We start from the raw sequence: 57671 nt of genomic DNA on the forward strand, positions 1-57671 counted from the left end.
CACTGGCGTAAAGCTCTTCAGCGCCGTGCAGGCGCAAATAGACAAAGTCGCTGGTGAGGTCTTCGCGGTACGGCCATTTGTTGGCGGTGTCGGCGATCACCAGCGCGGTGTTGTGGCGTTTCAACAAGCGCACGAACTCTGGGTCGATGAAACTTTCGTTGCGGATTTCCACAGCATGGCGCAGCGGTTTTTTGCCGTAGGCTTTCATGCTCGCGTGGCCGTGCAGGTGCGAATCGTGCTGATGGGCGAGGGTGGCGGCGGCTTCAGTGTCGTGGGGCAATAACGAGAGGAAGTGTTCGAAGCGCTCAGGCTCGAATTTGAAGTTTGGCGGAAATTGCCAAAGGATCGGCCCGAGCTTTTCCTTGAGTTCCAGCACACCGGAGGCGAAGAAATTCGCCAGTGGTTTTTCGATCTCGCGCAAGCGACGGATGTGGGTAATGAAACGTGGCGCCTTGACGCTGAAGACGAAATCGTCGGGCGTTTCGGCGTACCACTGGGCGTAGCGTTCGGGCCGTTGCAGGGCGTAGAACGATCCATTGATTTCGATGCTGTTGACCGCTCGCGAGGCGAACTGCAATTCGCGTTTCTGCGCCAGTCCCTTGGGGTAGAAGTCCCCGCGCCACGGTGCGTAGCGCCAGCCGGAAATACCGATGTGAATCGTTGCCATGCCGCCCTCCCGTCGAAAGTCCTCGTGTTGCCAGTGTCTTTTGATGACTGCGGGCGGTTGTGGAAAGTTTCGACGGTATTACCGACGGTCACGTCCAAGGCGAAGATCAAAAGCGTTCCCCCTCACCCCAACCCTCTCCCCCAAGGGGGCGAGGGGGAAGGGAGCTGATCTGCAGAGTTCTCAGGGTTTGAGTTCGCCTCACAAGGGATAAGGAAGCTGGTCCTTTATGGTTTCCAGAACTTGAATTCGACTCCGGACTTGCAGGTCGATGTACTTCTAGTATTCAACTCGGTCAGCTCCCTCTCCCTCTGGGAGAGGGCTGGGGTGAGGGCGCTCTTGAACTTGCCGTACAAATATCGATCAGTTCCTTACAGGTTCAGTCACGGGAGATCGGAGTTTTGATCAAGTTCAGGATCGCCATTGTGCTGGGAGCACTGCTGTTTCTCGGCGCCAGTGAAATCGACGCCGCTGCACTGCCGGGCGTCCCGGCCGCCGCCGAAGAGGCGGCCAAACCTGAACCGATTGTGCAGGGCGGCCTGCTCGGTGCGATCAGTTCGAGCATCGACGACGTACAGGACAAACTCGACCTCAACGAGCATCTGGTCGACGCCTGGCGCCTGCGCGCCGATCGCGCCGCCGATGAGGTCGACAAACTGGTCAATCAACCGTCGAACCGTTCGGGCTGGAGCATTACCGGGGATTTCCTCACGCTGTCGGGAGTCTGGCTCGGCAGTTTCGCGTTATTGACCGTGCTGGGCAGCCTGTTGGCCAAGCGCCTGCGCGAAGGGCGCTGGTTGCGCACCCGCCAGCGCAGCCAGGATCTGCTCGGTTATTTGCTGCCGTACACCGTGCCGGCGCTGATCTGCCTGCCGCTGACGCTGTACGTCAGCCATTTTCTGCAAGCCTCGGTAGGGCGCGCGCTGGCGCTGTGTCTGGCCTACGCCACCAGCAGCGGTATCTTTTCTACCTCGATGTTGCTGTGCGTGGTGGTGATGTTCAACGTCGGCCATAAGCGTCCGGCGGCGCGGATCATTCGTGATTATTGCCCGCGTCCGCTGTTCCTGATCGGCTTCCTCGCGGCGCTCAGTGATGCGCTGACCAGCCCGCAGATCGCCCGGCAGTTGGGCGGCAATATCACCAGCAGCATTGCGGTGTTCACCGGGCTGATCGCCTCGATCATTTTCGGTCTGCTGGTGATTCGCCTGCGTCGCCCGGTGGCGCACCTGATCCGCAATCGTTCGCTGAGCCAGCGCTTGAAACAACCCTCGTTGCAGGAGTCGCTGCGGATTTTCTCAGGGCTGTGGTATTGGCCGATCGTGCTGATGGTGCTGGTCTCGGCCGTCAATCTGATCGGCATCGGCGAGGACAATCAGAAGGCCCTGCGTTGCGCGTTGTTCACCACGGTGCTGCTGATCGGTACGGTGTTCCTCAGCACGATCCTGCAGCACTTGTTCAAGTCGCGAAAAGCCGAAGCGATCCAGCGCAGCAGTGCTTACAAAGAGCGTTTTCTCAGTCTGCTTCACGCGTTGCTGCGGATCGTCATCGCCATTGCCTTCATCGATATTCTCGGGCGGATCTGGGGCGTGTCGCTGCTCGATTTCGCCCAGAGCAGTACGGTCGGACGAGCAATCAGCAACGCGCTGAGCAGCATCGGCCTGATCTTCCTGGTGACGTGGCTGCTGTGGGTGGTGCTCGACACGGCGATACAGGAGGCGCTGAAACCACCGGTCAGCAAACGCGGCGCACGCCAGCCGAGCACGCGGGTGAAAACCATTCTGCCGCTGCTGCGCAACGCGATCAAAATCATCCTCGTGGTGATCTGCGCGATTACCACCATGGCCAACCTTGGGATCAACGTTGCGCCGTTGCTGGCTGGCGCCGGCGTGGTCGGTCTGGCCATCGGTTTCGGTTCGCAGCAACTGGTGCAGGACGTCATCACCGGGCTGTTCATCATCATCGAAGACACGCTGTCGATTGGTGATTGGGTGGTGCTTGATTCCGGGCATGCCGGCACGGTTGAAGGGCTGACCATTCGTACCCTGCGTCTGCGTGACGGAAAGGGCTTTGTGCACTCGGTGCCGTTCGGCCAGATTAAGGCGGTGACCAACCAATCGCGGCAGTTTGCCTTTGCGTTTTTCTCAGTGCAGTTCACCTACGACACGGACGTGGATAGAGCCATCGAGCTGATTCGCGAGACCGGCGATTCGATCCGCGAAGACCCATTCCTCAAGTACAACCTGCAAGGGCCGCTGGACGTGTTTGGTGTGGACAGGATGGATTTGAACGGCGTGGTGCTGACGGCGCAGTTCAGAACGGTGTCGGGTGGGCAGTATGCGGTGAGTCGGGCGTTCAATCAGCGTTTGAAAAAGCTTGTGGATAACAGCCCGGTGGTGCATTTCGCGCAGACTTATCCACAGCAGGTTTTGTTGCCGAAGCGGCAGCAGGAGGGTGAGGTAATGGCGAGCGAGTTGCCGCAGGAATCGCGGACTTAACGCAAGATTATGTGGGGCAGTGCCGGCCTCTTCGCGAGCAAGCTCGCTCCCACAGGGGAACGCGGTCACAATGTGGGAGCGAGCCTGCTCGCGAAGACTTCAGCCCAAACACCCTTAATGCCGGATCAATTTGCCGCGCACCTGCTCCATCGCAATCTGATCCAGCTCCAGCCAAAACTGCTGCTTGCCGGCAATCTCCGCCGCCGCCGGCAAACCATCGCGATAAACCAACCGATTACTCACCAGTGCCGGCACCTTCACCCCCGGCAACAACGTCCCGGCCAGATTCAGCGGATCCACCCCGCACACCGCAACCAGACTGCCGTCATGCGGCCGCCGCCGCACTTCGCGCAATAATGGTATCGCTTCGGGCAAGGCAAACTGTTCCCCCGCCAAACCACTGACAAACCGCCCGCCACGAATTTCGCCCCGCGCTTCCAGCCGATGAAACGTGCGCAGCAATTCCCGCCAACTCGGTAGCCAATCCGCCTCGCGTTCCAGCAGCCGCCAGAACACCACGCCGTAACGCCGCAACAAGGTCATGGCTACGTGTTCCAGCGTCTCGCTGTTATCCACAGCCGCGCCACGCCGCAACAACGCCCAGCGCCCGGCGTCATCCATGCCGCCGACAAACGCGCCGCGCCCGCGCCGACTGCTGCGCTGCTGGCGCTTGCTCGGCGGGGTGATCAACGCGCGCAATCCGGCAAAGCTGTCGGCGTTCACCAGGCCGGCGCCGACCAGTTCCTGCAAGGCGATTTCCAGTTCCGTGCGTAGCAGGTGCGCTTCATGAATCAGCTCATCAAAAAACAGCGCGCCGTGCTGACTCAAGGCTTCAAACACCTTTTGAGTTTTCGGCGACAGCTCGCTCACAGGTGTCTGTTCGGCCAACGCACTCCACAATCCGACCTGACTGCGTGGCAGCAACACAATCGGCGTGCTGCGCAACGCCGTGCCACTGATTTTTTGCCGGGCGCTGAGACGCGTCCACACCAGTTTGCCGTTGCGGCACAGATCATCCAGCCAGCTCGGCGAATAGTCTTTCAGGCGCGTCGGGAGAATGTCGCTGTCCCACGCCGAAGCCGCCGCTGCGTAGCCTTCGAACTGGCCGACAATCGCCGTCAACACCGCGCTGCCCTGGCCGCGAGTCGCGGGCGACAAATGCTGCCAGTCGAACAGGAAACGCATGAAATCCTGCAACGCCACCGGTTCGATTTCCCGGCGCAGACGCTTGACCGTGTAGCGATGAATGCGCGCGAGCAGATGCCGTTCGCACCATTCTTCTACCGCCAATCCCGGGGTGAATTGGCCGCGCAGCACATAACCTTCGCGTTCCAGTTGAGCGAGCGCTTGAGCGACTTGAATGGTCGGCAGCGCAAGAGGTTCGGCAATTGCGGTTATCGGTAACGGGCCGAAGGCACCAAGACGGGCGCGGAGCACTTCGATCAGCGCCTCATCGAATGTCCAGGTTTCAGCGAATCCCGGTAACGCCTCCAATTCGGGTTGAAGTTGGGCCTGTGGATAAAGTGCTTGCAGGCAAGTCAGACGTTCGCGGGCCAGCCACACGCAATGCTCCGGATCTATTTGCAATCGGCAGGCGCGACCGCCGCTGGCCAGAGCATCCCGCCAACCTGCGTTCGCATGCAGTTCAGCCTCGCTGATGCACGCCAGGCTCATCAACGCCTCGTGCATTTCATCCACAGTGTTCGGTGTCGGCCAGGCTTCTTCGCGCACAGCGTTGATGGCGTCCGCGTCCAGCGCGCCGAGATCATCGGTCGATTGTGGATCGCTCCAGCGGCGGTTGATCACTGCTTGAGTGCGACGTTCTTCCAGCGGTGCATCGTCGAGAAAGGTGTAGGGCCGCGCGCTGAGAATCTCCGCCGCGAGCGGCGAGGGCGCCGGCAGATCGCGGCTGATCAGACGCACTTCGCCACGCTCCATGCGCCGCAGCAGATTGAGCCAGCCTTCGCTGTCCATCGCCTCGTGCAGGCAGTCGTCGAGGGTTTGCTCGATCAATGGATGTTCGGGGATTTCCCGCTCACCGGCGAGGTTTTCCAGGCAGGCAATCTGATCGGGAAACACGCTGGCAATCAGGTCCTCGCTTTTCATCCGCTGCAACTGCGGGGCGACTTTGCGCCCGCCGGTAAAACGCGGCAGCGCCAGCGCCACGCCGGCATTCCAGCGCCAGCGTACGCCGAACAGCGGCGCATCGAGCACCGCTTGAATGAGGATGTGCTCGGCGCTGTTGCTGTGCAGGTAACGCCAAATGTCATCCAGTTCAAAACTGTGGCTGGTGGACAACGACAGGACGATCGCGTCTTCGCTGGCGGCAGCCTGCAATTCGAAGTTGAAGGTGCGGCAGAATCGCTTGCGCAGGGCCAGGCCCCAGGCGCGGTTGATGCGGCTGCCGAACGGCGAGTGAATGATCAGTTGGGTGCCACCGGATTCGTCGAAAAAGCGCTCCATCAGCAGCGTGTCTTGCGAGGGCAGGGCGCCGAGGGTCTGCCGGGCGCGGGCGAGGTATTCGACCAGTTGTTCGGCGCTGGCGCGGTTGAGGCCGAGGGTGTCGATCAGCCAGTCGAGCGCCGGTTGCAGGTCGCCGGGGCTGGCGCCGAGCAGTTCGTCGAGCTGCGCTTGCAGACGTGCGACAGCCGACGACAACTCATCGCTGCGCCCCGGTGCTTCACCGAGCCAGAACGGAATGGTCGGCGGTTGGCCGTGGGCATCCTCGACCCGAACCTTGCCGGTTTCCACGCGCAGGATCCGATACGACGTATTGCCGAGCTGGAACACGTCGCCGGCGATGCTTTCCACGGCAAAGTCTTCGTTGACGCTGCCGATGTTCAGGCCTTGCGGCTCGAGCATCACGCTGTAATCGGCGTTGTCGGGAATCGTGCCGCCGCTGGTCACGGCAGTCAGTTGCGCGCCACGCCGGCCACGCAAGGTGCGACTGACGGCGTCGCGGTGCAGATAAGCGCTGCGGATGCCCTGTCGACCGTTGTAGCCTTCGGCGAGCATGCTCAGCAGGGACTGATAGTGTCTTTCGTCGAGATCACGATACGGCGAGGCTTGGCGGAACATCGCCAGCAGGGCATCCTCCGACCATTCCTGACAGCTGACTTCGGCGATGATCTGTTGCGCCAGCACATCCAGCGGCGCGATGGGGATGTGCAGGGTATCGAGTTCGCCACGGCGCACGCAGTCGAGCAGGGCGGCGCATTCGATAAGGTCGTCGCGGGTGATGGCGAACAGCCGACCTTTGGGCGTGCCGCCGACCTGGTGCCCAGAGCGACCGACCCTTTGCAGAAATCCGGCGATGGAGCGCGGTGAAGCGATCTGACAGACCAGATCGACTTCGCCGATATCGATGCCCAATTCCAGCGAGGCGGTGGCGATCAACACCTGAAGCTCACCGCGCTTGAGGCGTTGTTCGGCGTCGAGGCGAAACTCCTTGGCCAGACTGCCGTGGTGCGCCGCCACCGCGTGCTTGCCGAGGCGTTCGCTGAGGTGCCGGCTGAGGCGCTCGGCCAGTCGCCGGGTGTTGACGAAAATCAGCGTGGTGCGGTGCTCGCGGGCAAGTTCCGCGAGGCGGTCGTAGACCAGCTCCCAGACATCGTTGGCCATGACTGCCGACAACGGCACCGGCGGTACTTCGATGCCCAGATCCCGTGGACGCGCGTGGCCAATGTCGATGATTTCGCAGCGACGATCATGACCAACCAGAAATTGCGCCACGGCTTCGACCGGTTTTTGTGTAGCGGACAGGCCGATGCGGGTCAGCGGTTCGGCGCACAACGCTTGCAGGCGTTCAAGGCTCAGCGCCAGGTGGCTGCCGCGCTTGCCGGCGGCTATTGCGTGGATTTCATCGATGATCACCGTGCGCGTGGTGCCGAGCATTTTTCGTCCGGATTCGGAGCCGAGCAGCACGTAAAGCGATTCCGGTGTGGTCACCAGAATGTGCGGTGCCGATTTGCGCATGGCCGCGCGTTCTTTCTGCGGGGTGTCACCGGTACGCACGGCGGTGGTGATTTGCAGTTCGGGCAGGTTCATCTGCCGCAGTTGCCCGGTAATTCCGGCCAGCGGGTTTTGCAGGTTGATGCGGATGTCGTTGGACAGCGCTTTCAGCGGCGAAACGTAGACCACCAGGGTTTCGGCGGGCAGACCGTCGGGGTTTTCCAGGCCACGGTGGACGAGGTCGTCGAGCACGGCGAGAAATGCAGTGAGGGTTTTTCCGGAACCGGTGGGCGCGGCGATCAGTGTCGAACGACGCTGGCGGATCAACGGCCATGCGCGGGCCTGGGCGGCGGTAACCGTCGCGAATGTGTGGCTGAACCAGGCGCTGACGGCGGGGTGAAAGCCTGCCAGGGCCGCGTCCGTGGGGATGGGCAGATTCATGATTTAAGTTATGCGGGCGCGGGTGGGAAGATGCAAGTACCGCTGGGATCTTCAGTGTCTGGCCGGACCCCTTCGCGAGCAGGCTCGCTCCCACAAGGGATTTGCGGCGTACACAAATCCCTTGTGGGAGCGAGCCTGCTCGCGAAGGGGCCAGTGGCCATGACACAAATCCCTGCGATGTACACTTTACGGATGACGGTTGCGCACTAAACCCGCAAAATGCAACGATTCCGGCAATTATCGACGACGGTTCCACAAGATCCGTCGCTAAAGCCATCGTTCCAATCAGACTGGGCCTGCTGACTCTATGCGAATGCGCCTTATGTTACTGGGCGGCGGAAATGCCCTTGGGCAGGCGCTGATTCGCCTCGGTGCGGAGGAAGACATCGGTTTCCTCGCCCCCCGCCCGCCCGAAAACGGCTGGGATGCCGCGAGCCTGACCCAATTGCTCGACGACACCCGTCCCGATGCGTTGATCAACCTCGCCTACTATTTCGACTGGTTCCAGGCCGAAACCGTCAGCGAAAGTCGCATGGCCGGGCAGGAACGCGCGGTTGAGCGTCTGGCCGAACTATGCCAGCACCACAACATCGTTCTTGTGCAGCCATCCAGTTATCGGGTGTTCGATGGTTCGCGTGCCACGGCGTACAGCGAAAAAGACGAACCGGTGCCCCTCGGATTGCGCGGTCAGGCGTTGTGGCGCATCGAGCAAAGCGTGCGCGCCACGTGCCCGCAACACGTTTTGCTACGATTTGGCTGGTTGCTCGATGACAGCCCGGATGGCACCCTCGGTCGCTTCCTGGCGCGTGCCGAGCAGCCAGAAGAATTGCTCCTGGCCGATGATCGCCGCGGTAATCCGACGCCGGTCGATGACGCCGCGCGAGTGATCATTTCGGTACTCAAGCAACTCGATTGCGCGGCGCCGCTATGGGGCACTTATCACTACGCCGGCCACGAGGCAACGACACCGCTGGCGTTGGGGCAAGCGATTTTGACTGAAGCACGCAGCCTGCATGCGCTGGCTATCGAAGCACCGACCGCCCAGGCCCACGCCGCGCGGCCGGACGCTGCCGAGGAGCCGCAACACGCGGTGCTGGCCTGCAAGAAAATTCTGCACACTTTCGGGATCAAGCCGCGCGCCTGGCGTGCCGCACTCCCGGGCTTACTGGACAGGTTCTACCGTCATGGCTAAAGGGACTGTATTAATCACCGGCGGAGCCGGTTTCATTGGCTCACACCTGACCGATGCCTTGCTCGCTGCCGGGCACTCGGTGCGCATCCTCGACGACTTGTCGACCGGCAAACGCAGCAATCTGCCACTGGATAATCCTAAGCTTGAGCTGATTGTTGGCGATGTCGCCGATGCGGCGCTGGTAGCCAAGGCCATGCACGGCTGCAGCGCGGTCGCTCACTTGGCGGCGGTGGCGTCGGTGCAGGCGTCGGTGGATGATCCGGTAAAAACTCACCAGAGCAATTTCATCGGCACGCTGAACGTCTGCGAAGCCATGCGTCTGGCCGGGGTCAAGCGTGTGGTGTATGCCTCCAGTGCGGCGGTGTACGGCAACAACGGTGAGGGCGAATCGATTGATGAAGACACGCCCAAAGCGCCGCTGACGCCTTACGCCTCGGACAAGTTGGCGGGCGAACACTATTTCGATTTCTATCGCCGCCAGCATGCGCTGGAGCCGGTGATTTTCCGCTTCTTCAACATCTTCGGCCCGCGCCAGGATCCGTCCTCGCCGTATTCCGGGGTGATCAGCATCTTCAGCGAACGCGCGCAGAAAGGCTTGCCGATTACCGTGTTCGGTGATGGTGAGCAGACGCGCGATTTCCTCTATGTCGAAGACCTCGTCGATCTGCTGGTGCAGGCGATCGAAAAACCTGAAGTGGACGTCGGAGCGGTGAACGTCGGCTGGAATCAGTCGATGAGCCTCAAGCAGATGCTTGAAGCGCTGCAAGCAGTGGTCGGTGAATTGCCGCCGATCAGTTATGGCCCGGCACGTTCAGGTGATATCCGGCATTCGCGGGCGAACAATGCTCGATTGCTGGAGCGCTTCAAACTGCCGCAGCAGACGCCGATGAGCGTGGGTTTGGCGCGGTTGTTGGGGCGTGCCTGAAAAGAGCCCCTCACCCTAACCCTCTCCCGGGGGGAGAGGGGACTGACCGAGGTGTTTGTGCGTGATACATCGACCTGAAATATCGAGTCGAACTCGAATTTGAAAAGCACACAAATCGGCTCCCTTTCCCCCTCTCCCTGAGGGAGAGGGCTGGGGTGAGGGGGAAATCCAGCTCACGCCAAAAAATTTCAGGCAGACATGAAAAAGGCGCCCTTTGACAGGCGCCTTTTTCACGGCCGGAATATGTCGCTATCCCTGTGGCGAGGGAATGTTATCCCCCGATCAACTGCGTAATGTCGCCGTCAGTTCTAAGTCTGCCCACCACCAAGCCTCATTCACCACCACGTGAACGTTCGGTAACTCGACTTAGAACTTATAGCCCAAACCGACCATGTAGATGAACGGATCCACATCCACGTTCACCCGTGCGCGAGTGCCCGGTGCAACGGCGTTGTTCTCGACGGTAGCGCGGGTATCGATGTCGATGTAGCGCACTTGGGCGTTGAGCATGATGTTGTCGGTCAGCATGTAGTCTGCACCGACCTGCCAGGCCAGACCCCAGGAGTTTTTCGCCTTGAAGTTGCTGAAACCGTTGGCGCTGGCTTCGCTGCCGACGTGCTCGTCATAGATCCAGGTGTAGTTGATGCCACCGCCGACGTAAGGCTGGAACGGCGACTTCGAATCCAGCGGGTAGTACACAACGCTGAGAGTCGGCGGCAAGTGTTTCAGGGTGCCGAGCTTGCCGTTGGCCGCTGGCAGGGCAGTGCCCTTGAGTTTGACGTCATGCTCGAATGGCGTGGCCGCGAGCAACTCGAGGCCGACGTGATCGGTCAGCATGTAGGCGAAGTTCAGACCCAGTTGGGTGTCGCTGCTCATGGTCGCCTTGCCGCCCAGATTGGTGCCGCTCAACGGACCCTGATCGACCTTGACGCTGGAGCTGTCGGCCTTCGGGTTGACGGTGATTGCACCGGCGCGGATGAGAATGTCACCGGCTTCGTGGGCATGGGCGAGCGGGGCTGCGAGCGCGAGGGCAAACAGCGAAGCGCTGAGCAAGGACTTGTTCATGGGGGCTCCGAAAGGACGTTAAAAATGTTCGATGTCCTATGGTACGAAGCCAACTGATACGGTCTTTTGACTCAGCTCAATGAAACAGTGAAGGGGCGGGTTTTTGCGGAACCTTTGCCGGCCCCTTCGCGAGCAAGCTCGCTCCCACAGTGATCGAGTCGACCACAAAATTATGGTCACCACCGAAACCTGTGGGAGCGAGCCTGCTCGCGAAGGGGGCATTGCAAACAGCACAAAATTACCGGGAATTACTCCGGCAGCTCATACACATAAATCTTGTCGGCATCCATCTGATACCCGGCATCCGCCAGTTCGCTGCTCGATGCCTTGACCTGCAATGGCCCCTCGACCCAGTACGGCTGATACAGCTCATCGAGCTTCACGCCCAACTCGCTTTTCACGTGCACGATCTGGTTCGATGGCGGTGGTGGCACGTGGATGCAGGCGCCGAAATACGGCACCAGCAAAAAGTCGGTGGTGCGTCCCTCTTCATTGACTTCCAGCGGCACGATGTAGCCCGGCAAACGAATGTTCTGACCGTCGAGTGATTGCACCACCGGCGCATCCGGCATGTCCTGCTTCGCCGCTGGCGCCGCCTCGGCAGATAACGCATCACTCATCTTCGACATGTCATGCAGCGGGGTCATGTTCGGCACTTCCGGCGCGGCGTCCGGCGGAATCATCTCCGACCACGTCAGGTCTTTCGGCGCCGCTGCCCACACGGGCAGGGCGATCAGCAACAGCAGCGCGAGTGCAGCGCGGGGCATGGTGAACATCCTCATAAACGGATCGACAGGCCATCGGCCAGGGATTGGCGGTACGCGCGCCAGGCCGGCACGCTGCCCATCAGCAGCGCGGCGGCCAGAATGCCACCGAGCAGCGTCCATTCATACTCGCTCGGCCACGCCAGCGGCAGGAACAAACCGTAATTGGCCTGCACGTAGCCCTGCGCAGCGGCGATGCCGATGTACAGCAAAGCAAGTCCGGCAATCACACCGGTCAACGCCAAAGCAAAGGCTTCCAGCACCAACAGGCTCGCGATATGCCACGGCCGCGCGCCGACCGAACGCAGAATCGCCATCTCGCGGCGCCGTTCGTTGAGGCTGGTGAGAATCGCCGTGAGCATGCCGATCAACCCGGTCAGCACCACGAACAGAGAAACCACGAACAGCGCTTTTTCGGCAGTGCTCATCAGGCTCCACAACTCTTGCAGGGCCACGCCCGGCAGGATCGCCAGCATCGGCTCGCCACGGAATTCGTTGATCTCGCGTTGCAGCGCAAACGTGGAAATCTTGCTGTTGAGACCAAGCATGAACGCGGTGATTGCTTGCGGCGTCAGGTCCATGTTGCGCGCCTGATCCGCCGTGATCCGGCCGTTGCCGCGCGCCGGCACGCCGTTGTGCCAGTCGATGTGAATCGCCTCCATGCCACCGAGGCTGATGTGCAGCGTGCGGTCCACCGGAGTGCCAGTGCGCTTGAGAATGCCGACCACGGTAAACGGTTTGTCATCGTGTTTGACCAGACTGATCGCCGCCACGCCGTGGGCCAGCACCAGTTGGTCGCCGAGTTTGTAGTGCAGCGCGTCGGCCACTTCGGCACCGAGCACCACTTCAAACGGATCTGTCGCAAACGCGCGACCGTCGGCCAGTGCCAGGTGTTGCTGGCGACCGTATTGGTAATGTTCGAAATAGGCTTCAGTGGTGCCCATCACGCGGTAACCGCGATGGGAATCGCCGAGGGACATCGGGATTGCCCACTTCACTTTCGGGTTGCTGGCGAAGTGTTCGAAGCTGTCCCAACGGATGTTGTTGGTGGCGTTGCCGATGCGGAACACCGAGTACAGCAGCAGATTTACCGAGCCGGAACGCGCGCCGACGATCAGGTCGGTGCCACTGATGGTGCTGGCGAAACTGGCTTTGGCTTCGGTGCGCACACGCTCGACGGCGAGCAGCAGGCACACCGACAGGGCGATGGCGAAGGCAGTGAGCAACGCGGTAAAGCGGCGGTTGGCCAGGCTGGCCATGGCCAGACGAAACAGATACATCTCAGACCTCGGCAGACGTGGCGGCGCGATTGAGCTCGGCCAGGGACAGGTGACGGTCGAACAGCGGCGCCAGACTCTGGTCATGGCTGACGAACAGCAGACTGGAACCGGCTTCACGGCATTCGGCGAACAGCAGGCGGATGAAGTTTTCCCGGGCGTCGTAATCCAGCGCCGAGGTCGGTTCGTCGGCGATCACCAGCTCGGGTTGGCCGATCAACGCTCGCGCGGCGGCGACCCGTTGCTGTTGACCGATCGACAACGAATCGGCGCGACGGCTGAGGATGCTTTCATCCTTCAGGCCCAAGTGGGCGAGGAGGGTGGCAGCGGCTTGGTCGACGCTGCCGTGACGCTGTTTCGCCCGTTGCGCGCGCAATTTGGAAAAGTGACACGGCAGTTCAACGTTTTCGCGCACCGAAAGGAATGGCAGCAAGTTGAACTGCTGGAAAATGTAGCCGGTGTGATCGACGCGAAAGGTGTCGCGGGCGCCGGCGGAGAGTTCGGTCAGTTCCTGGCCGAGCAGACGGATGCTGCCGCGACCGGGTTTCTGCACGCCACCGAGGAGGCCGAGCAGGGTGGTCTTGCCGCTGCCGCTGGGGCCCTTGAGGAACAGGGTTTCGCCGGCTTCCAGACGAAACGCCGGGATGTCCAGCAGTTGCGGGTGACCGGGCCAGTTGAAGCCCAGGTCGGACAGTTCGATGAGTGCTTGGGTCATGGCACCAGTTTCATGAGGTGAACACATAACCCCTGTGGGAGCGAGCTTGCTCGCGAAAGCGGCAGATCAGTCAATTCAAAGGCGCCTGACGAATCGCATTCGCGAGCAAGCTCGCTCCCACAAGGGTATTTCGGTGAGGCTTAGAATTTCAGCGCGGCAGCCTTGGCCGTTACTTCGGTGCCTTGCTGGCCGCTGGCGCTGATCAGTTGTACCTGAATTTTCTGCGTCGCCGGGAAGGTATTGAAAATGTTCGCCAGATCCAGGGTCTTCAGCGCACCCGGCGTGGCACAGCTGAATTGATAATGCGCGTGGATTTCGCTGTGGTCGTGGTGATGCTCGTGACCGTCCTTGTCCGCTTCATCTGCGTCATGGTCGTCTGCATCCGGCTTGTCGCCGAACAACGGGCTCTCCAGCTCCTGGCTGACCACTTTGCAACCGGCAGCAGACGGCAGGCTGAACAGGGCCAGCGGTTTTTCCAGTTGCACACGGGCGGCAGCGACTTTGGCTTTGTCGGCATCGCTGGTGGCGACGTGTTCGAAACCGACGAGGTTCATCGCCGGGCTTTCCAGCTCCAGCTCCAGGGTCTGGCCATCCAGCGCCGCGTTCAGTCGACCGACGCCGTGTTCATGCGCGCCGAGGCTGCCGTGTTCATGATCGTGATCGTGGTCATGCTCATCAGCCGCGTGGGCGATGGCCAGCGGCAACAGGGCAAACGGCAAAACGAGCAGCAGACGACGCATGGCGGTCTCCGGGAAGTAAAGTGAAGAGTTTGTTATGTAATCTTATAACGAAAGTGCGCAGAGTTTGCCCGTGCGCTTGGCGTTGCACAAGTCCCGTGGGAGCATGCAGGTCAGAAAAGTGCAGGAGCGAACTGAATGTTGCGGATACGCGGAACCGTCGGCGATGTGCCGGTGGACTTGACGGTGGAACTGGATGACAACGACTGGGCAAAGCTCGGTTCAGCGCTGAATGGGCAGGCGCCGAGCGCTCAATCTGAGGCGGTCGCATCAGCCCCGGCAGCGAAACCGATGAATCAGGACGATGCGTTGTGGCAGGTGGCAAAGGATCTGTTGCGCAAGGCCGGGCAGCTCAGCGGGCCGGATCTGCTTGATCAGCTTGAAGGGCTGACCGGGAGTGCGGCGGCGGGCAAGCGCTTGCTGGTACGCCTGCGCCATAGTTCGGACGTGAAAGTGGTGAGCGGCGGGGATACGCCGCTCTACAGCTGGATCGAGTGAGCGCTTAGTACAGCGCAGCAAACATCTTGCGGCGGTACACCGTCACCAGTGGATGATCATTGCCCAGCAGTTCGAACACCTGCAGCAAGGTCTTGTGCGGCAAGCCTTCGCCGTAGCTGCGGTTGCGGATGAACAGCTTGAGCATCGCCTCAAGCGCCGCTTCGTATTGCTGACGCGCCAGTTGCTGGATCGCCAGTTGATACACCGCTTCATCGTCCTGCGGATCTTTCGCCAGACGCGCTTTCAAATCAGCGGCATCTGGTAGATCGCGAGCCAGACCGAGGAACTTGATCTGCGCCTTGGCCCCGGCCAGCGCGGCTTTGTGTTCATCGCTTTTGACCGCATCCAGCACGGTTTGCGCTTCGCCCAGTTCGCCGCGCTCGGTCAGGCAGCGTGCATAGAGAATCAGTGCTTTCGCGTTGGTGTTGTCTTCATTGAGCATCACCACCAAAGCGGCTTCGGCATCGGCGTAACGGCCGTCATCGAACAACGCCTGAGCCTGCTCGAACGGATCGGCTGCGGCCGGTGGTGGCATCTGCACGTGCGGCTCAAGCAGGGCGCGCACGGCGGATTCCGGTTGTGCACCGGCAAAACCGTCGACCGGTTGACCGTCCTTGAACAGCACCACGGTCGGCAGGCTGCGAATACCGAAGCGGGTGACGATGTCCTGCTCGATGTCGCAGTTGACCTTGGCCAGCAGCAATTCGCCCTGATAGCTCTCGGCAATGCCTTGCAGCATCGGCATCAGCGCCTTGCACGGCGCACACCATTCGGCCCAGAAATCCACCAGCACCGGTTTGTTGAAAGAGGCCTCGATCACCGACTGGTCGAAATCGGCCGTCGTGGCGTCGAAGATGTACGGCGTTTGCTCACTCATGGGGGATCTCGTCAAAGCGTGGATGGGGCAACTATACGGCTTGGCGGGGTGTGGCCGGAAGCGGTCAGCCTTTGAGAGGTGTGTTGCATGGACGGACGCCTTCGCGAGCACGCTCGCTCCCACATTGGATCTGTGTCGTTCACAAACCCCCTGTGGGAGCGAGCCTGGTCCGGGCGGCGTTCCGACGAAGCTTTTAGCTAGCGCCGCGCATGGTAGAGGCTGACATGCCGAAATTCCTCAGGCTCCGCCAGATCCGGCAAGGTCATCGCTTCGAGCATTTCAATCCGCTCATACAACGGATGGCGAAAATCCCGCACGCGCGAATCCGCCACCAGCGCCTCACGCCCACGACTTAAGAACGCATCGAGCAGCGGCAGATTCGCCCGGTCGTACAGCACGTCCGCCACCAGAATCAGATCGAAACGATCAGCCTCGGCAAAGAAATCCGTCGAATAACTCATCTGCACATCATTCAGCGCGGCATTCGCCCGGCATGCGGAAATTGCCAGCGGATCGAGATCGCACGCCACCACCTCCAGCGCCCCGGCCTTGACCGCCGCAATCCCGGCAATCCCCGAGCCCGCACCGAAATCCAGCACGCGTTTACCGCGCACCCACTCGGGAAACTCGGCCAGATAACGCGCAACCGCCAGACCACTGGCCCAGCAGAAACCCCAATACGGTGGCTCGTGCAGAATTCGCTGAATTTCTTCCTGACTGAATTGGCGATCCATGTTGTCGCCATCGATCAGCCATAGCTGTAAATCGGTGTCCGGCAACGCACAGACCTTGAGTCTGGCGTCGCCAAGCAATTCACCTAACGCCTGTTGCAGGTCGAGCGGTGCCGTCATGGTGCTTTGACAAATTGCAGTTGGCCCAACGCCTGAGTGGTCGGTTGGGTGATGGTTTGCGATGGCAGATGCAGGATCAACTGGCCGGACTGGCTGGCGCGACCGCGCAGCTCAACCCGCGCACCGGCGGGGAAGGCGTCCGGGTTGAAGCGCAGGCGAAATGGCAGAATCTGGTTGTTGCCGATCAGGCTGGAACTGGCGAGCAATTGTTGTGGGCGATCCTTCTCGTCGATCACCAGCAGCGCCAGTTCGACTTCGGCACCGGCCGGCACGCCTTGCAGGGTGCCACTCAGTTCGCGTTGATAGGCTGGCAGCGGGCCAAGGTCGGCAGCCTCTTTGGCTTTTTTCTGCGCTTGCTGCGGCGCCGGGCCCGGTGTTGGCGGCTGGGGCTTGGGTGCATCGCTGCCACAGGCCACCAGCAGGCTGAAAAGACTGAGCAAAACGAGCGGACGTAACGGCATTGGATGCTCCAGCAAAATGAAATCCATGGATCAAACGATCATGCCGTTCTGTATACCGCAAAGCCTATGGCTTGTCTTGCCACCGGGATGCGCTACCATGGCCCTCCCTTTTTTTGTTGCCAGCCACCATGCACTGTCCCTTCTGCGGTGCCAACGACACCAAGGTCATCGACTCGCGTCTGGTCGCCGAGGGCGAACAGGTGCGCCGCCGGCGTGAATGCCTGGCCTGCGGCGAGCGTTTCACGACGTTCGAGACGGCCGAACTGGTGTTGCCGCGCCTGATCAAAACCGACGGCAGCCGCCAACCGTTCGACGAAGAAAAACTCCGCGCCGGTATGCAACGCGCCCTGGAGAAACGTCCGGTGAGCGTCGAGCGCCTCGAATCCTCTCTGGTTCACATCAAGCACAAGCTGCGCGCCACTGGCGAACGCGAGGTCAAATCCCTCGTGGTCGGCGAACTGGTGATGGCCGAATTGCAGAAGCTTGATGAAGTCGCCTACATCCGTTTCGCTTCGGTGTACAAGCGCTTCCAGGACCTCAACGAATTTCGCGAAGAAATCGACCGCCTCGCCCGCGAACCGGTGAAAGAATGACCACCGCCGCCGAGCAGGCCATCCTCGACGCGCACTTTATGGCGCGTGCGCTGGAACTGGCGCGCAAAGGTCACTACACCACCCACCCCAATCCTCGGGTTGGCTGTGTGGTGGTGCGTGACGGGCAGATTGTCGGCGAAGGCTGGCACGAGCGCGCCGGTGAACCGCACGCGGAAGTCCACGCGTTGCGCGCCGCCGGTGAGCTGGCCCGGGGCGCCACTGCTTATGTGACCCTCGAGCCGTGCAGCCACCATGGGCGCACGCCGCCGTGCGCCGATGCGCTGGTGAATGCCGGTGTTGGCCGAGTCGTCGCGGCGATGCGTGATCCCAATCCGCAAGTTGCCGGTCGTGGTTTGCAGCGTCTGGCCGATGCCGGTATCGCCACTGAAAGTGGTGTACTCGAAGCCGAGGCGCGCAAGCTCAATCAAGGTTTTCTGAAGCGCATGGAACACGGCTTGCCGTTTGTGCGGGTCAAGTTGGCCATGAGCCTCGACGGGCGCACGGCGATGGAAAGTGGCGAGAGCCAATGGATTACCGGCCCGGCCGCACGTTCGGCTGTTCAGCGTTTGCGTGCTCAAGCCGCTGTGGTGCTGACCGGTGCCGACACCGTGCTGGCCGACGGCGCGCGATTGACTGTTCGCGCTGACGAACTCGGTCTGGACCGCGAGCAAACCGCGCTGGCGATGAGCCGTCCGCCGCTGCGCGTGCTGATCGACGGGCGCCTGCGGGTGCCGTTGGATGCGCCGTTCTTTAAGGCTGGTCCGGCGTTGGTCGCCACTTGTGTCGCAATCGAAGAGCAATACGCTCACGGCCCTGAATGCCTGATCGTGCCGGGTGATGACGGTCAGGTCGATCTGCAACAATTGCTGATCGAACTGGCCAACCGTGGCGTCAACGAGGTGCTGGTCGAGGCCGGGCCGCGTCTGGCCGGCGCTTTTGCTCAGCTGGGTCTGGTCGATGAGTTCGTGATCTTCATCGCCGGCAAGTTCCTCGGCTCCACGGCGCGCCCATTGCTGGACTGGCCGCTGACTTATATGAAGGATGCGCCGGAGCTGAAAATCACTGAAATTCGCGCGGTGGGCGATGACTGGCGAGTCACTGCCATCCCTGCTCAAGCGGCGAGCGTATAATTCCCGGCCATCGCGTTAGCGCTGGCTTAGTTCTCAAGGAGAACCCCATGTTTACCGGCATCATCGAATCCATCGGCAGTATCCGCGCATTGACCCCAAAGGGCGGCGATGTGCGCGTGCACGTCGCCACCGGCAAGCTCGACCTGAGCGACGTCAAACTCGGCGACAGCATCGCGGTCAACGGCGTCTGCCTGACGGCGGTTGAGCTGCCGGGCGACGGCTTCGCAGCCGACGTCAGCCGTGAAACGCTGGACTGCACCGCCATGAATGATCTGAAAAGCGGCAGCCCGGTCAATCTGGAAAAAGCCCTGACCCCGACCACCCGTCTTGGCGGTCATCTGGTCAGCGGTCACGTCGACGGTGTCGGCGAAATCGTCGCGCGCAGCGACAATGCCCGCGCTGTGGAATTTCGTATCCGCGCGCCGAAAGAACTGGCCAAGTACATCGCCCATAAAGGCTCGATCACCGTCGACGGCACCAGCCTGACCGTGAACGAAGTCGATGGCGCCGAATTCATGCTGACGATCATTCCGCACACCCTGAGCGAAACCATCATGGCGTCCTACAAGCCAGGTCGCCGGGTGAATCTGGAAGTCGATTTGCTGGCGCGTTATCTGGAGCGTCTGCTTTTGGGCGACAAGGCCGCAGAGTCGGCATCCGGCGGCACCATCACTGAAAGCTTTCTGGCCCAAAACGGCTACCTCAAATCCTGAAGCTCTAAATTCGAAAGAAGGGGGGTGCCTTGTGGCGCTCAATAGCATCGAAGAACTGGTTGAAGACATCCGCCAAGGCAAGATGGTCATCCTCATGGATGACGAAGACCGCGAGAACGAAGGCGACCTGATCATGGCCGCCGAATGCTGCCAGGCCGAGCACATCAACTTCATGGCCAAGCACGCTCGTGGCCTGATCTGCATGCCGATGAGCCGTGAGCGCTGCGAACTGTTGAAGCTGCCGCTGATGGCGCCGCGCAACGGCTCCGGTTTCGGCACCAAGTTCACCGTCTCGATCGAAGCCGCTGAAGGCGTGACCACCGGTATCTCCGCCGCCGACCGTGCGCGCACTGTGCAAGCGGCTGCCGCCAAAGACGCCAAGGCTGAAGACATCGTCAGCCCGGGCCACATCTTCCCATTGATGGCGCAGGCCGGCGGCACCCTCGCTCGCGCTGGCCACACCGAAGCTGCCTGCGACCTCGCGCGCATGGCCGGTTTCGAGCCGAGTGGCGTGATCTGCGAAGTGATGAACGACGACGGCACCATGTCCCGTCGCGCTGAGCTGGAAGCATTCGCTGCCGAACACAACATCAAGATCGGCACCATTGCCGACCTGATTCACTACCGGATGATCCACGAACGTACCGTTCAGCGGATTGCCGAGCAGCCACTGGACAGCGAACTGGGCCAATTCAACCTGGTGACCTATCGTGATTCGGTGGAAGGCGACGTACACATGGCGCTGACCCTGGGCACTGTTTGCGCTGAAGAACCAACACTGGTTCGCGTGCACAACATGGACCCGCTGCGCGACTTGTTGATGGTCAAGCAGCCGGGCCGCTGGAGCCTGCGCGCCGCCATGGCTGCGGTTGCCGAGGCGGGCAGCGGTGTGGTGCTGTTGCTCGGTCACCCGCTCGACGGCGACGTGTTGTTGGCGCATATCCGCGAAACCGGCGATCAGGCAGCGCCGAAAAAACCGACGACTTACAGCATTGTCGGTGCCGGTTCGCAGATCCTGCGTGACCTCGGCGTACGCAAAATGCGCCTGATGTCTGCACCAATGAAATTTAATGCGATATCCGGTTTCGATCTGGAAGTTGTAGAATACGTGCCCTCCGAATAATGACCGGTTGTTTCCGGACCCGAATTCGCGGCAAATAAATCACTGAGGGACGCGTAGCAGACGCGTCCCGGCTCTTTAAGAGAACTGACGAATGACCCTGAAGACCATCGAAGGTACCTTCATCGCCCCTAAAGGCCGCTACGCTTTGGTAGTGGGCCGCTTCAACAGCTTCGTGGTTGAAAGCCTGGTCAGCGGTGCAGTTGATGCCCTGGTTCGCCACGGCGTGAGCGAAAGCGACATCACCATCATCCGCGCTCCTGGCGCCTTCGAAATCCCTCTGGTTGCGCAGAAAGTCGCCCAGAAAGGTGAATTCGCAGCCATCATCGCCCTCGGCGCGGTCATTCGTGGCGGTACTCCGCACTTCGAATACGTAGCAGGCGAGTGCACCAAGGGTCTGGCCCAAGTGTCCATGGAGTTCGGTGTTCCGGTTGCTTTCGGCGTCCTGACCGTTGATTCCATCGAGCAAGCCATCGAACGTTCCGGCACCAAGGCCGGTAACAAAGGTGCCGAAGCTGCCCTGTCCGCTCTGGAAATGGTCAGCCTGCTGGCGCAGTTGGAGGCCAAGTGATTAGCGACGAAAGCGATCGTTTCAACCCACGCGAGCCGCGTCCAACCGACGCCGGTAAGCCTTCGAAAAGTGAAAAGCGCCGCGCTGCCCGTCAGTTGGCGACGCAAGCGTTGTATCAGCGCCACATGGCCAAGACTTCGCTGAACGAAATCGAAGCGCAGTTCCGCGTCGATAACGATTTCACCTTCGCCGATGCCAGCTACTTCCACGACATCCTGCACGGTGTTCCGGCCAGTCTGACCGAGATCGACACTGCGCTGGCGCCATGCCTGGACCTGACCATCGAAGAGCTCGACCCGGTTGAACTGTGCGTACTGCGCCTGTCGACCTGGGAACTGCTCAAGCGCGTCGACGTGCCGTACCGCGTTGTGATCAACGAGGGGATCGAACTGGCGAAAGTCTACGGTTCCACCGACGGTCACAAGTTCGTCAACGGTGTGCTCGACAAGCTGGCCCCGCGCCTGCGTGAAGCTGAAGTGAAGGCGTTCAAGCGCTGATCGGCGCTTGAATCCTTTGTCTCAGCCATGGGCGAGTTTGAGCTGATCCGTAACTTCTTCGCCGCCGCGCCTTGTGCGCAGGGCGGCGGAGGCGTTGCCTTGGGGATCGGCGATGACTGCGCCTTGCTCGCTGTTCCTTCCGGGGAACAGCTGGCGATTTCTACCGATACGCTGGTGGCCGGTGTGCATTTCGCCGACCCCTGCGATCCGTTTCTGCTCGGTCAGCGCTCGCTGGCCGTCGCGGTCAGCGATCTGGCCGCCATGGGCGCCACGCCCGTTGCCTTTACCCTTGCCCTGACTGTGCCGACAGTGACTGCTGATTGGCTGCAAGCCTATGCCCACGGTTTGAACCGTATGGCGCAGAGCTGCGGCGTTGCGCTGGTCGGCGGCGATACCACGCGCGGGCCGTTGAGTCTGACGGTAACCGTGTTTGGTCGAGTGCCGGCGGGTCAGGCATTGACCCGCAGCGGCGCGCAACCGGGCGACTTGCTCTGTGTCGGCGGTGAGTTGGGCAATGCCGCCGGCGCGTTGCCGCTGGTGTTGGGTCAGCGTGATGCCGAGGCTGATATCGCCCAGCCGCTGCTCGATCATTACTGGTCGCCACAACCGCAACTCGCCCTCGGTCAGGCCCTGCGTGCTAAGGCCACGTCGGCGCTGGACATCTCTGATGGTCTGCTCGCCGATTGCGGCCATATTGCGCTGGCATCGAAGGTGCGGCTTGAGATTGAACGCGAGCGCGTACCGCTGTCGGATGCATTAGTGGCGTTTCTCGGTCAGCGCGGCGCCGAGCGTGCAGCGCTGAGCGGCGGCGATGATTACGTGCTGGCCTTCACCCTACCGTCCGTCGAGTTGCCGGCGCTGCTGGCCGATGGCTGGCCGATCCACGTGATCGGTCGTGTGTCAGAAGGTCAGGGCGTGGTCCTGCTGGATCGCGAAGGGCACGACATCACCCCGCAAATCCGGGGCTATCAACATTTTCAGGAGACACCGTGACAGATCACCCGAAACAGGTTCCGGCCGAATTCGTTCCGCCGTCGGTCTGGCGCAATCCCTGGCATTTCCTCGCGTTCGGCTTCGGTTCCGGCACTCTGCCGAAAGCCCCGGGCACGTGGGGCTCGTTAGTTGCGCTACCCTTTATCCCGTTGTGGCAGATGTTGCCCGACTGGGGTTACTGGCTGATGCTCGGGATCACCATGCTGTTCGGCTTTTGGCTGTGCGGCAAGGTCGCCGACGATCTGCGGGTACACGACCACGAAGGTATCGTCTGGGACGAAATGGTCGGGATGTGGATTACCCTGTGGCTGGTGCCGGAAGGCTGGTACTGGTTGCTCGCGGGTTTCCTGATGTTCCGCTTCTTCGACATTCTCAAGCCGTGGCCGATTCGCTGGATCGACCGACATGTGCATGGCGGCGTCGGGATCATGCTCGATGACGTGCTGGCGGGGGTATTTGCCTGGCTGGCCATGCAGGGACTGGTGTGGATTTTCGCCTGATTTCAAGGGATATCAGGGTCAAGTGAGGGGACTAGGGATGGCTCGACGCTGGTTGGCGCTGGTGTTTTTTGCTTTGCTGGGCACGGTGGCCAGTGCGCAGGAAGCTGCGCCGACGCCGGCGGTCATCCACTTGGCCAGCGAAGACTGGGAAGACTACACCGCCGCCGACGGCCATGGCCTCGGTTGGGACGTGCTGCGCAAGGTGTTCGAGCCGGCCGGGGTAAAGCTGGATATCCGCACGGTGCCCTACACCCGTTCGGTAGGGCTGGTGCAGTTGAAGGAAGTCGACGCGCTGGTCGGCTCCTATCGTGACGAAGCCGAAAAGGTCTTGTACCCGCACTGGAACTTCGATTCCGACCACATCTATGCGTTGGGTCTGGCGAGCAATCCCTCGCCGACCCAGGCGACGCTGGGCAAGTATCGACTGGCCTGGGTACGCGGCTATCGATACGAAAACTACCTGCCGAACATCAAGCGATATAACCAGATCGAGCGTCGTACCGGCATTCTGTCGATGCTCAAGCAGGGGCGGGCGGATTACTACATTGATGCGCTGACCGAGATTGAAGCGGTGGTGAAAACGGCGGCCGATCAAACGCAATATCGCTATTCGCATCTGGCCGAGCTGCCGCTTTTTCTAGGCTTCGCTGACACGCCACAGGCACGGGCGCTGATGGCGCTGTATGACCAGCGTATGGAGCAGTTGGTGAAGAGCGGCGAGTTGAAGCCGATCTTCGAGAAGTGGAAACAGCCGTATCCGTTCACCTCGAATTGACCACGTACCCTTGTGGGAGCGAGCCTGCTCGCGAAAGCGCTGGTTCAGTCAGCATTGGGGCGACTGACATGACGCCTTCGCGAGCAGGCTCGCTCCCACAAGGACCTATGCTAGTCAGTAGTTATCAAACTTTTTGATCGTTATGCCCGATAATTCAGCCTAAGCGTCTGTAGGAACCTGCTGTTACAATGCCGGCCTGCGAATTTTCAGACTCTTTAGATCAGGAGCACACCGGTGCCTGTCGTCTTTGTCGCCGCTTCCAAGCTGCCAACGCCTTTTGCGCAATTCACCATGCACGGTTTTCTCGATGAAGCCACCGGCCGCGAGCACGTCGTGCTGAGCCTGGGTGAATTTGCCGACGGCGCCCCGGTTCTCGGCCGTTTGCACTCCGAATGCCTGACGGGCGATGCCTTGTTCAGCCAGCGCTGCGACTGCGGCTCGCAACTGGAAGGCGCGCTCAAAGCCATCGCCCGTGAAGGCCGTGGCGTGTTGCTGTACCTGCGTCAGGAAGGTCGCGGCATCGGTCTGCTGAACAAGATCCGTGCCTACGAGTTGCAGGACGGCGGCGCCGACACCGTTGAAGCCAACGAACGTCTGGGCTTCGCCGCCGACCAGCGCGATTACGCGATGTGCCTGCCGATGCTTGAGCATCTGGGCGTGAAATCCCTGCGTCTGATGACCAACAACCCGCGCAAGGTCAAAGCCTTGACCGACATGGGCATTACCGTCGCCGAGCGCGTGCCGCTGCACACCGGTCACAACCCGCACAACAAACTCTATCTGGCGACCAAGGCCAGCAAGCTCGACCACATGATGGGCAATGAGCATCAGGGCGAGGTCGATCGCGCGTGACGCGGGGTCAGGTGCGGCGCCGGTTGTCGGTCGATTGGTGGAAATACCTCGCACTGGCGCTGCTGCCGCTGTTCGTGCTCAACGCCTTGTTCGGTCAGGGCGAAGGAATTCTGCCGGTGCTGGCGATGCCGTTTTTCATTGCTGGTGTGGCGTCGATGTTTGTCAGCCTGAAGTTTTTCGGTCGTTACAAACATGCACTGATCGCCACACAAAAAGCCCTTGATACTCCTGATGAGCCGGCCGCATGGATTGCTCTTGCAGCACGTCGTCGTGCGGCGTTTCTCGCCGCCGCTTTACCGGCGTGGATCGGTGCACTGGCGGTGTTTGTCGGTCTCGAAGCCGTGCCGCTGATGCTGTTGGCACTGTCCACGGCGGTGCTGTTCTACCTCTACCGTATCCCCCGTCAGCTCGGCTGATGCGCCGTCTGTGGCTGGCGCTTCTGCTGCTGGTCGTCTCGGCTCCGGTGCTGGCGAGCCTGCGGGTGGTCAGCCTCGCGCCGTCACTTTCTGAAATTGTCGTTGAGCTGGATTCGGCTGATTTGTTGGTCGGCCTGCTGGATGCCGGTGAGCGGCCGGCTGAAATTGCCAGCGTTCCGTCCGTTGGCCGCTATGGTCAACTCGACATGGAACAACTGCTCAGCCTCAAGCCTGACTTGTTGTTGCTGTGGCCCGGCAGTGTCGGCCCGGCGCAGCGTGATCAGTTGAAGCGTCTGGGCATCCCGACCTTCGTCGCCGAACCGCATTCCTTCGAGCAACTCACTACCCAGATTGAAGCCATTGCCGCGCAATTGGGGCGGCCCGAACGTGGGGTGACACGGGCGGCGGCGTTGCGCCAACAACTCGCAGAACTTCGCCAGCGTTATCGCCGCGATGTGCCGTTGCGGGTGTTTTATCAGGTGTGGGACAAGCCGCTGTACACCGTCGGTGGCGGGCAGATCATCAGCGATGCGCTGGAAGTTTGCGGGGCGCGGAATGTGTTCGCCGACCTGATTCTGCCGGCGCCGCAGGTGAGTATTGAAGCCGTGCTGCAGCGTGATCCTGAAGTGATTCTGGCGGGTGATCAGGTGCAACTTGATGCGTGGAAGGCGTGGCCGCAAGTAGCAGCGGTGAAGCAAGCAAAATTACTGTTGGTCACCGACAAAGGTCTTGAGCGCCCAAGCGGCCAGATGATCAGCGCCACCGCCAAGCTCTGCCAATTGATCGCGCCTGACCGCTGAAATCGGGGTGACTTCTTCGCGAGCAGGCTCGCTCCCACAGGAGGATTGCATTCCAAATGTGGGAGCGAGCTTGCTTGCGAAGAGGCCAGCCAAAACACTGCAAATCTCAGATCAAAGCTCAGGAGTCCAGGTGACACCAAACATCCACACCCGACCTTCCTCGCGATAACCGTACTGGCTGCCGTCGTAGCTGTAATTTGCTCGGCTGTAGCTCTTGTCGAAAATGTTATCGACCTTCAGATCCAGCTTGATCTCGCGATTCAGTGCCCAACTGCTGCGCAAGCCGAACAGCGCATAGCCGCCCAGCGCCTGCGTATTGTCCTTATCGTCATAACTGCTGCTGACCGCCTGCCAACTGGCACCGAGGCTGACTTGATCAAACTGTCGATCGAGATCCCAGCTCAACGTCCGCCGTGCGCGCCGCGCCAATGTGTGGCCGGTATCGCGATCGCGCGGGTCGATGATCGCTACGCCCAGGTTGCTCTGCCAGCCGAACAGCTCCTGCTTCAGTGCCGCTTCAAAGCCATTGATCCGCGCCGAAGCGACGTTCTCCGGGCGTGAGTTGCTGCCGAAGATGATCGCGTCTTCCAGGTCGGTACGGTAAATCGACACCTCGAGACGGCTGCTGTCGGTCAACTGACTGCGCCATTGCAGCTCGTAGCTTTTCGAGGTTTCCGGTTTCAGATCCGCGTTGCTGAAGTCCGGGTAGTACAGGTCGTTAAAGGTCGGCGCACGGAAGCCTTCGCTGTAGCTCAGCAACAGATCATTGTCCGGATTCAGCGGCAGAGTGAACGTACCGCTCCAAGTGTTCTGCCCGCCGAACTGCTGGTTGTCGTCGTGACGTAGGCCCAGTTCCGTAGAGAAGCTGTCGGCCTGATAACGGTGCTGAATGAAAACGGCACGGTTCCAGCGGCTGTCCTCATCGAATACGGTGCTGCTGTTGATCCGGTCTTCGTACCAGTCGCCGCCGAGGATCAGGCTGTTACGGGCGTCCAGCGTCAGGTCGTTCTGCCAGTTCAGCGAATCACGGTAGGTGTTGAACACTGTGCGTTCGTCACTGAGCTTGTCGAGGGTCTTCTCGCGGTTCTCGGTATGGCCGAACTCGACCCGGGTTTTCCAGGTTTCATTGACCCGAGCATCGACGTAACTGCTGACACTGCTGACGTTGAAATCGCTGTAGGGCTGCTGTTGCACCGACTCGAACGTATTCATGTCGAAGCGGCCGAACGGATTGTCGAACTCGCTCTTGCCCCGGTTATCCAGCAGATTGGCGCCGACTTCGATGTCATCGGTCAGCGCATGGCTGAGGCTCAGACTGACGGATTTATTGCGGTAGGCGTCGTGATCGCCATCGCTTGGATACGACTCATGAGTACGGTCAATTCCGGCGGTTTCATCAAGGCTGGCGCCGAGGTTGAAACGGGTTTTCTCATCGCCGCCGGACAAGCCGAGGCTGCGCTGCCACGTTTGATTGCTACCGAAACCGACGTGCAGCCGCGGCTGCAAACCCTGCTCAGTGCCGCGCCGGGTGAAGATCTGAATTACCCCGCCAATCGCATCACTGCCGTAAATCACCGAACGCGAACCGCGTAGTACTTCCACGCGTTCGATCTGCTCGATGTTCAGATGCTGCAGATTGCTGTCGCCGGAGGTCGAGCTGCCGATGCGCTGGCCGTCGACCAACACCAGACTCTGCGCCGACTGCGTGCCACGAATGTAAATCCCCGGCAAACTGCCGCGCCCGCCGGCCTGCGCCACTTGCACGCCGGGCACGCGACGCAGCAGATCCGGCACGTCACTCGGTTGCAGGCGGTCGATGTCTTCGCGGGTGAACACCGTGTTGGCGGCGCTGCTGTCGTTGCGTGCTTCGACCTGGCGGTTGGCTGAGATCAACATGTCCGGCAGTTTCAGTGCCTGATCACGTTCGAAGTTGTCGGCGAGGGCGTTGGCGGATGGCAGCAGGAAGAAGGGCAGGGCAAGGCGCGTGAGTTTCATGGACAGTCCACTGGTGTTTCAGGTGTACACAAATCAAATGTGGGAGCGAGCCTGCTCGCGAATGCGCTGGGTCAGTCAGTAGTGATTTGACTGACAGTCCGCATTCGCGAGCAGGCTCGCTCCCACAAGGGTATTGCGTTTATTTGTCGAGTAAAGCCAGACGCTCGCGAATCGACGCTTCGATCCCGGCCTCATCCAGCCCGCACTCAGCCAGCATCTGCGCAGGTTTCGCGTGCTCGACGTAGACATCCGGCAAGCCCAGATGCAGCATCGACTTGAGGATGTTCTCCCGCGCGAGGAATTCGCTGACCGCGCCACCGGCGCCACCCATGATCGCGTTCTCTTCGAGGGTCACCAGCAATTCGTGGCTGCCGGCAATCTCGCGCACCAGCGCTTCATCGAGCGGTTTGACGAAGCGCATGTCGATCACCGTGGCATCCAGCTTCTCGGCGACTTTCAGCGCTTCGGTCAGTTGCACACCAAACACCAGCAGGGCGACTTTGCTGCCCTGACGACGGACGATGCCCTTGCCGATTTCGATCGGCTCGAGGTCTTTCTCAATGGTCGCATTCGGTCCATTGCCGCGCGGGTAACGCACCGCCGCCGGGCCGTTGTAGAGGTGGCCGGTGGTGAGCATTTTGCGCAGTTCGTTTTCATCGCTCGGGGTCATGATGACCATGCCCGGGATGCAGCGCAGGTACGACAGATCGAAGCTGCCAGCGTGAGTCGGGCCGTCTTCGCCGACCAGACCTGCACGATCGATGGCGAACAGCACATCGAGGTTTTGCACCGCGACGTCATGCACCAACTGATCGTAACCACGCTGCAGGAACGTCGAATAGATCGCCACCACCGGTTTCGCGCCTTCGCAGGCCATGCCGGCGGCGAATGTCACCGCGTGTTGCTCGGCGATCGCCACGTCGAAGTAGCGCAGCGGGAAGCGTTCGCTGAACGCGACCAGATCCGAGCCTTCTTTCATCGCCGGGGTAATCCCGACCAGGCGCGGGTCAGCAGCCGCCATATCGCACAGCCACTCACCGAACACCGCCGAATACTTCGGCCCGCCGGCCTTCTTCGGCGCAGCGGCCGGAGCGTCCAGTGGTTCCAGTTTGGTGATGGCGTGGTAACCGATCGGGTCGACTTCCGCCGGGGCGAAGCCTTTACCTTTCTTGGTGACGATGTGCAGGAACTGCGGGCCTTTCAGATCGCGCATATTGCGCAGCGTGGCGATCAGCGTTGGCAGGTCGTGGCCGTCGATCGGGCCGATGTAGTTCCAGCCCAGCTCTTCGAACAGGGTGCCGGGGACCAGCATGCCTTTGGCGTATTCTTCGGTACGACGGGCGATTTCCCACGCGCCGGGCAGGCGCGACAGGACTTTTTTGCTGCCCTCTCGCATGCTCGCGTAAGTGCGGCTGGAAAGGATCTTCGCCAGATAATTCGACAGACCGCCGACATTGCGCGAGATCGACATGTCGTTGTCGTTGAGGATCACCAGCATGTTGGCGTTCACTTCCGGCGCGTGGTTCAACGCCTCGAAAGCCATGCCTGCAGTCAACGCGCCGTCACCGATCACAGCAATCGCCTTGCGATCGCTGTTCTGCAGGCGGGCGGCAATGGCCATGCCCAGCGCAGCGCTGATCGAGGTACTGGAGTGGCCGACGCCAAAAGTGTCGTACTCGCTCTCGGCGCGACGCGGGAACGCAGCAATGCCGTCCTTCTGACGCAGCGTGCCCATGCGCTCGCGGCGACCGGTGAGGATCTTGTGCGGGTACGCCTGATGACCGACGTCCCACAGCAACCGGTCGTCCGGCGTGTCGAAGACGTAATGCAACGCGATGGTCAGCTCGATCACGCCCAGGCCGGCACCGAAATGCCCACCGGTCTGACCGACCGTGTAGAGCAATTCCAGGCGCAACTCATCGGCCAGGGTTTCCAGCTCGGCTTCGCCTAACCGGCGCAGGCCGTCCGGCGTATTCGCGCGGTCGAGCAGGGGCGTGGTCGGGCGCTTGCGGGGAATCTCATGAAACGTCGTGGGCATCAGGCGAATCGTTATAGGTATAAAAGATGCGGCAGTTTACCTGATGCATCGCCCCCTGCCCACGCGTTGGTCTTTTTTGGCGGATACGCCGTCAGTTGCGCCGCTCGACGATATACCGGGCCAGCTCGCGCAAGGGCTCGGCTGCCGCGTCAAACGGTCGCAGGGCGTGCAGGGCCTGATCGCGCAGTTCCAAGGCATAGGCCTTGGCGGCGTCGAGACCGAGCAGGGCCGGGTAGGTCGGTTTGTCACGGGCAATGTCGGCGCCCTGGCGTTTACCGAGGGTTTCGGTATCGCTTTCGACGTCGAGGATGTCGTCCTGCACCTGAAAGGCCAGGCCGATAGCCTGTGCATAAGTCTGCAGGGCCTTGAGTTCGTCCTTCTCGGCGCGGCCGCTGGCCAGAGCACCGAGTTTGACGCTGACCTCGATCAGCGCGCCGGTCTTGTGCCGGTGCATCTGTTCAAGGGCTTTCTGATCGAGTTTCAGGCCAACCGAACCGAGGTCGATGGCTTGACCGCCGACCATGCCTGCCGGGCCCGCAGCCTGGGCCAGCGCAGTGACCATTTGCAGGCGGATGTCGCTGCTGCTATCGCTCAGGCGCGGGTCGAGCAGGGCGCTGAAGGCCAGGCTCTGCAAACCGTCACCGGCAAGAATCGCGCAGGCTTCATCGAATTTCTTGTGCGTGGTCGGCTGACCACGACGCAGATCGTCGTCATCCATCGCCGGCAAATCGTCGTGCACCAGCGAATAAGCGTGGATCAGCTCGACCGCGCAGGCGGCGCCGTTGGCTTGCTCGGCTTTACCGCCGAGCGCTTCGCACGCGGCGTAGGCCAGCAGCGGACGCACGCGTTTGCCGCCGTTCATCACGCTGTAGTGCATGGCTTGGTAAAGCCGCGCCAACTCCGGCAACGGCGCGTTGAACAGGGTTTCCAGAGCGGCGTTGACCCGGGTCTGGCTGGTCGCCGTGTACGCCGCAATCATTCTGGCTGTTCCGCGTCGAAGGGTTCCTCGGCGAGTTCGCCATCGCGCTCCAGCAGCACTTGCACCTTCTGCTCGGCTTGCGCCAGCGCTGCCTGGCAATCACGGGTCAGACCGATGCCCTGCTCGAAAGCGGTCAGCGAGTCTTCCAGCGACAATTCACCGTTCTCCAGACGCTCGACCAGTGTTTGCAGGTCGGCGAGGGACTGTTCGAAATCCAGTGCAGCTTTTTTGCGGGCCATGGCGGCGATTTCCGGTTGACGTTAAACCGGCGCGACACTAGCAGATAGGGGGTTTATGGGCAAATGAGCGGGGTGGCCTGAAAGGGCAAAAATGACTTTGTGGCGGTTGGGTTTAACGCGCAGCTCTGTCCGGATAATTGATCTGGTAGCGCGTGCTACGGCCACCTCCCGGCAAGCGTTGCAGGCAACCTTTCTCCAGCAACTGCGCAAGATGTCGGGTCGCCGTGGCCTTCGACACTTTCGCCACCGCTTGATATTGCCCGGCGCTGATACCGTGCTCAAAACCCCGCTCACCGCCGTCGAGCAGGCGGTTAAGCACTTTGACCTGCTCCGCCGAAAGTTCGGACTCGCGGTGTGCCTGCCAGAAACGCGTCTTGCCCAGCACGCTTTCAATCCGGGTGATGGCTTGTTGCAGACTGCGTAGCAAGGTTTGCAGGAACCAAGTGAGCCACTCGGTGATATCCAGCGTGGCTTTCTGGCTCGACTCCAGAATCCGATAGTAGCCGGAACGATCATCCAGAATGCTCGCCGACATGGCGTAGAAACGGATGGCTTGCGCTTCGCCCTGTGCCAGCGCCAGATCAGTGATGGTGCGGGTGAGGCGACCGTTGCCATCGTCAAACGGATGCAAAGTGACAAACCAGAAATGGGCGATGCCCGCGCGTAGCATAGGGTCCAGTGCTGTCTGATGCTGGCTGGCCTCGAACCATTGGAGAAACTGGTCGAGCTGCTGCTCAAGACCTTTGCGAGGTGGCGCCTCAAAATGAACCGTCGGACGATCAATGCGACCCGATACCACCTGCATTGGCTCGTCACCGCGTAGAGCACCCACATGCATTGAGCGCGCAGTAAGGTCTGCCTCTTGATCGGGAAACAGCCATTGGTGCCATTCCAGCAAGCGTTCCAGCGTCAACGGTTCGGCAAATCGACGGGTGGCATCAAGCATGAGCTGCGCCAGACCTTCACTGCGTTGGCTGACGTTATCGCCGTCAATCAACTCCAGGCCCAATCGTCGCGCCAGCGACGACCGTACGGAGCCAACATTCAGTTGCTCACCTTCGATGGCCGAAGACGTCACGATATTCTGCAGAAGGGCATCCAGTTCGGTCTGAGCCGCCAAGGAGTCTCCTACTGAACCGGCCATACCCATCAACTGACCTTGTGCCTGTACACACTCGCGCAACAACGGTGTCAGGCGTTCTGCCTGCCAGTTGAAGTCGGGCCAATCGGGCTGCTGCCAGATCCAGTGAGTTGCCATTCGTTGCCTGCCTTGAGTCCGTGAGCCGAATAGAAAAGCTATTCGGCTCATTTTGTGAGCCGAATATGACGCCTATTCGGCTCACCGTCCACCGGGTTGGCTTGATTCCTACAGCAAAAGCACATGTATCCGATTGTTAAAAAACCGCCAAATGGCTAATCTTCGCGCCTTCTACGACCCCATAGTCACGGGTCTTTCAGACGAAACGCAGTTTTACCGCTGTGAAGTACCGAGGATCGGGTGCAAGGTTTCGTTCAGGCATGGCAGGAGGCATTACATGCGGTCATTGATTTTGCTGCTGATCAGTCTGGCCTTCGCGCCCGGGCTGCGGGCCGCGCCGAGTGCTGAACTGTCCGAACCGGTCGGTGGCTGGCGCTATCACGGCTTGCTCGATCGTACGGAAAACCCGCAAGTCGCCTATCCCACGCCGCCGATCGATCGCGGCATCCAGCGCAATCGCACGATGATCCAGGGCCAGCTCAAGGCCATCGGACACATGCGTCCGCCGCACAGTCTCGCCGTAAATGGCAATCCCCTGAATCTGTACACCGACGACCAAGGCCGTTTCGCCCGGCCGTACGCGTTCGGCGCCGGCTCCAACAGCGTCGAGGTGATCAGCGCCGAAGGCCAGTCGCTCAAGCGTGTGCAATTTTATGAAGCAAACAATTTGCGCACGCCGGCGCGGATTCGTCTTGTCTTGGGATGGGACGATCCGAAAGCCGAACTCGATCTGCACATTGTCACGCCCGACGGTCAGCATGCGTTCTGGGCACAACCGGCGCTGAGCAATGGCGGCGGCCTCGACCCGGATGGTGTCGATGGCCCCGGCCCGGAAATGTTCACCATGACCGCGCCGCTGCACGGCACCTATCTGGTTTACGTCAACTATTGGGGCAACTTCGGCAACGGCGGCTATAACTTCGAGGAGACCAGCAACCAGAACGAGGTGATCACCTCGCAAATCACGCTGGTGCTCAACGAAAACACCGTCGACGAAAAACGCGAAACGTTCATCGTGCCCCTGCGGGCGATCGGTGATCTGCTGCTGGTCAAGACTTTCAACTATTAAGTAAGCATTCCGCCACGGATGAAATCCTGAGCTTTGGGAAATGAGCGAGAAGATGAGCGATAACACTGTTACTCCGGCCGCCGACGTGCCCGTGGCCAAACCTTCGCGGCGCTGGCCCTTGCTGCTGGCCGGGTTGTGCCTGGTGGCTGGCGTGGCGGGTGGTTTTGGCTGGCTGCTGCTCAAGCCCAAGGCACCGCCAGCGGAGTTGGCCGGTGACAAGCTCGGCCTGAGCCGTCCGGACGCGTTGCTGGAAACCCGCTCGCTGAGCCAGTTGCCAAAAGACCTGCTGACCGTGCCGTTCCTCAAGGCCACGCTCACCGAAGATTTCGTCTTCTATTACGAGACCCATGCTGATCGCCTCGGCTTGATCGGCAGTCTGCGCCGGATCATCTACGAGCATGATCTGAAGTTGCAGGACAGCCTGATCGAGCAGCTTTTCGATCAGCCGGCCGATGTCGCACTGTGGCGCGGGGCGGATGGTCGCTTGAGAGATTTCCTGCTGGTGATGGATCGCGGTGGGCTGGCGAAACTGCTTGAGCCATTGGCAAAGGTTGCGCTGGATGACACGCAACTCAGCCAGATGGGCGAACTCAAAGTCGGCGGCGATAGCGTGCCGCTGTACCAACTGAGCTACAACGCCAGCAAAGCCCTGCTGTTCGCCTCCCACGGCGACAAACTGGTGGTGCTGTCGAACCCGGCCAAGTACTACGACCCGGAAAGTGGCGTCTCCGAAGAATCGGGGCACGTCTCGCCACAGGCGCTGGCGGCGTTGCTCAATGGCGAAAAACTGTTCCCCGAAGCGTTCGGTCTGCCGGCGAAAACCGCGGAAACCAAGCAGCGTCTGTCGGTCAATTCCAGCGTCCTCGCCATGGGTTATCAGCGCTTCATCCCGAACTTCGCCGGGCTGCGCTTCGATATGGACGACAAGGGCTGGCACAGCTACCTGGCCATGGACGAGCTGGAAAACCAGCCCGACTTCGATTTCAAACCGGTCTGGCAAGCGATGCCGTTGGGTGCGAGTGCCTGCGTGACCTTGCCGGTGGCTGCTGAACCGCAGAAACCGCTGTTGGTTAAACTCGGCGCCGAAGAAACTGTAGCGCAGACCCTCACTGAACACGTGGCCGGCGCGGCAGGCCTGTGCTGGTATGCCGATTCGCGTTTGTACACGCCGTTGCTGGTGGCCAGCCTGAAAGACGAGGACAGCAGCAAGCTCGACGGCGACCTCGGCAAACTGTTTGGCTCGATGGTCGGTGCGTTCGAGGCCAATGTCGACGAGAACGTCTTCCCGGTAGTTGAAAAGCAGGAAGGCCAGAACCACGTCTGGGAGCGTCAGGTCAGTTCCAATTTCGGCCCGTACGCGGCGAAGACTGCCGAGAATCCGGACGCGATTTCCGGCAAGTCGTTCATGAAAGTCAGCCTCGCCCGTCACGGCTCGACGCTGCTGTTTTCCCTCGACGACAAACTGGTCGACAAGGCCCTAGGCACCCTCGACAAACGCTTCCCGCCGATGGCCGACGTGCTGCCCAAAGATGTGCTGATGCCGATCTATTTCGGTCCGGATTCGATGGCGCAACTGATGCAGCAGGAAACCCTCGATAGCCTGCCGCAGGACATGGAGCCGGTGTTCTATAACGCCGCGCAAACCTACCTGATTCCGAAACTGCGCACCCTCGGTGGCTATGGCAAATATGCCCTGACCTTGCCCGAAGGCAGCGAGCCTGATGGCCACTGGCAGTGGTTGCCGCTGGAATGGAAAGCGCTGTGACGACACTGATCCGCAGCCTCGGCCTGCTCGCGCTGTTACTCAGCGCGGGCGCCCGCGCCGTTGAAGCGACGGCACTGGATCCGGCGCAGTCCCAAGTGTTTCGCGCCTGGTTCGTGCGTATTGCCCAAGAGCAACTGAGCCAAGGCCCGAGTCCGCGCTGGTATCAGCAGGACTGTGCCGGACTGGTGCGTTTTGCCGCCAACGAGGCGCTGAAAGTCCACGACGACAAATGGCTGCGCAGCAATGGCCTGTCCAATCGTTATCTGCCGCCGGAACTGTCGCTCAGCGATGAGCAGCGCAAGCTCGCCCAGCAATGGCAGCAGGGCGGCGGGAAGGTCGGGCCGTACGTCAACGCGATCAAACTGATTCAGTTCAACAGCCATCTGGTCAGCCGCGATGTGTCGCAGGCGCGGCCCGGTGACTTGATGTTTTTCGATCAGGGCGACGACCAGCACCTGATGATCTGGATGGGCCGCTACATCGCCTATCACACCGGCACTACCACCCCGACTGACAACGGCATGCGTTCGGCAAGCCTGCAGCAACTCATGACATGGAAGGACACCCGATGGATACCCGACGCAGCCAACCCCAACTTCATCGGCGTCTATCGACTGAACTTTCTCTCCCAATGACCGGTGCCCGCATGTTGCGACTCTGCTCCCGAATTCCATTGCTGCTGGCGCTGTTGCTGCCACTGGCCACCGTCAACGCTGAAGATTCGGTCGAGCCGAGCAACTACGCGCCGGTCTCGGGCGAAAGCTTTTTCCTGCTGGCCGATAGCAGCTTCGCTGCCGATGAACAGGCGATGGTGCGCCTCGAAGCACCGGGTCGTGACTATCGTCGTTTCCGCATGGAACCGTACGGCGGCGCCGACATTCGCGTGTACCGTATCGACAAGCCGCTGGACTTCCTCAAGCGCCAGAAGAACCTGCATCGGGTGGTCAGCGACGGCCAGTTCAAGGGCGAAGGCCTGTCCAACACCCTCGCGTATCTGTGGGACAACTGGTACCGCAAATCCCGGCGGGTGATGCAGCGTGCGTTCTCTTATGAATCGCGCAAACAGGTCACCGAAGAAGTGCCGGAACTGAAGATGGGCAACGCCATCGCCGCACCGACGCCGTACGATGCGCAACCGCAATTTGCGCTGATCCCGGGCCTGCCGGTGGTCAGCCAGTTCCGTTATCCGCTGTGGCAGGCCAAGCCGATTCAGCCGCCGGAAGGGGTGAATCTGGCGGGATCATCCAGTGATTTCGTTAGCGTCGCGCCGGGCAACGTTTATATCCCGTTGGGCAATCTGAAACCGGGTCTGTATCTGGTCGAAGCGCTGATCGGCAAGTACCGCGCGACCACCATGGTGTTCGTCTCCAACACGGTTGCGGTGAGCAAGATTGCCGGCGATGAATTGCTGGTCTGGGCGGCACGCAAACACGAAGGCAGTTCGGTGTCGAAGGTCAATGTGCTGTGGACTGACGGCCTCGGCGTGATGAGCAGCGGCGCCACCGATACCGATGGTTTGCTGCGCCTGAAACACGTCAGCCCGGAGCGTTCGTTCGTCATCGGCGAGGACGAAGAGGGCGGCGTATTCGTCTCCGAGAACTTCTATTACGACAGCGAAATCTACGACACCAAACTGTATGCCTTCACCGACCGTCCGCTGTATCGTCCGGGTGATTGGGTGTCGCTGAAGATCGTTGGTCGCGAGTTCAAGAATGCGCGGGACTCGGTGTTGCCGGGCGCTGCAGATGTCACGGTCAGCGTGCTCGATGCCACCGGCACCGAGTTGCAGCACCTCGATTTGAAACTCGATTCGAAGGCCGGTACTCAAGGCCGCTTCCAGTTGCCGGACAACGCGGTGGCGGGCGGTTACGAGATTCGGTTCAACTATAAGGATCAGGCCTACAGCAGCGCCTTCCGTGTGGCGGAATACATCAAGCCGCACTTCGAAATCTCGCTGAATCTGGCCAAGCAGGATTACCGCACCGGCGAACCGGTCAAAGGCAGTCTGGTGTTGCTCTACCCGGACGGCAAACCGGTGGCCAACGCCAAGCTGACCCTGAGCCTGCGCGCCCAGCAACTGTCGATGGTCGATAACGAACTGCAATACCTCGGGCAATTCCCGGTGGAGCTGACCAGCACCGAACTGACCACCGACAGCAAGGGCAACGCGACCCTCGACCTGCCGGCCGCCGACAAACCGAGCCGCTACATGCTCACCGTGTTCGCCAGCGATGGCGCGGCGTATCGGGTCAAGACCACCAAGGAAATCCTTATCGACCGTGGCGCGGCGAGTTTCCGTCTGAGCGCGCCGCAACGCTTCAGCGCGGTCGGTGACAAAGTCGCGTTCAGCTACGCCAACGAGGGCGGCACCGAGCAAAGCAAAGCGGTGACGCCGAGCACGTATGGCTGGGTGCGTCTGGAAGACCAGAGCACCGGCGAAGGCAAACTCGCCGCGACGGACAAGGGCTTCAGTCTGGCGTTTGATCGTCCCGGCACTTACAACCTGACGCTCAAGGATCAACACGGGCGTGTCCTCGGGGCAACCGGGCATTCGGTCACTGGCGAGGGTGTCAAAGCGGTGCCGGGCACTGTAGAAATCGTCCTCGATAAACCTGAGTACAAGGCCGGTGATGAAGCGCTGGCACTGATCACGTTCCCGGAACCGGTCAGCGATGCGTTGCTGTCGCTGGAACGCGACAAGGTCGAAGCCACCGCGCTACTGGCCAAGGGCGGCGACTGGTTGAAACTGGAAAAACTCAGCGACACCCAATACCGCGCACGCATCCCGGTGAAGGACAACTTTGCGCCGAACCTGACCTTCTCCGTGCTCTACACCAAGGGCGGTCAGTACAGCTTCCAGAACGCCGGGATCAAAGTGGTCGCGCCGCAAATCGACGTAGCGATCAGCACTGATAAAGCGGTGTATCTGCCGGGCGACACGGTCACGGTTGATCTGACCACACAGTTCGCCGGCAAAGCGGTTCCGGCACATCTGACGGTCAGCGTCGTCGACGAAATGGTCTACGCGCTGCAACCGGAAGTCGCGCCAACCATCGACCAGTTCTTCTACCACCCGCGCCGCAACAACGTGCGCACCAGTGCGAGCCTGTCGTTCATCAGTTACGACGTCGCGTTGCCGGGCAGCCCTGGCGCGCCGGGCAAAGCCAACCGCAGTGAGCGCGGAGTTAAAGTGCTGGAGCGACCGCGTCGGGAAGACGTTGATACCGCTGCGTGGCAACCGGAGTTGTTGACCGGTGCCGACGGCAAAACCCGTTTCACCTTCAAAATGCCGGACTCTTTGACCCGCTGGCGCATCACTGCTCGTGCCATCGCCGATGACGGTCAGGTCGGGCAGAAGAAGCAGTTCGTTCGCTCGGAAAAACCGCTGTACCTGAAGTGGAGCGGCCCGAGTAAATTCCGCAAGGGCGATCAGCCGCAACTCGGCGTGTTCGCCTTCAGTCAGGCCGAGAAACCGGTCAAGGCTGAACTGGTGACGCACTACGCTGGCGCCGAACAACGCCTGCCGGTGACCTTGAACAATGGCATCAATTACCTGCCGCTGCCGGCGTTCGCCCTGGCTTCCGGCGAGTGGACGGCGGAGTTGGTGCAGGACGGCAAAACCGCCGACTCGCTCGCCGTGCGCCTGAGTGCGACGGGTGACGGCTGGCAAGTGACGCAGACGCAAAGTCTCGATGTCGCCAGCGGTGATACCGCGCTGAGTCTGCCGGCAGATGCCACGGATATTCGCCTGCGTCTGGATGACAGTCCGCAAGCGCTGTTCCGTTCGGCACTCGATGATCTGCTCAGCTATCCATACGGCGGCGTCGAGCAGACGGCCAGTCGTTTGCTGCCGCTGAGCATCGCTTATCCGTCGCTGGCGTCGAATCCGCAGATCCGCGATCGCTTGCGTCTGATCATGCAGAACAGCCGTCTGCGTCTGGTGCAAATGGCCGGGCCATCGGCAAGTTTTACCTGGTGGGGTTACGACGGTGAGCCGGATGCGTTCCTCACTGCTTACGCCTACTACGCCGACTGGAATGCCAGCCAAGTGTTGGAGCTGACCTTGCCGCCGGAGCACTGGCAGCGGGTGCTGGAGGTTTACGCCAAGCAGGCGCCGAACACGCCGTTGCTGCAACGGGCGCTGATTCTTTCGTTTGCCAGGCAGATGCATTTGCCGGTGAACACGTTGCTCAGCGGTTTGGTGGAGGATCTGGCCAAGGCCGGCGAAGGCAATGCTGAAACCATGCTCGACGATGGTGAAGACAGTCTGGTGATGAGTGATCCGGATTCGGCGCTCGGTCTGGCGGCGGCGCGGGTGCTGACCGCTTCGTTGGCCACGCAGTCGAAAGTGGCCTTGCCGGAAACGTTCAATCGTCAGGTGACTGCTGCGCAACAGCGTCTGGCGGTCAGTTCGCAGCCGTTTGCCGAAGCCTTGAACCTGTCGCTGCAACCGTTCGATCAGGCGCGTGCGGAAGCGCTGCTGCAACGTCTGCTGCCGCAACAATCGACCTTGGAGCGTGCGTTGGCGCTGACCTGGCTGCAACGCAGCATCACTCAGGCTTCGCCAACCATCGCGCTGGCGCCGGGTGAAGGCTGGAAGAAAAACTACGGTACAACCGGTGAGATGTACTGGACTTGGCAAGGCGCCACTCCGGTACCGAGCGTGCTGACAGTATCCGGCACGCAAGAGCGTCCACTGCGCGCGGCGTTGAGTTTCCAGACCCAGCAACCGCCAGTCGATCCGATGGCCGTGACCATCACCCGTCGCCTGTCGCGACTGGTGCCGGGCGACGAAGCGTTCACCTTCAAGCTGGAGCCGGTCGGCACCAAGCCGTTGTCCAGCGACAGTCTGTATCTGGACGAAGTGATCCTCACCAGCAAAGCGCCGAAACCGCTGCGCTACGGCATGCTCGAAGTGCCGCTGCCACCGGGCGCTGATGTCGAGCGCACGACGTGGGGCATCAAGTTGCAGGGCAAGGACGGCACCGAGCCGACCGCGCTGGAGAAGGCGCGCTTCGAACCGGGTCAACTGGCGTACGCGGTGCCGGTCGATGCGCTGAGCGGCGAATTGCGCCTGCGCCATCTGGTGCGCTTCTCGCAGAAGGGCCAGTTCAACCTGCCGCCGGTGCGCTTCAAGCAAGTTTACGCGCCGCAGCATCAGGCCCAGGAAGCGAAAGCTGCCCTCGGTCAGGTCACGGTCAACTGACATGAGCCGGCCGCTGCTGTGGCTGCTGATATGTATGTTTCCTGCGCTGGCAACGGCGCAGGATGAGCCGCTGCGCGTGGCCTACAAGGGCGAGTTGTTGTCGCTGAATCAGACACAACTGATCGCTCGTGAACCGTTGCCGTCATCGCTGGATACGCCGCTGGGCAGTCTGTGGAAGTTGTTTGTCTACGCGTGGCTGGTGGACAGCGGCGCGCGGGAAGCGGCCTATGAATGTCGCGGACAGTCGAAGGAAGAGGTTTATTGCTGCTCGGCGGGCGGCAGGATCGAGCGTGATCAGGCGCTGGTGAAATCCTGTGGGTTGTATTTCGAGCCTGCGCGATTGGGGATTTCGGCGGCTGATTGGCGAACCTATTGGCAGGCGCGGCAAGCACCGTCGTGGTTGCTGGATTTGCCATCGGTGCAACCGGCTCAACGGGTTTCCGTGGTTGAACTGCTGAAGGTCCTGGCCTCGTTGCCAGCACAGGATCAGGCGCGGCGGGTGTTGCTCGATGTGGTGCTGAATGCGGCGGACGGCAATGTCGTCGGTGAACTGGGCGGGCGCCTGCGGGTGAAAACCTGGAGCTGGCTCGGCGATCAGGACCCGCACTCGCGGCAGGGTGGATTCGCTGGCTGGACGGCGGATGGTTCGCCGATCTGGGCGGGCGGACGTGGCACCAGCCAGATGGTCTTGCGCCATTACGGCCAGGCGTTGGCGACCGTTTTGCCAGCGGCATGGCCGGCGGAAGCGGGGCGTTGTGTTGAAGTCGGGTTGTTCTCGCGTTATCCGGTTACGCGGGTTCTGACTGGCGAGCGGGTGGTGACTTCCGGCCCGTTGCAAGGCGATTACCGCGTCGAATTCGCCAACGGCAACGCGCTGGATATCCACAGCGACGGCGAACTGTTTCTGCTCAACGACAAACTCGTCGCAAGGCTTGATCGCGAGGAATACGTCGCCCGCGTCCTTGAGCGCGAAGCCAAACCCGAACCCGCCGAAGCGGCGAAGGCGTTGGCCGTAGCGATCCGCACGTATCTGCTGCAAAACGCTACACGTAACGGCGACTGCCTGAGCATCGACGACAGCAGCAACCGCCAGCGCGTCGCGCCACGCCCGGCCTCTGCTGAATCGCGCAACATCGCCGCATGGACGGCAGATCTGGTTTTGGCTGGTAGCACCGTCACCTATCACTCCGATCAACCCGGCCCGGACAAACTCGCCTGGCAACAAGCCGTCGAGCAAGCCAATGCCGGTCAGCGTTACGACGCGATTCTGCTGCACGCCTATCCGCGCGCCAGCCTCAGCCGTTGGGACAACCCGGTTGCATCCTGCGAAGCATTGCCCGCCGCCCAAGACTGGCTGCAGAAACAGCGACGCGGCTGGCGTCCGAAGCTGGAAAGCGAAACAGGCTACAACGAAGTCAGCACATTCGCCGTGTGCAAACTCGCCTTCGGCCGGCCCTTCGTCGATCGCGAGCGCCAACGTATTTACGTGCGTGGCGTACTGACCCTGCAGGATCGCCTCGACCTGACCCACGAATATCTGCACCTGGCCTTTGAAGCACATCCCAGCGGCCAGGATGAAACCTACATCGAAGGGCTCGCCCGTCACCTTTTGCTGGAATAGACCATGACACTCCGTTATCCACAGGTCTTGCTGCTGCTCTGCACGTTGACCGCGCTATCGCCGGCCATCGCTGCCGACAGCGTCAAACTCGACACTCCGGTCGGCGGCTGGCGCAGCGGCGCACCTGAAGGCGAGGGCGAAAGCTTCCGCCAGACCGTCAACTACCCGGCCTCGTCGGTCAACACCCCGGCCGGCCAGGCCAACACCGCCCGCATCAGCGGCGACATCAAAGCCTCGCCCAAAAGCAACGAGCCTGGCCGACTGATCGTAAACGGCGTGAGCATGCCGCTGAAAATCGACGACAGCGGCCACTTCGATCGCCCGTTCTCCTTTCCCAACGGCAGCAACAGCGTCGAAGTACGCAGCCCCGACGGTCAGCAACGCCACCGCACGCAATTCCTCAACACCAGCGGCGGCGCGACCCCGGCGAAACTGCGCGTACTGCTGGCGTGGGACAGTGACGGCACCGACCTCGACCTGCACCTCGTCACCCCCGACGGCGCGCATATCTGGTACGGCAATCGCGTCGCACCTAACGGCGCAGCACTCGATGTCGACGTCACCACCGGCTACGGCCCGGAAATCTTCGCCATGCCGGCGCCGATCAAGGGCCAGTATCTGGTGTATGTGAATTACTACGGCGGTGGCTATCGCGGGGATGAGGATGGCGGCGATGAGGCAGTGCAGGCGCTGACCACGGCGCAGGTGACGGTGATTACTGAAGAAGGGACGCCGAGCGAGAAGATGGAGACGTTTTTGATCCCGATGCGCGCGGTGGGGGAGCTGACGTTGGTTAAGGCGTTCAGTTATCCGTGAGGCTGAGGTACAGCGAGCGCAACGTCTGCACACGATTGCGCCCCTGATCCTTAGCGCCGTACAGCGCCTGATCGGCTTCCGAGAGCAGGCGTGACAAGTCATAGCCGGATTCGCGGGTGGTCACAACGCCGATGCTGACGCTGAGCAGGCCCGGCTCGAGAATCGATAATTGGCAAAACGAGCGACGGATCCGCTCGGCAATCTCCAATGCAGTCTGCTCATCGCAATCGTTGAGCAGACAAGCAAACTCCTCACCACCGATCCGCCCGGACACATCTTCCTTGCGCAAGCTTTCGACCACGATACGGCCGAACGCGATCAACGCCTGATCTCCAACGGGATGGCCATAGGTGTCATTCAGACGCTTGAAGTTATCCAGATCGCAAAGCAACAACGCTGCCGGTTCCCCGTGTTGCTGACTTTCGGCAAGCAACTGCCCGGCGTTCATCATGAAAGCGCGACGATTGCCAATCCCCGTCAGCGGATCGCTGAACGCTGCCGCTTTGAGCTTGAGCTCGGCACGCTCCTTGACCATCGCCAACGTGATGTAGGCAATGCCGATGACATACAGCATCGACTCGAACAGCATGAACGAGAAAAACGGCACGCCCTCGCCACTGCCCATCAGGGCTTTGGTCAGCGGCAACCCTTCATCGGTCGCACTGCGAACGGCGTAGAACACCGTGTGCAAAATAGTCAGCACCAGCGCCGGCATAAACGCGACTTCCAGAGTGTGGCGGCTGCGCCAGAGCTCCAGCGTGGTCAGCACGCCGTACCCGAATGCCAGCAAGGAGTAAATTAGAACCCGATTTGGCATCGACTCGTAGAAGGCGGGAATCAGGCACAAGGTCAGCCAGGCGAACGCCCCCGCCAGAATGCCAGGCACTGACGGCTTGCATCCGACCAGCGTGCGCATGGCCGTCCAGTTCATTGCGGCGCTGAGCAGTAAAACCACATTGCCAAACACAATAGGAATGAAGTCGACGCCTCGATCACGCCAACTGACCAGCACCACGCCCAGGGCGCCCAGCAGCATCATGCTGCCGAGATAGGCCAGTGGCGGCTCGCGGGTTTCGCGATACCAGGCGTGCAGGGTCAACAACCCCATCAAAAAGAAGACGAAGACCGAAACGACCAGCAGGGTCGGGATATGCAGGGCCATTCCATGGATTCCCGTGAGGCTCAATACCGGAATCCGGCCGGGGTCGGGGATGCGGGTAAAAACAGAGGGTGGTTATAAGGCGGGATTTAGCACTGTGGGAGTTGAGGTTGGCAAGTGTTGGCTATTCGAGATGAAAGAGTGGGGGGGCGAATGAGTTGGCTAGCATCTTGCTGCACGATTTCAGAATTTTTGTTAATGGCGAGGTTGTTCAGGTTTGGGGCGAAAGTCGATCTTGCGCGACCTCATAGGCGGCTTCCCGCTCTCGCTTCCCGATAGCGACAACGAATACCACGACTTCCTGATCGAGCACTTGATAAATCAAGCGGTAGCCCGCGCTTTTAAGTTTCACTTTGTAGCAGACTGGAAGCTCGCGAAGTCGGTTGGCTTCTACACGGGGATTCTCGAGAACCTCTGCGAGCTTCTTCTTAAAATGTTGGCGAACAGTGTCACCCAACTTATTCCATTCCTTTAGCGCACGACGATCAAACTCAAGGTCATAGGTCATCCAGACTTACCTTGACTCGCTGAGGAGCGGCGAGACGTTCGGTGACTACGGCGATGAGGGCTTCATCTTCCTCGCTGATTAATGCCGCTTTGAAGGGCAGCTTGCCCCGCTCGACGACGTATTGAAGTGTCTGGCGCAGAAGCTCTGACGGAGTTACGCCGAGCTTTTCCAGCTCGGCGAAGGAGCGCTGTTTCAGCTCATCGTCGATGCGAATATTGATGGAGGCCATGATGGGGTACCTGTAATGACGTTTGTCGTTACGGTAGCAAGAAGCTTTCACATCCGACAAGCGCGAATTTACGTTTCTGACGGTATGTTAGGTTTCTTTCAGACATTAAAAAGCCGGCTTGTGGCCGGCTTCTCGGGGACTGGCTTGGCCTATTTTTGGTAAGCCTTGCCAGCCTTCAAAACGTACATCCGGATCTGCGTCCGGCTGTGGGACTTGGTCAGACGTTGGTCTGCCGCGTCGGGCGCTGTCTGAGCCGCGCGGGGCGGGTCGATGCGCAAATGTGGGGCGCAGGATACTGAGTTTTGCTGTGGATTCCCAGTCTGGAGTGCGGTTTAGAGCGACTTCTACGCCAGAAATCCGGGATTTGTACCGATTGTCCGGGCCTCTTCGCGAGCAGGCTCGCTTCCACAGGGTTCTGTGCAGGGTCGACAATCCGCATCAAATCAGAGAAACGGCACCACCGGCCGCCGCTTGCTTACCGTCGACCACCAGAATACCCAGCCCAATATATGAATCCGTTGCTCCTCGATCTGCGCCGGGCGGAATACTTCGTCCGGGTATTCGGCGCTGTTGTGGCTGCGCAGGCGCAGGCCGTTGCCGGGCATGCGGTGCAGGTATTTGATGCGCAGCATGCCGTCGTGTTCGATGGCGTAGATTTCGCCGTCCACCACTTGGGTCAGGCCACGGTCGATGGCGACGACGGAGCCGTCTTCGATGCGTTCGGCCATGCTGTTGCCGATCATGTGTGCGCAGATGGCGTTGGTGGGGCGGATTTCCAGTTGATCAACCTGTGCCCGCAACAGGCGGATGGAGAGTTCCGGGTCCTGGATGACGTGGGTTTTGTCGGAGCCGTTGGACAGTGGCGTTTCTTTGAAGAACGCCAGTTCGATGTCGTTGGGGTGGATGAATCGATAGGCGCCCTGAGGGTCCTGGGCATCAAAGCTGTCGCCGTTGCTGGCAGGCGGAGTCAGGCTTGGCAGCTCTTTAATGCCCTCACCGGTTTTCAGCCATTCGCTGTTGACGGACAGCAGGCGTGAGACTTCTTCCATGCGATACGCCGGGACGCCCCGGGTGTACCAGTTGTGGACATTTTGGGCTTCCGTGCCCCAGAACTTTGCGAAACCCGTTGTGGAGATGTTCGCTGCTTCCAGGAGTGCCTTGAATCTTGGACCGCTAGTGTTCTTTCTCATAAACACGGAGTCTACGGCCGTGCCAGAGCGGTTTGAATAAACTGGACGTTCAAAAACGGGCTGAATTTTGCGACGGGATGTAAGACGCTCTTGTGGGAAATTACACAGGCTAAAACTTTTCTGTAGTCCGCAATAAACACTCTGTTTAAGACAGCTTTTCCCGAGCACAAAAAACCCCGGATCAACCGGGGTTTTCTTCAAGCATCACGCGTAGCGCAGTTGCTTAGCCTTTGTAGGCGGCAACCGACTTGGTGATCGCTTCGCGGGCGGCGTCTGCACCGGCCCAGCCTTCGATCTTGACCCATTTGCCTTTTTCGAGATCTTTGTAGTTCGCGAAGAAGTGCTCGATCTGCTGGATCAGCAGTGGCGGCAGGTCGGTGTATTCCTTCACATCGACGTACAGCTGGGACAGCTTGTCGTGTGGTACTGCGATGACTTTGGCATCGCCGCCGCCGTCGTCGGTCATGTTCAGGATGCCGACTGGACGCGCGCGGATTACCGAACCTGGGGCAACCGGGTAAGGGGTCACAACCAGTACGTCGAGGGGATCACCGTCGTCAGCCAGGGTGTTCGGGATGTAACCGTAGTTGGCCGGGTAGAACATTGGGGTGGCCATGAAACGGTCAACGAACAGGCAATCGCTGTCTTTGTCGATTTCGTATTTGATCGGCGCGTGGTTGGCCGGGATCTCGATCGCGACGTAGATGTCGTTCGGCAGGTCTTTGCCAGCCGGAATCTTGCTGTAGCTCATTGGGCGTTGCCCCCGTAGTTGACCAAAAACACTTGGCCGGATTGACCAAAAAGTGGCGGCGATTATAGGCATATTCTGCCGTCGACGCCATGTACCGAAAGTCGTGCAGCGCTTAGTCGTGCGCCTGATAGACCGGGTCTGTGGCCTGAAGTTGCCGCAACCGGCTCAACGGGTCCTGACGGTAGAAAAGCTGCAACTGCGCATAGACCTGTGGATATGCCTCGTGCAGCAGATCCGGGGCGCTGAAGAAGTACTCGCTGGTGACCGCAAAGAACTCGGCCGGGTTCTCGGCGGCGTAGGGATCAATGGCGGTTTCTGCGTCCGGGTCATGGTCGAGTTGGCGATTGAGGTCGTCGTAGGCCTTTTGCATCACTTCGGCCCAGTCGCTGACACGCATGTCGGCATGCAGCGGTGGCAGACCGTTGGCGTCACCGTTGAGCATGTCGAGCTTATGCGCCAGTTCGTGAATGACCAGGTTGTAACCTTCCCAGCCACCACTGGCCATGACTCCGGGCCAGGCGAGGATGATCGGTCCCTGTTGCCAGGCTTCGCCGCTGTGTTCGCCGTCCCACTCGTGCTCGACACCGCTGGCGTCGCGATGACGTTGCGGGCTGAGGAAGTCGTCCGGGTAGAGGACGATTTCATGAAAACCCTGATACCAGTTCAGATCGCCGAGATTGAGCAGCGGTAGCTGCGCCTGGGCGGCGAGCAACAGGCGTTGTTCCTGATGCAATTCGACGCCGGGCAGGGCGCTCAGGTGTTTGTCTTCGAGGAACAGTACGCAGGCTTCGCGCAGCCACTGGTCTTCAGCAGCGCTGATGCCGTCGAGAAAACTCAGGTGATGGCGCACCCGTTGCCACATGTCGTCGGCAATCGGGTGCTTCGCCAGAATGCGCCGGCGTCGCCAGGCGCTCAGCGACCACATCTGTTTATTGCGATTGCGCTTTGGTGCCGCCGAAGCGGCTGCGAACCACGCCGATAATCATCGGTACCAGCGACAGCAGAATGATGCCGACGACCAGCAACGACAGGTTTTTCTTGATGAACGGCACGTTGCCGAAGAAGTAGCCCAATGTCACCAGCCCCCCAACCCACAACACCGTACCGAACACGCTGAAACCGAAAAAGCGCGGGTAGGGCATCTTCGCTACACCAGCGACGAAGGGTGCAAAGGTGCGGATGATCGGCAGAAAGCGCGCCAGGGTCACGGTTTTGCCACCGTGCTTGTCGTAGAAGTCGTGAGTCTGTTGCAGATAATCGCGACGGAAGATTTTCGAGTTCGGGTTGCTGAACAGCTTCTCGCCGGCCGTTCGTCCGATCACGTAGTTGGTGCTGTCGCCCAGTATGGCCGCGAGCATCAGCAGTCCGCCCAGCAGCACCGGATCCATGCCGCCGCCCGCAGCAACGGCACCGGCAATGAACAGCAGCGAATCACCCGGCAGGAACGGCATCACCACCAGTCCGGTTTCACAGAAGATCACCAGAAACAGGATGGCGTAGATCCATGGCCCATAGTTGTTCACCAGCAAATCGAGGTACACATCGAGATGCAGGATAAGGTCGAGCGGGTTGAAATCCATGGGGGCACCTGTATGGCGGCCCGACTCGGCAGGCCTGTGCGGATGATTCGGGTGTAAGCCTACAGCGAGGTGTAGTTTTTCTTACAAGCCGGAAAGCTCGGGATTATACGGTCTGAAAGATGAAAAGCGCGTTGCTTTTGTAGCGAGGGATGTCGGGGTGTGAACAATTGTCAGGATGCAGCCAGCGTGCCTGAGGGAGCGGGCTCCCTCATCACACGGTGCTTACGCGATCAGAGCTCGTCGCTGATCGGCAGCACGTAGTTCTTGAACTCGGTGTCTTCCTTGAACCCGATGGATTCGTAGGTCTTCTGTGCCACTTCATTGTTGCTGCTGGTGGACACGCGCATGCGCACGGCCTGGGTTTCCTTGGCCATTTTCTTCGCGGTACGGATAAGGTTGTCGGCGACCAGTTGGCGGCGCGCATCTTCGGCGACATAGATGTCGTTGAGGATCCACACGCGTTTGAGCGACAACGATGAAAAGCTCGGATAGAGCTGGCAGAAACCCATCAGCTTCTTGTCGTCATCATCGGCCAGGGCCAGGTAGATCACCGATTCCTTGCGACGCAGACGCTTTTCAAGAAAGGCGCGGGAGGAATCCGGGTAAGGCAGGGAACCGTAGAACTCGCGATACTTGACGAACAACGGGGTCAACAAATCCAGATGTTCGAGGGTCGCTTGAATAATCCGCATGATAGGTCTCGTCTTCAAGTGGCTGTCTTCAACTGCTCTGACGGCGATGGGAAACCCGTGCGGCCGTGCATCGATCCTGCCTGAAACCGACGCAGAAACGCAATGCGGAAACGGTTCAGGTTGTGGGCGGATCGAGTAGGAAATTACCTTTCATGTCTACACCGGCGTCCGATTCCAGCGTCTGAACCTGTGCTTCGTCCTTCAGGTTGACCCCTGACAGCTGCCGCCGACAGGCTTCGCGCATCAAATAGAGCAAGCGATGCGCCGCCATGCCGTAGCTCAAACCTTCGAGTCGTACATTGGAGATGCAATTGCGGTAGGCATCGGTCAGTCCGACCTTTGGATTGTAGGTGAAATATAAACCGAGGCTGTCCGGCGAGCTGAGGCCCGGGCGTTCGCCGATCAGCATCACCAGCATTTTTGCGCCAAGCAGTTGACCGATTTCATCACCGACCGCGACGCGCCCCTGTTCCACCAGAATGATCGGTGCAACAGACCAGCCGTCGTCACTCATCTGTTCTTCCAGGCGGTTGAGAAACGGTAACGTATGCCGGTGCACCGCCAGCGCCGACAGCCCATCGGCCACAACAATTGCCAGATCGACACCGCCGGGATGCGCCGCTGCGTATTCGCGCAAGGCCTGCGCCGCTTCATCGCTGAGCTTGCGGCCCAGATCCGGGCGTTGCAGATAGCTGTTTCGATCCACGGCGGCGCTGTGCAGCAACAGGCTTTCGCGCCCGCGCTCACTCAGTTGCGCGCTGAGCCCGGCATGATCGAATGGCAGGTGCACGGCATCGCGCGCCTGCGCGTGGGCAAACTGGAAATCCAGTTGCGCGTTGGTCGGCAGGCTGGTGCCAGTGCGGCCGAGGGCAATCCGCGCAGGGGTCAGGCGACGCAGTTCCAGCCAAGGATTCTGTGGGTCTACAGGCGGTTTTTCCATGCGACTCATCCCAGTTGCGCCAGCGCCTGGCGGAAGGCCGGCGGCAAGTTGTTACCGAAGCGAACCTTGCCGTCCGCTTGCGTGAAGATGCCCATGTTCGCCAGCCATTGCTCGAACTCCGGCGCCGGTTTCAGGCCCAGGGTCTGGCGGGCGTAGAGCGCGTCGTGGAACGACGTGGTCTGGTAATTGAGCATGATGTCGTCGGAGCCGGGGATGCCCATGATGAAGTTGATCCCGGCGACACCCAGCAAGGTCAGCAGGGTGTCCATGTCGTCCTGATCGGCTTCTGCGTGGTTGGTGTAGCAGATGTCGCAGCCCATCGGCACGCCGAGCAATTTGCCGCAGAAATGATCTTCGAGGCCGGCGCGGATGATCTGTTTGCCGTTGTAGAGGTATTCCGGGCCGATAAATCCTACGACGGTGTTCACCAGAAACGGCTTGAAATGTCGCGCCACGGCGTAGGCCCGGGTCTCGCAGGTCTGTTGGTCGACGCCATGGTGGGCGTTGGCCGACAGGGCGCTGCCCTGACCGGTTTCGAAATACATCAGGTTCTGTCCGAGCGTGCCGCGATTCAGGCTCAGGCCGGCGTCATAACCTTCCTGCAATACGTTCAGGTTGATGCCGAAACTGGCGTTAGCCGCTTCGGTACCGGCGATCGACTGGAACACCAGGTCCAGCGGCACGCCACGGTTGATCGCCTCGATGGAGGTGGTGACGTGGGTCAGCACGCAGGCCTGAGTCGGGATGTCGTAGCGCTGGATGATCGCGTCGAGCATATCCAGCATCGCGCAGATCGAGGCGATGCTGTCGGTGGCCGGGTTGATGCCGATCATCGCGTCGCCATTGCCGTAGAGCAGGCCGTCGAGAATGCTCGCGGCGATGCCGGATGGCTCGTCGGTCGGATGATTGGGTTGCAGGCGGGTCGAAAGACGCCCGCGCAGGCCAAGGGTGCCGCGAAACTGCGTCACCACGCGGATCTTCTGCGCCACCAGCACCAGATCCTGCACGCGCATGATCTTCGACACAGCGGCGACCATTTCCGGGGTCAGCCCGGGGGCGAGGTTGCGCAGGCTGGTTTCATCGGCGGCGTCGCTGAGCAGCCAGTCACGGAAACCACCGACGGTGAGGTGGCTGACGACGGCGAAGGCCTGTTTATCGTGGGTGTCGATGATCAGTCGGGTGACTTCATCGGACTCGTAGGGAATCAGCGCTTCCTGCAGGAAATGCGTGAGCGGAATGTCGGCCAGCGCCATTTGCGCAGCCACGCGCTCGCCGTCATTGAGCGCGGCGACGCCGGCGAGGAAATCCCCGGAGCGCGCCGGGCTGGCCTTGGCCATGACGTCCTTGAGGCTGTCGAAGCGATAGGTCTGGGCGCCGACGGAATGGGCGAATGCGGCCATGGGGCGGTGTCCTCCTGATTCTGTGGATAACTCAGTTCCCTGTGGGAGCGAGCCTGCTCGCGAATGCGGACCGACATTCAAAACAGTTGTCGACTGATACTCCGCTTTCGCGAGCAGGCTCGCTCCCACATTGGATCTTCATGCACTTCTATATAGCGGGCACCTGGCGAAAGGCCCGGTGCCGGTGCAACTAGATACCTTCGAGCATAGCGTCTGCCGGCGCATCGGCGCGTTGCTTGGCGGTCAGCTGGAAATACAGGTAACCGGCGGCCATGAATCCGAGGAACACACAGCCGATCAGCGTGTTGAACCACGCCATTGCCACCAGACACACCACTGCCAGAAACAGCGCAATCGCCGGCACCACTGGATAGCCCGGGGCGCGGAAGGTGCGTTCCAGGTTTGGCTCGGTTTTGCGCAATTTGAACAGGCTGAGCATGCTGATGATGTACATCACGATCGCGCCGAACACCGACATGGTGATCATCGCCGCCGTCAGGGTCATGCCTTGCAGATTGACCAGACCATCGCTGTAAATTGCCGCGATGCCGATCACGCCACCGGCCAGAATCGCCCGATGCGGCGTCTGGAAGCGCGACAGCTTGGCCAGCCCTTTAGGCAGATAGCCGGCGCGGGCGAGGGCGAAGAACTGTCGCGAGTAGCCAAGAATGATCCCATGGAAACTCGCCACCAGCCCGAACAGACCGATCCACACCAGCATGTGCATCCACGAGGAATTGTTGCCGACCACGGCTTTCATCGCTTGTGGCAGCGGGTCGTTGATGTTCGACAGCTGGCGCCAGTCGCCGACGCCGCCAGCCATGACCATTACGCCGATCGCCAGAAATACCAAGGTCAGAATGCCGCTGACATAGGCCTTGGGAATCGTGCGTTTCGGGTCTTTGGCTTCTTCAGCCGCCATGGCCGCACCTTCGATGGCGAGGAAGAACCAGATCGCAAACGGTATCGCCGCGAAGATTCCCGGAATCGAGCTCAAGGTGAATTCGTTGGCGCCCGACCAGCCATTGAGCACGAAATTGCTGAAGCTGAAGCCCGGCGCAACCACGCCCATGAACACCAGCAGCTCAGCGACGGCGAGCACGGTGACCACCAGTTCGAAAGTCGCGGCGATGCTGACACCAAGGATGTTCAGGGTCATGAACACGAAATACGCGCCGACGGCGGCGATCTTCGGATCAAGTTCCGGATATTGCACATTCAGGTAAGCGCCGATGGCCATGGCAATCGCCGGTGGCGCGAAGACGAATTCGATCAGCGTGGCGATGCCTGCGATCAATCCGCCTTTTTCGCCGAACGCCCGACGGCTGTAGGCAAACGGCCCGCCGGCGTGGGGGATGGCGGTGGTCAATTCGGTGAAACTGAAGATGAAGCAGGTGTACATGGTCGCGACCATCAGCGCCGTGACCAGAAATCCGAGGGTGCCTGCGGTGCCCCAGCCGTAACTCCAGCCGAAGTATTCGCCGGAAATCACCAGGCCGACGGCAATGCCCCACAGATGCAGGGTGCCGAGTGTGGGTTTGAGCTGTGTGGTGGAAGTCATAAGTCCTCTCTGTTTTTTATTGTTTGATCTGTTGGACTTTCGGGTGGCGCGGTTGGGTGGATGGATGCTGTTCACGCAGCGGCAGTTTCAGTGCAAAACCTGAATGACGGGTACGCAAGGGCCGTGCCAGAGCGGCCAGGCCTTGTGTGTTGTGTCATTAAGGACGCCTTCGCGAGCAGGCTCGCTCCCACAGTGGATTTGTGGCGGGCCTGTGTATGTGGTGCGACACAACTCCCTTGTGGGAGCGAGCCTGCTCGCGAAAACGGTTGAACGGGCGACTCAGAAATTTCAGAGTCGCCCCGGTTTTTAGAAGAAGCCCAACGGATTGATGTCGTAGCTCACCAGCAGGTTTTTGGTCTGCTGATAGTGATCGAGCATCATCTTGTGGGTTTCACGGCCTACGCCGGACTTTTTGTACCCGCCGAACGCGGCATGCGCCGGGTACAGGTGGTAGCAGTTGGTCCACACGCGACCGGCCTTGATCGCGCGGCCCATGCGGTAGGCGCGGTTGATGTCGCGGGTCCACAGACCGGCGCCAAGGCCGAACTCGGTGTCGTTGGCAATCGCCAGGGCTTCGGCTTCGTCCTTGAACGTGGTGATGCTCACCACCGGGCCAAAGATTTCTTCCTGGAACACACGCATCTTGTTGGTGCCCTTGAGCAGGGTCGGCTGGATGTAATAACCGGTCGACAGATTGCCCTCGAGTTTTTCCACCTTGCCGCCAGTCAGCAGCTCGGCACCTTCGCCCTTGGCAATTTCCAGATAAGAAAGAATCTTGTCGAATTGCTGCTCGGACGCCTGCGCGCCGACCATGGTGTCGGTATCCAGCGGATCGCCACGTTTGATTTGCAGAACTTTCTTCATCACCACGGCCATGAATTCGTCGTAGATCGATTCCTGCACCAGCGCGCGGGAAGGGCAGGTGCAGACTTCGCCCTGGTTGAAGAACGCCAGCACCAGACCTTCAGCGGCTTTCTCAATGAACGTCGGCTCGGCCTGCATGATGTCTTCGAAGAAGATGTTCGGCGATTTGCCGCCCAGTTCCACGGTCGACGGAATGATGTTCTCGGCCGCGCACTTCATGATGTGCGATCCGACCGGAGTCGAGCCGGTGAAGGCGATCTTGGCGATGCGCTTGCTGGTCGCCAGCGCTTCGCCGGCCTCTTTGCCGTAACCCTGAACAATGTTCAGTACGCCTGGCGGCAGCAGGTCGCCGATCAGTTCCAGCAACACGGTGATGCCCAGCGGCGTTTGTTCGGCAGGCTTGAGCACCACGCAGTTGCCGGCAGCCAGCGCTGGCGCAAGTTTCCACGCGGCCATCAGGATCGGGAAGTTCCACGGGATGATCTGGCCGACCACGCCCAGCGGTTCATGAATGTGATACGCCACAGTGTTGCCGTCGATTTCGGCAGCGCTGCCTTCCTGGGCACGCAGGCAACCGGCGAAGTAGCGGAAATGGTCGGCGGCCAGCGGGATGTCGGCGTTGAGGGTTTCGCGGATGGCTTTGCCGTTGTCCCAGGTTTCGGTGATCGCCAGCAGTTCCAGGTTCTGTTCGATGCGGTCGGCGATTTTCAGCAGAATCAGCGAGCGCGCCTGCACGGAGGTCGCGCCCCACGCGTCGGCAGCGGCGTGGGCGGCGTCCAGTGCCTTGTCGATGTCTTCGGCAGTGGAGCGGGGGAATTCGGCAATTGGCTGGCCATTGACTGGCGAGGTGTTGGTGAAGTACTGACCTTTGACAGGCGCGACGAACTCGCCGCCGATGTAGTTACCGTACTTGCTCTTGAACGAGACTTTGGCGCCTTCAGTACCGGGGTGAGCGTAACGCATGATGATGTTCTCCTTGGCTTTGTACTTATTAGAGAAACGCGCAAGTGCGCTTGCTATAAGCGTAGAGCAAAGGTCGGGCCACCGCCGTGCAGGGCAGGTAAATCAAGGCGTTGCGAGTTTTTTGTCGGACGAGTGGATGGCGCCTGTGATGGTTTCGGTACAGAGAGGGTGACAGTTTGTACCGCTTTCGGCACAGCGCGTGACCGGGCAGTCTTGCCAGCATTGCAATGCGTCGGTGGCTGGAGGATGCTGGGCGTCACCTCAGCATTCGGCCGTCGAGCCTCGGGGAGAACAATAAGAAATGCACGACAACCATTTGAGTCGCCATGCCCAACAGGTTCTCACCGTTACCCAGGGCAAACCGCACCTGCACGGGCCCGGTGCCGATCCGTCGATTGCCCGCTCGTGGCTGCGCTGTCTTGAGGATTACCATCTCGATCCAGCCCTGGCCATCGCGCCGACCGTGCTTGAACACGGGCGCGTTCTGGAAAGCCGCGAACGCCTGCAGCAGGTGTTGCAGATCGCCGGCAATGAAATGAGCAGCCTGCATCAACAGCTTTCCGGCTCCGGTCACGCCGTGCTGCTGACCGACGCGCGCGGGGTGATCCTCAACTGCGTCACCGCGCCAGCCGAGCGCAAGATCTTCGAACGCGCCGGGCTGTGGCTTGGCGCTGATTGGAGCGAAGCCTGCGAAGGCACCAACGGCATCGGCACCTGCCTGGTCGAACGTCAGGCGCTGACCATTCATCAGGACGAACATTTTCGCGGCCGCCACACTGGCCTGACCTGTTCGGCGAGCCCGGTGTTCGACCCGCACGGCGAACTGCTGGCGGTGCTCGACGTGTCTTCGGCGCGCCACGATGTCTCGCGGCAAAGTCAGTTCCACACCATGGCGCTGGTCAATCTGTCGGCAAAGATGATCGAGAGCTGTTACTTCCTGCGCTGTTTCGATAACCAATGGTTGCTGCGTTTTCATCTGCAAGCCGAATCGGTCGGGCTGTTCAGCGAGGGCTTGCTGGCGTTTGACGGCGAAGGGCGGATCAGTGCGGTCAATCAGAGCGCGCTGAATTTGCTTGGGCATATTCGCGGCGGCTTGCTGGGTAAACCCGTGGAAGCGTTTTTCGATTGTTCGCTGGATGAATTGCTGGGCCGCGCAAGTGCCCATGCCAGCGCCAGTTGGCCGCTGCGCACCCGTGACGGGCGGCACCTGTTTGCCGTGCTGCGTGGGGAATCGCGCAAGCCGACACCGATCATGCCCACGCCAGTTGTGGTTCAGGCTCCGCGCCTGTCGGGCATCTGCCTCGGTGATGAAGCGTTGCAGGCAGACTTCCGTAAATCCTTGCGCGTCTTCGAACGCGATGTGCCCCTGCTGATCAACGGCGAAACCGGCTCTGGCAAAGAAGCCTTTGCCAAGGCTGTGCATCACGCCAGCCAGCGCTCGAACAAAGCCTTCGTTGCGCTGAACTGCGCGGCCATCCCGGAAAGCCTGATCGAGAGCGAACTGTTCGGCTATCGCGGCGGCAGTTTCACCGGCGCACGCAAGGACGGCATGCGGGGCAAGCTGCAGCAGGCCGATGGCGGCACATTGTTCCTCGATGAAATCGGCGACATGCCGCTGGCCTTGCAGACCCGGTTATTGCGGGTGCTGGAAGATCGGCAAGTGGTGCCGATCGGTGGCGAGCCCGAGGCAGTCAACGTGCGAATCATCAGCGCCACCCACCGCAACCTGCTGGAGCGGGTCGCGGATGGCAGCTTCCGCGAAGACTTGTATTACCGGCTTAACGGGCTGGAAGTGGCGCTGCCGGCGTTGCGTGAACGTGGCGATAAATCGCAGTTGCTGGATTTTCTGTTGGCGGAAGAGGCGGGTGGCGAAACGATCCTGATCGACGAGGCGGCGCGTCAGGCGTTGCTGGCGTTCAACTGGCCGGGGAATGTGCGGCAGTTGCGCAATGTGCTGCGCACGTTGGCGGCGTTGTGTGATGAGGGGAGGATCGGGATTGAGGATTTGCCGGTGATGATTCGGCAGGGGAGTCCAGTCCTTCCGCCAGCCGAGTCTGGCGAACACCCATTGGCAGACGCAGAGCGGATTGCCCTGCTTAAAACTTTGGAGCAGACGCGGTGGCATATGACGCATACGGCTGAGCAGCTTGGGGTCAGCCGCAATACCCTTTATAGAAAGCTGCGTAAGCATGGGATTGAGCGGCGAGTCAGTTAGAAGGCCCTCACCCTAGCCCTCTCCCAGAGGGAGAGGGGACCGACCGAGTCGCTCTACTGATCTACGCCGACCTGAAATATCGAGCCTAACTCAGGATTTGAAAACGACGCAGATCGGCTCCCTCTCCCTCTGGGAGAGGGCTGGGGTGAGGGGCGACAATCTACAGTCGAGCCAAATGCCAGGCCCAACCAGCCCCGCCCCTCACCTAAAGAGTGCGATTTCCCCCTCCCTACGCTAACCTGCGGCCATGTTTTACGAGGTCGACTATGCACATTCATATTCTGGGTATCTGCGGGACTTTCATGGGCTCGATGGCGGTTCTGGCCAAAGAGCTGGGCCATCATGTGACCGGCTCCGACGCCAACGTCTATCCGCCGATGAGCACTCAGCTTGAAGCCCAAGGCATTCAACTGACGCAGGGTTACGACCCGGCGCAGCTCGATCCGGCACCGGATCTGGTGGTGATCGGCAACGCCATGTCGCGCGGCAATCCGGCGGTGGAATATGTGCTGAACAAAGGTCTGCCGTACGTTTCCGGCCCGCAGTGGCTGGCGGACCATGTGCTGCAAGGGCGCTGGGTGCTGGCGGTGGCCGGTACGCACGGCAAAACCACCACCAGCAGCATGCTCGCCTGGGTACTGGAACACGCCGGCATGAGCCCGGGCTTCCTGATCGGCGGTGTGCCGCAGAACTTCTCGGTGTCGGCACGCTTGGGCGGTACGCCGTTCTTCGTGATCGAAGCCGACGAATACGACAGCGC

The 57671-nt window shown here is 60.6% G+C and carries 51 protein-coding genes (2 of these 51 only partly in view); 24 read left to right on the forward strand and 27 right to left on the reverse strand.

Annotation, left to right across the window (positions count from 1 at the left end; genetic code table 11):
- Positions 1-667, reverse strand: the 5' portion of a protein-coding gene (locus tag L8H52_RS09785) for a DUF72 domain-containing protein (protein ID WP_242206883.1). 260 nt of this gene lie to the left of the window's left edge; 667 of the gene's 927 nt are visible here — the first part of the coding sequence; its start codon is at positions 665-667; its stop codon lies off the left edge, out of view.
- A gap of 398 nt (positions 668-1065) precedes the next feature.
- On the opposite strand from L8H52_RS09785, the gene L8H52_RS09790 reads away from it, so the two are divergent.
- A complete protein-coding gene (locus tag L8H52_RS09790) occupies positions 1066-3159 on the forward strand; it encodes a mechanosensitive ion channel domain-containing protein (RefSeq protein ID WP_242206884.1) in 2094 nt (697 codons plus the stop codon).
- Positions 3160-3273: 114 nt separating this feature from the next.
- On the opposite strand, the gene L8H52_RS09795 is transcribed toward L8H52_RS09790, so the two are convergent.
- The gene (locus tag L8H52_RS09795) at positions 3274-7551 is read right to left on the reverse strand and encodes a DEAD/DEAH box helicase (RefSeq protein ID WP_242206885.1); all 4278 of its coding nucleotides are present in this window, start codon (positions 7549-7551) and stop codon (positions 3274-3276) included.
- Between the two features lie 307 nt (positions 7552-7858).
- Between L8H52_RS09795 and L8H52_RS09800 the strand changes: the two genes are divergently transcribed.
- A complete protein-coding gene (locus L8H52_RS09800) occupies positions 7859-8743 on the forward strand; it encodes a sugar nucleotide-binding protein (protein WP_150650668.1) in 885 nt (294 codons plus the stop codon).
- The gene (locus tag L8H52_RS09805) at positions 8736-9668 is read left to right on the forward strand and encodes an NAD-dependent epimerase/dehydratase family protein (RefSeq protein ID WP_242206886.1); all 933 of its coding nucleotides are present in this window, start codon (positions 8736-8738) and stop codon (positions 9666-9668) included. The genes L8H52_RS09800 and L8H52_RS09805 overlap by 8 nt, the downstream gene beginning before the upstream one ends.
- 366 nt (positions 9669-10034) lie before the next feature.
- Here the strand turns inward: L8H52_RS09805 and L8H52_RS09810 are convergent, their stop codons facing one another.
- From L8H52_RS09810 to L8H52_RS09830, 5 genes are all read right to left on the reverse strand, one after another.
- Positions 10035-10733: an OmpW family outer membrane protein gene (locus tag L8H52_RS09810; protein ID WP_007910962.1), complete on the reverse strand. Its 699-nt coding sequence runs from the start codon at positions 10731-10733 to the stop codon at positions 10035-10037.
- Between the two features lie 248 nt (positions 10734-10981).
- Positions 10982-11500, reverse strand: a complete 519-nt coding sequence (locus tag L8H52_RS09815; protein WP_242206887.1) for a DUF3299 domain-containing protein — start codon at positions 11498-11500, stop codon at positions 10982-10984.
- A gap of 11 nt (positions 11501-11511) precedes the next feature.
- The gene (locus L8H52_RS09820; protein ID WP_242206888.1) at positions 11512-12777 is read right to left on the reverse strand and encodes an ABC transporter permease; all 1266 of its coding nucleotides are present in this window, start codon (positions 12775-12777) and stop codon (positions 11512-11514) included.
- 1 nt (position 12778) lies between these two features.
- On the reverse strand, positions 12779-13489 hold the full coding sequence (locus tag L8H52_RS09825; protein WP_242206889.1) for an ABC transporter ATP-binding protein: 711 nt from the start codon (positions 13487-13489) through the stop codon (positions 12779-12781).
- Positions 13490-13629: 140 nt separating this feature from the next.
- Positions 13630-14229 carry a DUF2796 domain-containing protein gene (locus L8H52_RS09830; RefSeq protein WP_242206890.1) on the reverse strand — a complete coding sequence of 200 codons (600 nt, stop codon included), beginning with the start codon at positions 14227-14229 and terminating at the stop codon, positions 13630-13632.
- 135 nt (positions 14230-14364) lie between these two features.
- On the opposite strand from L8H52_RS09830, the gene L8H52_RS09835 reads away from it, so the two are divergent.
- Positions 14365-14724: a hypothetical protein gene (locus L8H52_RS09835; protein ID WP_242206891.1), complete on the forward strand. Its 360-nt coding sequence runs from the start codon at positions 14365-14367 to the stop codon at positions 14722-14724.
- A 4-nt stretch (positions 14725-14728) separates the two neighbouring features.
- Here the strand turns inward: L8H52_RS09835 and trxA are convergent, their stop codons facing one another.
- The 3 genes from trxA to L8H52_RS09850 form a co-directional block, all read right to left on the reverse strand.
- Positions 14729-15601, reverse strand: coding sequence for a thioredoxin (gene trxA / locus L8H52_RS09840; protein WP_242206892.1), 873 nt, complete (start codon positions 15599-15601; stop codon positions 14729-14731).
- Positions 15602-15798: 197 nt separating this feature from the next.
- Positions 15799-16452 (reverse strand): 50S ribosomal protein L11 methyltransferase, encoded by a 654-nt coding sequence (locus L8H52_RS09845; protein ID WP_242206893.1) that lies wholly within the window; start codon positions 16450-16452, stop codon positions 15799-15801.
- Positions 16449-16913 (reverse strand): YbaY family lipoprotein, encoded by a 465-nt coding sequence (locus L8H52_RS09850; RefSeq protein WP_103303777.1) that lies wholly within the window; start codon positions 16911-16913, stop codon positions 16449-16451. The genes L8H52_RS09845 and L8H52_RS09850 overlap by 4 nt, the downstream gene beginning before the upstream one ends.
- A 128-nt stretch (positions 16914-17041) precedes the next feature.
- Here L8H52_RS09850 and nrdR point away from each other — a divergent pair, with 128 nt between their 5' ends.
- The 12 genes from nrdR to L8H52_RS09910 all read left to right on the forward strand — a co-directional run bounded on the left by nrdR (position 17042) and on the right by L8H52_RS09910 (position 25873).
- On the forward strand, positions 17042-17506 hold the full coding sequence (gene nrdR / locus L8H52_RS09855) for a transcriptional regulator NrdR (RefSeq protein WP_007910946.1): 465 nt from the start codon (positions 17042-17044) through the stop codon (positions 17504-17506).
- Positions 17503-18636, forward strand: a complete 1134-nt coding sequence (ribD, locus tag L8H52_RS09860; protein ID WP_242206894.1) for a bifunctional diaminohydroxyphosphoribosylaminopyrimidine deaminase/5-amino-6-(5-phosphoribosylamino)uracil reductase RibD — start codon at positions 17503-17505, stop codon at positions 18634-18636. The genes nrdR and ribD overlap by 4 nt, the downstream gene beginning before the upstream one ends.
- 47 nt (positions 18637-18683) lie before the next feature.
- On the forward strand, positions 18684-19349 hold the full coding sequence (locus tag L8H52_RS09865) for a riboflavin synthase (RefSeq protein ID WP_242206895.1): 666 nt from the start codon (positions 18684-18686) through the stop codon (positions 19347-19349).
- A 31-nt stretch (positions 19350-19380) separates the two neighbouring features.
- Positions 19381-20472 (forward strand): bifunctional 3,4-dihydroxy-2-butanone-4-phosphate synthase/GTP cyclohydrolase II, encoded by a 1092-nt coding sequence (gene ribBA / locus L8H52_RS09870; protein WP_034153727.1) that lies wholly within the window; start codon positions 19381-19383, stop codon positions 20470-20472.
- Between the two features lie 91 nt (positions 20473-20563).
- Positions 20564-21040, forward strand: coding sequence for a 6,7-dimethyl-8-ribityllumazine synthase (gene ribE, locus L8H52_RS09875; RefSeq protein ID WP_003228649.1), 477 nt, complete (start codon positions 20564-20566; stop codon positions 21038-21040).
- Complete coding sequence (nusB, locus tag L8H52_RS09880) at positions 21037-21537, forward strand: transcription antitermination factor NusB (RefSeq protein WP_016984114.1); 501 nt, start codon at positions 21037-21039, stop codon at positions 21535-21537. Before ribE ends, nusB begins: the two co-directional genes overlap by 4 nt.
- Positions 21538-21564: 27 nt before the next feature.
- Positions 21565-22530 carry a thiamine-phosphate kinase gene (thiL, locus tag L8H52_RS09885; protein WP_242206896.1) on the forward strand — a complete coding sequence of 322 codons (966 nt, stop codon included), beginning with the start codon at positions 21565-21567 and terminating at the stop codon, positions 22528-22530.
- Positions 22527-23030 carry a phosphatidylglycerophosphatase A gene (locus L8H52_RS09890; RefSeq protein ID WP_003228639.1) on the forward strand — a complete coding sequence of 168 codons (504 nt, stop codon included), beginning with the start codon at positions 22527-22529 and terminating at the stop codon, positions 23028-23030. Before thiL ends, L8H52_RS09890 begins: the two co-directional genes overlap by 4 nt.
- A gap of 37 nt (positions 23031-23067) precedes the next feature.
- On the forward strand, positions 23068-23805 hold the full coding sequence (locus tag L8H52_RS09895; protein WP_242206897.1) for a transporter substrate-binding domain-containing protein: 738 nt from the start codon (positions 23068-23070) through the stop codon (positions 23803-23805).
- Positions 23806-24039: 234 nt separating this feature from the next.
- Positions 24040-24657 (forward strand): GTP cyclohydrolase II, encoded by a 618-nt coding sequence (gene ribA, locus L8H52_RS09900; RefSeq protein WP_008081835.1) that lies wholly within the window; start codon positions 24040-24042, stop codon positions 24655-24657.
- The gene (locus L8H52_RS09905; protein WP_242206898.1) at positions 24654-25073 is read left to right on the forward strand and encodes an MFS transporter; all 420 of its coding nucleotides are present in this window, start codon (positions 24654-24656) and stop codon (positions 25071-25073) included. Before ribA ends, L8H52_RS09905 begins: the two co-directional genes overlap by 4 nt.
- Positions 25073-25873: a cobalamin-binding protein gene (locus tag L8H52_RS09910; RefSeq protein WP_242206899.1), complete on the forward strand. Its 801-nt coding sequence runs from the start codon at positions 25073-25075 to the stop codon at positions 25871-25873. Before L8H52_RS09905 ends, L8H52_RS09910 begins: the two co-directional genes overlap by 1 nt.
- A gap of 111 nt (positions 25874-25984) precedes the next feature.
- On the opposite strand, the gene L8H52_RS09915 is transcribed toward L8H52_RS09910, so the two are convergent.
- From L8H52_RS09915 to L8H52_RS09935, 5 genes are all read right to left on the reverse strand, one after another.
- Positions 25985-27868 carry a TonB-dependent receptor gene (locus L8H52_RS09915; protein WP_242206900.1) on the reverse strand — a complete coding sequence of 628 codons (1884 nt, stop codon included), beginning with the start codon at positions 27866-27868 and terminating at the stop codon, positions 25985-25987.
- A 139-nt stretch (positions 27869-28007) separates the two neighbouring features.
- The gene (gene dxs, locus L8H52_RS09920; protein ID WP_242206901.1) at positions 28008-29906 is read right to left on the reverse strand and encodes a 1-deoxy-D-xylulose-5-phosphate synthase; all 1899 of its coding nucleotides are present in this window, start codon (positions 29904-29906) and stop codon (positions 28008-28010) included.
- Between the two features lie 91 nt (positions 29907-29997).
- Positions 29998-30885, reverse strand: a complete 888-nt coding sequence (gene ispA, locus L8H52_RS09925; RefSeq protein ID WP_242206902.1) for a (2E,6E)-farnesyl diphosphate synthase — start codon at positions 30883-30885, stop codon at positions 29998-30000.
- Positions 30882-31124 carry an exodeoxyribonuclease VII small subunit gene (locus tag L8H52_RS09930; protein WP_003228627.1) on the reverse strand — a complete coding sequence of 81 codons (243 nt, stop codon included), beginning with the start codon at positions 31122-31124 and terminating at the stop codon, positions 30882-30884. Before L8H52_RS09930 ends, ispA begins: the two co-directional genes overlap by 4 nt.
- 112 nt (positions 31125-31236) lie before the next feature.
- A complete protein-coding gene (locus L8H52_RS09935) occupies positions 31237-32382 on the reverse strand; it encodes a Fic family protein (protein ID WP_242206903.1) in 1146 nt (381 codons plus the stop codon).
- Positions 32383-32659: 277 nt separating this feature from the next.
- Here L8H52_RS09935 and L8H52_RS09940 point away from each other — a divergent pair, with 277 nt between their 5' ends.
- From L8H52_RS09940 to L8H52_RS09965, 6 genes are read left to right on the forward strand one after another with little or no spacing between them, the layout of a single operon-like run.
- Positions 32660-33451, forward strand: a complete 792-nt coding sequence (locus tag L8H52_RS09940) for a DUF2135 domain-containing protein (protein ID WP_242206904.1) — start codon at positions 32660-32662, stop codon at positions 33449-33451.
- A 52-nt stretch (positions 33452-33503) separates the two neighbouring features.
- Positions 33504-35216 carry a DUF2138 domain-containing protein gene (locus L8H52_RS09945; protein WP_242206905.1) on the forward strand — a complete coding sequence of 571 codons (1713 nt, stop codon included), beginning with the start codon at positions 33504-33506 and terminating at the stop codon, positions 35214-35216.
- A complete protein-coding gene (locus L8H52_RS09950; protein ID WP_242206906.1) occupies positions 35201-35851 on the forward strand; it encodes a DUF1175 family protein in 651 nt (216 codons plus the stop codon). The genes L8H52_RS09945 and L8H52_RS09950 overlap by 16 nt, the downstream gene beginning before the upstream one ends.
- Complete coding sequence (locus L8H52_RS09955) at positions 35848-40422, forward strand: alpha-2-macroglobulin (RefSeq protein ID WP_242206907.1); 4575 nt, start codon at positions 35848-35850, stop codon at positions 40420-40422. Before L8H52_RS09950 ends, L8H52_RS09955 begins: the two co-directional genes overlap by 4 nt.
- A gap of 1 nt (position 40423) precedes the next feature.
- A complete protein-coding gene (locus tag L8H52_RS09960; protein WP_242206908.1) occupies positions 40424-42043 on the forward strand; it encodes a DUF2300 domain-containing protein in 1620 nt (539 codons plus the stop codon).
- 3 nt (positions 42044-42046) lie between these two features.
- The gene (locus tag L8H52_RS09965; RefSeq protein WP_242206909.1) at positions 42047-42859 is read left to right on the forward strand and encodes a DUF2135 domain-containing protein; all 813 of its coding nucleotides are present in this window, start codon (positions 42047-42049) and stop codon (positions 42857-42859) included.
- Here the strand turns inward: L8H52_RS09965 and L8H52_RS09970 are convergent.
- From L8H52_RS09970 to L8H52_RS10025, 12 genes are all read right to left on the reverse strand, one after another.
- Entirely contained in the window at positions 42846-44021 is a 1176-nt protein-coding gene (locus L8H52_RS09970) for a diguanylate cyclase (protein WP_242206910.1), read from the reverse strand. The two genes, L8H52_RS09965 and L8H52_RS09970, sit on opposite strands and share 14 nt — an antisense overlap.
- Before the next feature lie 208 nt (positions 44022-44229).
- Positions 44230-44526, reverse strand: a complete 297-nt coding sequence (locus tag L8H52_RS09975; protein ID WP_242206911.1) for a type II toxin-antitoxin system RelE/ParE family toxin — start codon at positions 44524-44526, stop codon at positions 44230-44232.
- Positions 44516-44755 (reverse strand): type II toxin-antitoxin system RelB/DinJ family antitoxin, encoded by a 240-nt coding sequence (locus L8H52_RS09980; RefSeq protein WP_242206912.1) that lies wholly within the window; start codon positions 44753-44755, stop codon positions 44516-44518. Before L8H52_RS09980 ends, L8H52_RS09975 begins: the two co-directional genes overlap by 11 nt.
- Positions 44756-45198: 443 nt before the next feature.
- Positions 45199-45945: a helix-turn-helix transcriptional regulator gene (locus tag L8H52_RS09985; protein ID WP_242206913.1), complete on the reverse strand. Its 747-nt coding sequence runs from the start codon at positions 45943-45945 to the stop codon at positions 45199-45201.
- A 223-nt stretch (positions 45946-46168) separates the two neighbouring features.
- Complete coding sequence (ppa, locus tag L8H52_RS09990; RefSeq protein WP_003205933.1) at positions 46169-46696, reverse strand: inorganic diphosphatase; 528 nt, start codon at positions 46694-46696, stop codon at positions 46169-46171.
- A gap of 112 nt (positions 46697-46808) precedes the next feature.
- A complete protein-coding gene (locus L8H52_RS09995) occupies positions 46809-47621 on the reverse strand; it encodes a zinc-dependent peptidase (RefSeq protein WP_242206914.1) in 813 nt (270 codons plus the stop codon).
- Positions 47622-47625: 4 nt separating this feature from the next.
- Positions 47626-48276 (reverse strand): DedA family protein, encoded by a 651-nt coding sequence (locus tag L8H52_RS10000; protein ID WP_242206915.1) that lies wholly within the window; start codon positions 48274-48276, stop codon positions 47626-47628.
- A 230-nt stretch (positions 48277-48506) separates the two neighbouring features.
- On the reverse strand, positions 48507-48968 hold the full coding sequence (locus L8H52_RS10005) for a GNAT family N-acetyltransferase (RefSeq protein WP_003228592.1): 462 nt from the start codon (positions 48966-48968) through the stop codon (positions 48507-48509).
- 115 nt (positions 48969-49083) lie between these two features.
- Positions 49084-49908: an ethanolamine ammonia-lyase subunit EutC gene (gene eutC, locus L8H52_RS10010; protein ID WP_242206916.1), complete on the reverse strand. Its 825-nt coding sequence runs from the start codon at positions 49906-49908 to the stop codon at positions 49084-49086.
- Positions 49909-49913: 5 nt separating this feature from the next.
- A complete protein-coding gene (locus tag L8H52_RS10015; RefSeq protein ID WP_242206917.1) occupies positions 49914-51308 on the reverse strand; it encodes an ethanolamine ammonia-lyase subunit EutB in 1395 nt (464 codons plus the stop codon).
- Positions 51309-51498: 190 nt separating this feature from the next.
- Positions 51499-52869 carry an ethanolamine permease gene (eat, locus tag L8H52_RS10020; RefSeq protein WP_242206918.1) on the reverse strand — a complete coding sequence of 457 codons (1371 nt, stop codon included), beginning with the start codon at positions 52867-52869 and terminating at the stop codon, positions 51499-51501.
- Between the two features lie 306 nt (positions 52870-53175).
- Positions 53176-54696: an aldehyde dehydrogenase family protein gene (locus tag L8H52_RS10025; protein WP_150751752.1), complete on the reverse strand. Its 1521-nt coding sequence runs from the start codon at positions 54694-54696 to the stop codon at positions 53176-53178.
- 301 nt (positions 54697-54997) lie between these two features.
- On the opposite strand from L8H52_RS10025, the gene L8H52_RS10030 reads away from it, so the two are divergent.
- Both L8H52_RS10030 and mpl read left to right on the forward strand, forming a co-directional pair.
- The gene (locus tag L8H52_RS10030) at positions 54998-56911 is read left to right on the forward strand and encodes a sigma-54-dependent Fis family transcriptional regulator (RefSeq protein ID WP_242206919.1); all 1914 of its coding nucleotides are present in this window, start codon (positions 54998-55000) and stop codon (positions 56909-56911) included.
- Between the two features lie 266 nt (positions 56912-57177).
- Positions 57178-57671 carry the beginning of a UDP-N-acetylmuramate:L-alanyl-gamma-D-glutamyl-meso-diaminopimelate ligase gene (mpl, locus tag L8H52_RS10035; protein ID WP_007909560.1) on the forward strand. The gene runs 856 nt beyond the window's last position, so the window shows 494 of its 1350 coding nt (coding positions 1-494); it begins with the start codon at positions 57178-57180; the stop codon falls past the right edge of the window.

This window comes from Pseudomonas sp. CROZ-RG-20F-R04-15, from assembly GCF_022662375.1.
Lineage (GTDB): Bacteria > Pseudomonadota > Gammaproteobacteria > Pseudomonadales > Pseudomonadaceae > Aquipseudomonas.

What these genes read in the sequence shown, in the direction of transcription:
- L8H52_RS09795 (WP_242206885.1), bottom strand. Translation starts at nt 7,551, where the DNA reads ATGAATCTGCCCATCCCCACGGACGCGGCCCTGGCAGGCTTTCACCCC.
- L8H52_RS09800 (WP_150650668.1), top strand. Translation starts at nt 7,859, where the DNA reads ATGCGAATGCGCCTTATGTTACTGGGCGGCGGAAATGCCCTTGGGCAG.
- L8H52_RS09805 (WP_242206886.1), top strand. Translation starts at nt 8,736, where the DNA reads ATGGCTAAAGGGACTGTATTAATCACCGGCGGAGCCGGTTTCATTGGC.
- L8H52_RS09810 (WP_007910962.1), bottom strand. Translation starts at nt 10,733, where the DNA reads ATGAACAAGTCCTTGCTCAGCGCTTCGCTGTTTGCCCTCGCGCTCGCA.
- L8H52_RS09815 (WP_242206887.1), bottom strand. Translation starts at nt 11,500, where the DNA reads ATGCCCCGCGCTGCACTCGCGCTGCTGTTGCTGATCGCCCTGCCCGTG.
- L8H52_RS09820 (WP_242206888.1), bottom strand. Translation starts at nt 12,777, where the DNA reads ATGTATCTGTTTCGTCTGGCCATGGCCAGCCTGGCCAACCGCCGCTTT.
- L8H52_RS09825 (WP_242206889.1), bottom strand. Translation starts at nt 13,489, where the DNA reads ATGACCCAAGCACTCATCGAACTGTCCGACCTGGGCTTCAACTGGCCC.
- L8H52_RS09830 (WP_242206890.1), bottom strand. Translation starts at nt 14,229, where the DNA reads ATGCGTCGTCTGCTGCTCGTTTTGCCGTTTGCCCTGTTGCCGCTGGCC.
- L8H52_RS09835 (WP_242206891.1), top strand. Translation starts at nt 14,365, where the DNA reads ATGTTGCGGATACGCGGAACCGTCGGCGATGTGCCGGTGGACTTGACG.
- trxA (WP_242206892.1), bottom strand. Translation starts at nt 15,601, where the DNA reads ATGAGTGAGCAAACGCCGTACATCTTCGACGCCACGACGGCCGATTTC.
- L8H52_RS09845 (WP_242206893.1), bottom strand. Translation starts at nt 16,452, where the DNA reads ATGACGGCACCGCTCGACCTGCAACAGGCGTTAGGTGAATTGCTTGGC.
- L8H52_RS09850 (WP_103303777.1), bottom strand. Translation starts at nt 16,913, where the DNA reads ATGCCGTTACGTCCGCTCGTTTTGCTCAGTCTTTTCAGCCTGCTGGTG.
- nrdR (WP_007910946.1), top strand. Translation starts at nt 17,042, where the DNA reads ATGCACTGTCCCTTCTGCGGTGCCAACGACACCAAGGTCATCGACTCG.
- ribD (WP_242206894.1), top strand. Translation starts at nt 17,503, where the DNA reads ATGACCACCGCCGCCGAGCAGGCCATCCTCGACGCGCACTTTATGGCG.
- L8H52_RS09865 (WP_242206895.1), top strand. Translation starts at nt 18,684, where the DNA reads ATGTTTACCGGCATCATCGAATCCATCGGCAGTATCCGCGCATTGACC.
- ribE (WP_003228649.1), top strand. Translation starts at nt 20,564, where the DNA reads ATGACCCTGAAGACCATCGAAGGTACCTTCATCGCCCCTAAAGGCCGC.
- thiL (WP_242206896.1), top strand. Translation starts at nt 21,565, where the DNA reads ATGGGCGAGTTTGAGCTGATCCGTAACTTCTTCGCCGCCGCGCCTTGT.
- L8H52_RS09895 (WP_242206897.1), top strand. Translation starts at nt 23,068, where the DNA reads ATGGCTCGACGCTGGTTGGCGCTGGTGTTTTTTGCTTTGCTGGGCACG.
- L8H52_RS09910 (WP_242206899.1), top strand. Translation starts at nt 25,073, where the DNA reads ATGCGCCGTCTGTGGCTGGCGCTTCTGCTGCTGGTCGTCTCGGCTCCG.
- L8H52_RS09915 (WP_242206900.1), bottom strand. Translation starts at nt 27,868, where the DNA reads ATGAAACTCACGCGCCTTGCCCTGCCCTTCTTCCTGCTGCCATCCGCC.
- dxs (WP_242206901.1), bottom strand. Translation starts at nt 29,906, where the DNA reads ATGCCCACGACGTTTCATGAGATTCCCCGCAAGCGCCCGACCACGCCC.
- ispA (WP_242206902.1), bottom strand. Translation starts at nt 30,885, where the DNA reads ATGATTGCGGCGTACACGGCGACCAGCCAGACCCGGGTCAACGCCGCT.
- L8H52_RS09930 (WP_003228627.1), bottom strand. Translation starts at nt 31,124, where the DNA reads ATGGCCCGCAAAAAAGCTGCACTGGATTTCGAACAGTCCCTCGCCGAC.
- L8H52_RS09935 (WP_242206903.1), bottom strand. Translation starts at nt 32,382, where the DNA reads ATGGCAACTCACTGGATCTGGCAGCAGCCCGATTGGCCCGACTTCAAC.
- L8H52_RS09940 (WP_242206904.1), top strand. Translation starts at nt 32,660, where the DNA reads ATGCGGTCATTGATTTTGCTGCTGATCAGTCTGGCCTTCGCGCCCGGG.
- L8H52_RS09945 (WP_242206905.1), top strand. Translation starts at nt 33,504, where the DNA reads ATGAGCGATAACACTGTTACTCCGGCCGCCGACGTGCCCGTGGCCAAA.
- L8H52_RS09950 (WP_242206906.1), top strand. Translation starts at nt 35,201, where the DNA reads ATGGAAAGCGCTGTGACGACACTGATCCGCAGCCTCGGCCTGCTCGCG.
- L8H52_RS09955 (WP_242206907.1), top strand. Translation starts at nt 35,848, where the DNA reads ATGACCGGTGCCCGCATGTTGCGACTCTGCTCCCGAATTCCATTGCTG.
- L8H52_RS09960 (WP_242206908.1), top strand. Translation starts at nt 40,424, where the DNA reads ATGAGCCGGCCGCTGCTGTGGCTGCTGATATGTATGTTTCCTGCGCTG.
- L8H52_RS09965 (WP_242206909.1), top strand. Translation starts at nt 42,047, where the DNA reads ATGACACTCCGTTATCCACAGGTCTTGCTGCTGCTCTGCACGTTGACC.
- L8H52_RS09970 (WP_242206910.1), bottom strand. Translation starts at nt 44,021, where the DNA reads ATGGCCCTGCATATCCCGACCCTGCTGGTCGTTTCGGTCTTCGTCTTC.
- L8H52_RS09975 (WP_242206911.1), bottom strand. Translation starts at nt 44,526, where the DNA reads ATGACCTATGACCTTGAGTTTGATCGTCGTGCGCTAAAGGAATGGAAT.
- L8H52_RS09980 (WP_242206912.1), bottom strand. Translation starts at nt 44,755, where the DNA reads ATGGCCTCCATCAATATTCGCATCGACGATGAGCTGAAACAGCGCTCC.
- L8H52_RS09985 (WP_242206913.1), bottom strand. Translation starts at nt 45,945, where the DNA reads ATGAGAAAGAACACTAGCGGTCCAAGATTCAAGGCACTCCTGGAAGCA.
- ppa (WP_003205933.1), bottom strand. Translation starts at nt 46,696, where the DNA reads ATGAGCTACAGCAAGATTCCGGCTGGCAAAGACCTGCCGAACGACATC.
- L8H52_RS09995 (WP_242206914.1), bottom strand. Translation starts at nt 47,621, where the DNA reads ATGTGGTCGCTGAGCGCCTGGCGACGCCGGCGCATTCTGGCGAAGCAC.
- L8H52_RS10000 (WP_242206915.1), bottom strand. Translation starts at nt 48,276, where the DNA reads ATGGATTTCAACCCGCTCGACCTTATCCTGCATCTCGATGTGTACCTC.
- L8H52_RS10005 (WP_003228592.1), bottom strand. Translation starts at nt 48,968, where the DNA reads ATGCGGATTATTCAAGCGACCCTCGAACATCTGGATTTGTTGACCCCG.
- eutC (WP_242206916.1), bottom strand. Translation starts at nt 49,908, where the DNA reads ATGGAAAAACCGCCTGTAGACCCACAGAATCCTTGGCTGGAACTGCGT.
- L8H52_RS10015 (WP_242206917.1), bottom strand. Translation starts at nt 51,308, where the DNA reads ATGGCCGCATTCGCCCATTCCGTCGGCGCCCAGACCTATCGCTTCGAC.
- eat (WP_242206918.1), bottom strand. Translation starts at nt 52,869, where the DNA reads ATGACTTCCACCACACAGCTCAAACCCACACTCGGCACCCTGCATCTG.
- L8H52_RS10025 (WP_150751752.1), bottom strand. Translation starts at nt 54,696, where the DNA reads ATGCGTTACGCTCACCCCGGTACTGAAGGCGCCAAAGTCTCGTTCAAG.
- L8H52_RS10030 (WP_242206919.1), top strand. Translation starts at nt 54,998, where the DNA reads ATGCACGACAACCATTTGAGTCGCCATGCCCAACAGGTTCTCACCGTT.